The sequence below is a fragment of the Streptococcus suis genome (assembly GCF_046032515.1).
GTDB classification, from domain to species: Bacteria; Bacillota; Bacilli; order Lactobacillales; family Streptococcaceae; genus Streptococcus; species Streptococcus suis_AL.
The window spans coordinates 1-57,671 of record NZ_JARQPJ010000011.1 but is presented as its reverse complement, the minus strand read 5'-3'; the positions used below and the strand labels follow the sequence as shown (position 1 = coordinate 57,671).

The 57,671-nt window shown below is 40.3% G+C and carries 60 protein-coding genes (1 of these 60 running past the window's edge); 38 read left to right on the top strand and 22 right to left on the bottom strand.

Annotation, left to right across the window (positions count from 1 at the left end; translation table 11 throughout):
• From pfkB to lepA, 18 genes are all read left to right on the top strand, one after another.
• Window positions 1–331, top strand: the 3' portion of a protein-coding gene (gene pfkB / locus P7J49_RS06410) for a 1-phosphofructokinase (RefSeq protein ID WP_408570058.1). 581 nt of this gene lie to the left of the window's left edge; only the last 331 of its 912 coding nucleotides appear in the window; the start codon falls outside the window, past its left edge; its stop codon occupies window positions 329–331.
• Window positions 328–2,283: a fructose-specific PTS transporter subunit EIIC gene (locus P7J49_RS06405; protein ID WP_408570056.1), complete on the top strand. Its 1,956-nt coding sequence runs from the start codon at window positions 328–330 to the stop codon at window positions 2,281–2,283. The genes pfkB and P7J49_RS06405 overlap by 4 nt, the downstream gene beginning before the upstream one ends.
• 95 nt (window positions 2,284–2,378) lie before the next feature.
• On the top strand, window positions 2,379–2,753 hold the full coding sequence (locus tag P7J49_RS06400; RefSeq protein ID WP_002934959.1) for a DUF1149 family protein: 375 nt from the start codon (window positions 2,379–2,381) through the stop codon (window positions 2,751–2,753).
• Between the two features lies 1 nt (window position 2,754).
• Window positions 2,755–3,606 (top strand): DegV family protein, encoded by an 852-nt coding sequence (locus P7J49_RS06395; RefSeq protein WP_408570054.1) that lies wholly within the window; start codon window positions 2,755–2,757, stop codon window positions 3,604–3,606.
• A gap of 8 nt (window positions 3,607–3,614) precedes the next feature.
• Window positions 3,615–4,382, top strand: a complete 768-nt coding sequence (gene dapB / locus P7J49_RS06390) for a 4-hydroxy-tetrahydrodipicolinate reductase (protein WP_408570053.1) — start codon at window positions 3,615–3,617, stop codon at window positions 4,380–4,382.
• Entirely contained in the window at window positions 4,379–5,590 is a 1,212-nt protein-coding gene (locus tag P7J49_RS06385; protein ID WP_408570051.1) for a CCA tRNA nucleotidyltransferase, read from the top strand. Before dapB ends, P7J49_RS06385 begins: the two co-directional genes overlap by 4 nt.
• Window positions 5,583–7,451, top strand: coding sequence for an ABC-F family ATP-binding cassette domain-containing protein (locus tag P7J49_RS06380; protein WP_408570049.1), 1,869 nt, complete (start codon window positions 5,583–5,585; stop codon window positions 7,449–7,451). The genes P7J49_RS06385 and P7J49_RS06380 overlap by 8 nt, the downstream gene beginning before the upstream one ends.
• Complete coding sequence (locus tag P7J49_RS06375) at window positions 7,452–7,787, top strand: hypothetical protein (protein ID WP_105112526.1); 336 nt, start codon at window positions 7,452–7,454, stop codon at window positions 7,785–7,787. It begins immediately after the preceding gene.
• 97 nt (window positions 7,788–7,884) lie between these two features.
• Window positions 7,885–8,844: an ROK family glucokinase gene (locus tag P7J49_RS06370; protein ID WP_408570047.1), complete on the top strand. Its 960-nt coding sequence runs from the start codon at window positions 7,885–7,887 to the stop codon at window positions 8,842–8,844.
• A gap of 276 nt (window positions 8,845–9,120) precedes the next feature.
• Complete coding sequence (locus P7J49_RS06365) at window positions 9,121–9,399, top strand: hypothetical protein (protein ID WP_024376977.1); 279 nt, start codon at window positions 9,121–9,123, stop codon at window positions 9,397–9,399.
• A gap of 11 nt (window positions 9,400–9,410) precedes the next feature.
• Window positions 9,411–9,713 carry a hypothetical protein gene (locus P7J49_RS06360; RefSeq protein ID WP_408570045.1) on the top strand — a complete coding sequence of 101 codons (303 nt, stop codon included), beginning with the start codon at window positions 9,411–9,413 and terminating at the stop codon, window positions 9,711–9,713.
• A 52-nt stretch (window positions 9,714–9,765) separates the two neighbouring features.
• Entirely contained in the window at window positions 9,766–10,605 is an 840-nt protein-coding gene (locus tag P7J49_RS06355) for a thymidylate synthase (protein ID WP_105178832.1), read from the top strand.
• Between the two features lie 337 nt (window positions 10,606–10,942).
• Window positions 10,943–11,455 carry a dihydrofolate reductase gene (locus tag P7J49_RS06350; RefSeq protein ID WP_408570043.1) on the top strand — a complete coding sequence of 171 codons (513 nt, stop codon included), beginning with the start codon at window positions 10,943–10,945 and terminating at the stop codon, window positions 11,453–11,455.
• Between the two features lie 197 nt (window positions 11,456–11,652).
• Window positions 11,653–12,879, top strand: coding sequence for an ATP-dependent Clp protease ATP-binding subunit ClpX (gene clpX, locus P7J49_RS06345; RefSeq protein ID WP_024411303.1), 1,227 nt, complete (start codon window positions 11,653–11,655; stop codon window positions 12,877–12,879).
• A 54-nt stretch (window positions 12,880–12,933) separates the two neighbouring features.
• Entirely contained in the window at window positions 12,934–13,521 is a 588-nt protein-coding gene (gene yihA, locus P7J49_RS06340; protein WP_408570041.1) for a ribosome biogenesis GTP-binding protein YihA/YsxC, read from the top strand.
• A 22-nt stretch (window positions 13,522–13,543) separates the two neighbouring features.
• Window positions 13,544–13,957 (top strand): nucleoside-diphosphate kinase, encoded by a 414-nt coding sequence (gene ndk / locus P7J49_RS06335; protein WP_002934976.1) that lies wholly within the window; start codon window positions 13,544–13,546, stop codon window positions 13,955–13,957.
• 103 nt (window positions 13,958–14,060) lie between these two features.
• Window positions 14,061–14,732: an HIRAN domain-containing protein gene (locus P7J49_RS06330; RefSeq protein WP_024378656.1), complete on the top strand. Its 672-nt coding sequence runs from the start codon at window positions 14,061–14,063 to the stop codon at window positions 14,730–14,732.
• Window positions 14,733–15,023: 291 nt separating this feature from the next.
• Window positions 15,024–16,856 (top strand): translation elongation factor 4, encoded by a 1,833-nt coding sequence (lepA, locus tag P7J49_RS06325; protein ID WP_192369466.1) that lies wholly within the window; start codon window positions 15,024–15,026, stop codon window positions 16,854–16,856.
• 49 nt (window positions 16,857–16,905) lie between these two features.
• On the opposite strand, the gene P7J49_RS06320 is transcribed toward lepA, so the two are convergent.
• Window positions 16,906–17,088 carry a 4-oxalocrotonate tautomerase gene (locus tag P7J49_RS06320; RefSeq protein ID WP_002934978.1) on the bottom strand — a complete coding sequence of 61 codons (183 nt, stop codon included), beginning with the start codon at window positions 17,086–17,088 and terminating at the stop codon, window positions 16,906–16,908.
• Between the two features lie 445 nt (window positions 17,089–17,533).
• Between P7J49_RS06320 and P7J49_RS06315 the strand changes: the two genes are divergently transcribed.
• From P7J49_RS06315 to P7J49_RS06265, 11 genes are all read left to right on the top strand, one after another.
• Window positions 17,534–18,109, top strand: a complete 576-nt coding sequence (locus P7J49_RS06315; protein ID WP_105131191.1) for a thymidine kinase — start codon at window positions 17,534–17,536, stop codon at window positions 18,107–18,109.
• A gap of 392 nt (window positions 18,110–18,501) precedes the next feature.
• Window positions 18,502–19,581 (top strand): peptide chain release factor 1, encoded by a 1,080-nt coding sequence (gene prfA / locus P7J49_RS06310; protein WP_172130329.1) that lies wholly within the window; start codon window positions 18,502–18,504, stop codon window positions 19,579–19,581.
• Complete coding sequence (gene prmC / locus P7J49_RS06305) at window positions 19,581–20,414, top strand: peptide chain release factor N(5)-glutamine methyltransferase (protein ID WP_408570038.1); 834 nt, start codon at window positions 19,581–19,583, stop codon at window positions 20,412–20,414. Before prfA ends, prmC begins: the two co-directional genes overlap by 1 nt.
• Window positions 20,401–21,009 (top strand): L-threonylcarbamoyladenylate synthase, encoded by a 609-nt coding sequence (locus tag P7J49_RS06300; protein ID WP_014735866.1) that lies wholly within the window; start codon window positions 20,401–20,403, stop codon window positions 21,007–21,009. The genes prmC and P7J49_RS06300 overlap by 14 nt, the downstream gene beginning before the upstream one ends.
• The gene (locus tag P7J49_RS06295; protein WP_408570035.1) at window positions 21,006–21,437 is read left to right on the top strand and encodes a GNAT family N-acetyltransferase; all 432 of its coding nucleotides are present in this window, start codon (window positions 21,006–21,008) and stop codon (window positions 21,435–21,437) included. Before P7J49_RS06300 ends, P7J49_RS06295 begins: the two co-directional genes overlap by 4 nt.
• Window positions 21,438–21,460: 23 nt before the next feature.
• On the top strand, window positions 21,461–22,720 hold the full coding sequence (glyA, locus tag P7J49_RS06290) for a serine hydroxymethyltransferase (protein ID WP_408570033.1): 1,260 nt from the start codon (window positions 21,461–21,463) through the stop codon (window positions 22,718–22,720).
• On the top strand, window positions 22,720–23,694 hold the full coding sequence (locus tag P7J49_RS06285; protein ID WP_408570031.1) for a nucleoid-associated protein: 975 nt from the start codon (window positions 22,720–22,722) through the stop codon (window positions 23,692–23,694). Before glyA ends, P7J49_RS06285 begins: the two co-directional genes overlap by 1 nt.
• Window positions 23,695–24,294: a lysozyme family protein gene (locus P7J49_RS06280; RefSeq protein ID WP_002934990.1), complete on the top strand. Its 600-nt coding sequence runs from the start codon at window positions 23,695–23,697 to the stop codon at window positions 24,292–24,294.
• A 100-nt stretch (window positions 24,295–24,394) separates the two neighbouring features.
• Window positions 24,395–25,153 carry an SDR family NAD(P)-dependent oxidoreductase gene (locus P7J49_RS06275; protein WP_125070398.1) on the top strand — a complete coding sequence of 253 codons (759 nt, stop codon included), beginning with the start codon at window positions 24,395–24,397 and terminating at the stop codon, window positions 25,151–25,153.
• 16 nt (window positions 25,154–25,169) lie between these two features.
• Window positions 25,170–25,919 (top strand): DUF6287 domain-containing protein, encoded by a 750-nt coding sequence (locus P7J49_RS06270; RefSeq protein WP_408570029.1) that lies wholly within the window; start codon window positions 25,170–25,172, stop codon window positions 25,917–25,919.
• 21 nt (window positions 25,920–25,940) lie between these two features.
• Window positions 25,941–26,294, top strand: a complete 354-nt coding sequence (locus P7J49_RS06265) for an HIRAN domain-containing protein (RefSeq protein ID WP_408570027.1) — start codon at window positions 25,941–25,943, stop codon at window positions 26,292–26,294.
• A gap of 20 nt (window positions 26,295–26,314) precedes the next feature.
• Here P7J49_RS06265 and P7J49_RS06260 read toward each other — a convergent pair whose 3' ends face one another.
• The gene (locus P7J49_RS06260; protein ID WP_408570025.1) at window positions 26,315–27,172 is read right to left on the bottom strand and encodes a hypothetical protein; all 858 of its coding nucleotides are present in this window, start codon (window positions 27,170–27,172) and stop codon (window positions 26,315–26,317) included.
• 116 nt (window positions 27,173–27,288) lie between these two features.
• On the bottom strand, window positions 27,289–28,077 hold the full coding sequence (locus tag P7J49_RS06255; RefSeq protein ID WP_408570023.1) for a hypothetical protein: 789 nt from the start codon (window positions 28,075–28,077) through the stop codon (window positions 27,289–27,291).
• A 194-nt stretch (window positions 28,078–28,271) separates the two neighbouring features.
• Here P7J49_RS06255 and P7J49_RS06250 point away from each other — a divergent pair, with 194 nt between their 5' ends.
• Together P7J49_RS06250 and mcrC are read left to right on the top strand one after the other, a co-directional pair.
• Complete coding sequence (locus tag P7J49_RS06250) at window positions 28,272–29,969, top strand: AAA family ATPase (protein ID WP_408570021.1); 1,698 nt, start codon at window positions 28,272–28,274, stop codon at window positions 29,967–29,969.
• Window positions 29,966–31,015, top strand: coding sequence for a 5-methylcytosine-specific restriction endonuclease system specificity protein McrC (gene mcrC / locus P7J49_RS06245; protein ID WP_408570019.1), 1,050 nt, complete (start codon window positions 29,966–29,968; stop codon window positions 31,013–31,015). The genes P7J49_RS06250 and mcrC overlap by 4 nt, the downstream gene beginning before the upstream one ends.
• Before the next feature lie 240 nt (window positions 31,016–31,255).
• Here the strand turns inward: mcrC and guaA are convergent, their stop codons facing one another.
• Window positions 31,256–32,806, bottom strand: a complete 1,551-nt coding sequence (guaA, locus tag P7J49_RS06240; RefSeq protein WP_408570017.1) for a glutamine-hydrolyzing GMP synthase — start codon at window positions 32,804–32,806, stop codon at window positions 31,256–31,258.
• 275 nt (window positions 32,807–33,081) lie between these two features.
• On the opposite strand from guaA, the gene P7J49_RS06235 reads away from it, so the two are divergent.
• The 4 genes from P7J49_RS06235 to P7J49_RS06220 all read left to right on the top strand — a co-directional run bounded on the left by P7J49_RS06235 (window position 33,082) and on the right by P7J49_RS06220 (window position 36,668).
• Window positions 33,082–33,780, top strand: a complete 699-nt coding sequence (locus P7J49_RS06235; RefSeq protein ID WP_002943214.1) for a GntR family transcriptional regulator — start codon at window positions 33,082–33,084, stop codon at window positions 33,778–33,780.
• A gap of 102 nt (window positions 33,781–33,882) precedes the next feature.
• Entirely contained in the window at window positions 33,883–34,215 is a 333-nt protein-coding gene (locus P7J49_RS06230) for a putative DNA-binding protein (protein WP_408570016.1), read from the top strand.
• Window positions 34,216–34,227: 12 nt separating this feature from the next.
• Window positions 34,228–35,802, top strand: a complete 1,575-nt coding sequence (ffh, locus tag P7J49_RS06225) for a signal recognition particle protein (RefSeq protein WP_222311124.1) — start codon at window positions 34,228–34,230, stop codon at window positions 35,800–35,802.
• Window positions 35,803–36,002: 200 nt separating this feature from the next.
• Entirely contained in the window at window positions 36,003–36,668 is a 666-nt protein-coding gene (locus P7J49_RS06220) for a SatD family protein (protein ID WP_408570014.1), read from the top strand.
• A gap of 35 nt (window positions 36,669–36,703) precedes the next feature.
• Here the strand turns inward: P7J49_RS06220 and P7J49_RS06215 are convergent, their stop codons facing one another.
• Window positions 36,704–37,138 carry a GNAT family N-acetyltransferase gene (locus tag P7J49_RS06215; protein ID WP_172004933.1) on the bottom strand — a complete coding sequence of 145 codons (435 nt, stop codon included), beginning with the start codon at window positions 37,136–37,138 and terminating at the stop codon, window positions 36,704–36,706.
• A gap of 146 nt (window positions 37,139–37,284) precedes the next feature.
• Between P7J49_RS06215 and xerS the strand changes: the two genes are divergently transcribed.
• On the top strand, window positions 37,285–38,355 hold the full coding sequence (gene xerS, locus P7J49_RS06210; protein ID WP_408570013.1) for a tyrosine recombinase XerS: 1,071 nt from the start codon (window positions 37,285–37,287) through the stop codon (window positions 38,353–38,355).
• A gap of 62 nt (window positions 38,356–38,417) precedes the next feature.
• Here the strand turns inward: xerS and P7J49_RS06205 are convergent, their stop codons facing one another.
• From P7J49_RS06205 to trmFO, 16 genes are all read right to left on the bottom strand, one after another.
• A complete protein-coding gene (locus P7J49_RS06205) occupies window positions 38,418–39,926 on the bottom strand; it encodes a phosphomannomutase/phosphoglucomutase (protein ID WP_408570011.1) in 1,509 nt (502 codons plus the stop codon).
• A 76-nt stretch (window positions 39,927–40,002) separates the two neighbouring features.
• Entirely contained in the window at window positions 40,003–40,944 is a 942-nt protein-coding gene (locus tag P7J49_RS06200; RefSeq protein ID WP_172046791.1) for an ATP-binding protein, read from the bottom strand.
• Window positions 40,941–41,606 (bottom strand): DNA-binding response regulator, encoded by a 666-nt coding sequence (locus P7J49_RS06195; RefSeq protein WP_024380671.1) that lies wholly within the window; start codon window positions 41,604–41,606, stop codon window positions 40,941–40,943. The genes P7J49_RS06200 and P7J49_RS06195 overlap by 4 nt, the downstream gene beginning before the upstream one ends.
• A gap of 41 nt (window positions 41,607–41,647) precedes the next feature.
• Window positions 41,648–41,914, bottom strand: coding sequence for a type II toxin-antitoxin system RelE family toxin (locus P7J49_RS06190; RefSeq protein ID WP_408570009.1), 267 nt, complete (start codon window positions 41,912–41,914; stop codon window positions 41,648–41,650).
• Complete coding sequence (gene relB, locus P7J49_RS06185; RefSeq protein WP_024376606.1) at window positions 41,904–42,143, bottom strand: type II toxin-antitoxin system RelB family antitoxin; 240 nt, start codon at window positions 42,141–42,143, stop codon at window positions 41,904–41,906. The genes P7J49_RS06190 and relB overlap by 11 nt, the downstream gene beginning before the upstream one ends.
• Window positions 42,144–42,234: 91 nt before the next feature.
• On the bottom strand, window positions 42,235–44,205 hold the full coding sequence (locus P7J49_RS06180; RefSeq protein WP_408570008.1) for an FtsX-like permease family protein: 1,971 nt from the start codon (window positions 44,203–44,205) through the stop codon (window positions 42,235–42,237).
• Window positions 44,206–44,958 carry an ABC transporter ATP-binding protein gene (locus tag P7J49_RS06175; protein WP_032510491.1) on the bottom strand — a complete coding sequence of 251 codons (753 nt, stop codon included), beginning with the start codon at window positions 44,956–44,958 and terminating at the stop codon, window positions 44,206–44,208.
• A gap of 135 nt (window positions 44,959–45,093) precedes the next feature.
• Window positions 45,094–45,828 carry an ABC transporter permease gene (locus P7J49_RS06170; protein ID WP_408570006.1) on the bottom strand — a complete coding sequence of 245 codons (735 nt, stop codon included), beginning with the start codon at window positions 45,826–45,828 and terminating at the stop codon, window positions 45,094–45,096.
• Between the two features lies 1 nt (window position 45,829).
• Entirely contained in the window at window positions 45,830–46,576 is a 747-nt protein-coding gene (locus tag P7J49_RS06165; protein WP_099777994.1) for an ABC transporter permease, read from the bottom strand.
• A 1-nt stretch (window position 46,577) separates the two neighbouring features.
• Complete coding sequence (locus P7J49_RS06160; RefSeq protein WP_408570074.1) at window positions 46,578–47,480, bottom strand: ABC transporter ATP-binding protein; 903 nt, start codon at window positions 47,478–47,480, stop codon at window positions 46,578–46,580.
• Window positions 47,481–47,499: 19 nt separating this feature from the next.
• On the bottom strand, window positions 47,500–47,883 hold the full coding sequence (locus P7J49_RS06155; protein ID WP_408570004.1) for a NisI/SpaI family lantibiotic immunity lipoprotein: 384 nt from the start codon (window positions 47,881–47,883) through the stop codon (window positions 47,500–47,502).
• 12 nt (window positions 47,884–47,895) lie between these two features.
• On the bottom strand, window positions 47,896–48,036 hold the full coding sequence (locus tag P7J49_RS06150) for a hypothetical protein (RefSeq protein WP_222289737.1): 141 nt from the start codon (window positions 48,034–48,036) through the stop codon (window positions 47,896–47,898).
• 139 nt (window positions 48,037–48,175) lie between these two features.
• Window positions 48,176–49,342, bottom strand: coding sequence for an acetyl-CoA carboxylase biotin carboxylase subunit family protein (locus P7J49_RS06145; RefSeq protein ID WP_408570002.1), 1,167 nt, complete (start codon window positions 49,340–49,342; stop codon window positions 48,176–48,178).
• A gap of 17 nt (window positions 49,343–49,359) precedes the next feature.
• Window positions 49,360–50,106: an esterase family protein gene (locus P7J49_RS06140; protein ID WP_029187266.1), complete on the bottom strand. Its 747-nt coding sequence runs from the start codon at window positions 50,104–50,106 to the stop codon at window positions 49,360–49,362.
• Window positions 50,107–50,136: 30 nt separating this feature from the next.
• Entirely contained in the window at window positions 50,137–50,964 is an 828-nt protein-coding gene (locus tag P7J49_RS06135; protein WP_408570001.1) for an alpha/beta hydrolase, read from the bottom strand.
• Between the two features lie 183 nt (window positions 50,965–51,147).
• Complete coding sequence (gene trmFO, locus P7J49_RS06130) at window positions 51,148–52,482, bottom strand: methylenetetrahydrofolate--tRNA-(uracil(54)-C(5))-methyltransferase (FADH(2)-oxidizing) TrmFO (protein WP_408569999.1); 1,335 nt, start codon at window positions 52,480–52,482, stop codon at window positions 51,148–51,150.
• An 884-nt stretch (window positions 52,483–53,366) separates the two neighbouring features.
• Here trmFO and P7J49_RS06125 point away from each other — a divergent pair.
• Together P7J49_RS06125 and P7J49_RS06120 are read left to right on the top strand one after the other, a co-directional pair.
• Window positions 53,367–53,753 (top strand): UPF0236 family transposase-like protein, encoded by a 387-nt coding sequence (locus P7J49_RS06125; protein ID WP_408569997.1) that lies wholly within the window; start codon window positions 53,367–53,369, stop codon window positions 53,751–53,753.
• A gap of 313 nt (window positions 53,754–54,066) precedes the next feature.
• Window positions 54,067–56,301, top strand: coding sequence for a hypothetical protein (locus P7J49_RS06120; protein ID WP_408569995.1), 2,235 nt, complete (start codon window positions 54,067–54,069; stop codon window positions 56,299–56,301).
• On the opposite strand, the gene P7J49_RS06115 is transcribed toward P7J49_RS06120, so the two are convergent.
• Complete coding sequence (locus tag P7J49_RS06115; protein WP_408569993.1) at window positions 56,287–57,549, bottom strand: aminotransferase class I/II-fold pyridoxal phosphate-dependent enzyme; 1,263 nt, start codon at window positions 57,547–57,549, stop codon at window positions 56,287–56,289. The two genes, P7J49_RS06120 and P7J49_RS06115, sit on opposite strands and share 15 nt — an antisense overlap.
• Window positions 57,550–57,671: the final 122 nt, after the last annotated feature.

Below are 57,671 nucleotides of genomic sequence, written 5' to 3'. Positions count from 1 at the left end.
TGGCATGGCAGACATCGAGACCTATGCTAAGAAAATCTTAGACATGGGAGCTCAGAATGTTATCATTTCTATGGCAGGGGACGGAGCCTTGTTGGTCACTCCAACAGCCACCTACTTTGCCAAACCAATCAAGGGTACAGTGAAAAACTCTGTCGGAGCTGGAGATTCCATGGTGGCAGGTTTTACAGGCGAATACGTTCGCTCACAAGACCCAATCGAAGCTCTCAAGTGGGGAGTTGCTTGCGGTACGGCAACAGCCTTTTCAGATGATTTGGCAAGTATCGAATTTATTAAGGAAACTTATGAAAAAGTTGAGGTAGAAACACTATGAAAATTCAAGACGTTTTGAGAAAAGATGTCATGTTGCTTGATTTGCAAGCGACAAGCAAGGAAGCAGTTATCGATGAAATGATTGCTAGCTTGGTAGAAAAAGGATACGTAACAGATTTTGAAGTATTCAAAACAGGTATCATGAACCGTGAAGCGCAAACGACAACAGGTCTTGGTGACGGTATCGCAATGCCACACGCTAAGAATGCGGCTGTAAAAGAAGCGACTGTTCTCTTTGCTAAATCAAATAAGGGCGTTGACTACGCAAGTCTTGATGGTCAACCAACTGACTTGTTCTTCATGATTGCAGCTCCAGAAGGTGCAAACGATACACACTTGGCTGCCCTTGCGGAATTGTCTAAATACTTGATGAAAGCTGGTTTTGCTGATAGACTTCGTGCGGCAACAAATCCAGAAGAAGTGATTGCAGTCTTCGATACAGCTGAAGCCGCTGACAAGGCAGCAGAAGAAGTGGTTGTCGCTCCAAGTGGCGACCGTCCATTTATCGTTGCTGTTACAGCATGTACAACAGGTATTGCTCACACATACATGGCGGAAGAAGCACTTAAGAAGCAGGCGGCTGAAATGGGTATTGACATCAAGGTTGAAACAAACGGTGCTTCAGGTGTTGGTAACAAACTAACTGCTGAAGACATCAAGAATGCAGCAGGTGTAATCATCGCAGCAGATAAGGCTGTTGACATGCCTCGTTTCAATGGTAAGCCGTTGGTATCTCGTCCAGTTGCAGCAGGTATCAAACAACCTGAAGAATTGATTAACCTTATCTTGGATGGTAAAGCGTCAGTCTACACAGCGTCAGAAGGAGCAGCTACTGTGGAATCTTCAGAAAAACTCAGTTTTGGTAAAGCCTTCTACAAACACTTGATGAGTGGTGTTTCTCAAATGTTGCCATTCGTTATCGGTGGCGGTATCTTGATTGCCCTTGCCTTCTTAGTGGATAACTTTATTGGTGTGCCGAATGACAGCCTTAGTAACTTAGGATCTTATAATGAAATAGCTTCTATGTTCATGAAGGTTGGTCAGGCAGCCTTCGGTTTCATGTTGCCACTTCTTGCAGGGTACATTGCTTACTCAATCGCTGAAAAACCAGGTTTGGTTGCAGGTTTCGTAGCTGGTGCAATTGCTAGTAGCGGTCTTGCGTTCGGAAAAATTCCTTACGCAGCTGGTGGTGAAGAAACGCTTGCTCTTGCAGGTGTATCATCAGGTTTCTTGGGCGCCCTTGTTGGTGGTTTCCTTGCTGGTGGTGTAGTACTTGTTCTTCGCAACGCTTTGCGTAACATGCCAAAATCACTCCAAGGTTTGAATGCAATCTTGCTTTTGCCACTTTTGGGTACAGCTATCACTGGTTTCTTGATGTTCTTTGTCAACATCCCTATGGCAGCAATCAACACTGGTATGAACAACTTCCTTGCTGGTCTTGAAGGTAGCTCTGCTATTCTCCTTGGCCTTGTCCTCGGAGGTATGATGGCAGTTGACATGGGTGGTCCAGTCAACAAGGCAGCTTATGTCTTCGGTACAGGTACGCTTGCAGCGACTGTTGCAGACGGTGGTTCTGTTGCTATGGCAGCAGTTATGGCCGGTGGTATGGTTCCTCCGTTGGCAATCTTTGTAGCGACACTTTTGTTCAAAAACAAGTTCACGCAAGAAGAGCGTAACTCAGGTTTGACAAACATTGTTATGGGTCTTTCATTCATCACTGAAGGTGCGATTCCATTTGGTGCTGCTGACCCAGCTCGTGCAATCCCAAGCTTTATCGCTGGTTCTGCTCTTGCAGGTGCCTTGGTTGGTTTGTCGGGTATCCAATTGATGGCGCCACACGGAGGTATCTTCGTTATTGCTTTGACTTCTAACCCACTTCTTTACCTTGCTTATGTAGCAATTGGTGCAGTAGTATCAGGTGTTCTTTACGGCGTACTTCGTAAAGCTAAATAATTCTGATTGAAACCTTGCTTCTGGCAAGGTTTTTTAGCTATTTCATGAGGATTATGGTATAATGTGAGTATTATTGTTATTAGAGGAGTCTTGAAATGGAAATCATTCGCGATAAAGAATTTGTCAATCAGTATCATTTTGATGCCCGCAATCATGCGTGGGAAAAAGAGAACGGAATTCCGGAAACAAAATTGAAAGTTGACTTTCAATTGATTGAGCAAAATCGTGCGGAAAATCGAACATCTATGATTACCATTTTGCGCTTTATGATTGTACTAGATCATTTTGTGATTTCAGGTGCCATGAGTCAGGCCGTTCACTTACCAAATCGATTGGTAGAAGAACCAACTGAATTTACTGATGAGGAAAAACGTGTTTTGGTAGAGCCTCTTTTGGACATTTTAAAACGAATGACTTATGAGGTTACTGAAATCGCCTTTGATGCACCAGGAGTGAATTTGGAGTTTTAATATGAAATTAGCAGTTATTACTGACTCATCGGCTGTTTTGAATGTTCAAAGTGTTGAGCGGGATGACCTGTTTGTCCTAAGTATTCCAGTCAGTATCGATGGGGAAAATTATATCGAAGGGCAAAATTTGACGGTTGAAGAGTTTTATCAAAAAATGGCTTCATCGAAAGAATTACCTAAAACAAGTCAACCGAGTTTGATGGAATTGGAAGAAATTCTTAGAGGCTTGAAAGATAAAGGCTATACACACGCACTTGGCTTATTCTTGTCATCAGGTATTTCAGGTTTTTATCAAAACATTCAATATTTGGCTGATGAATTTGAAGGATTAACCGTTGCCTTTCCAGATACCAAAATCACATCGGCTCCTTTAGGCATGATGGTAGAAAATGTTCTCAAATGGGCTGACTCTGGACTTAGTTTTGAAGAAATTTTAGGTAAGCTGGACCAAGAAATTGGGAAGACAACAGCCTTTATCATGGTCGATGACCTCAATCATTTGGTAAAAGGTGGTCGCTTGTCCAATGGTGCAGCCTTGTTAGGCAATCTCTTGAGTATCAAGCCGATTCTATACTTTACAGATGAAGGTAAGATTGAAGTTTATGAAAAAGTTCGGACAGAGAAGAAGGCTATTAAACGGTTAATCGAAATCCTCCAAGAACAAACGACCGAAGGACAGTATCAAATTGCTATCATACATGCCAATGCACCTGAAAAAGCTGAAAACTTTAAACAGCAGTTGGAAGAAGCAGGTGTCGGTAGCGATTTACCAATCGTGTCATTTGGTTCGGTCATCGGTACGCACTTGGGAGAAGGGGCAGTGGCCTTTGGTATTTCTCCCATTATTGAATAGGAGTTTGCATGACAATTAAGGTAATTATCGCAGGATTTAAAGGGAAAATGGGCTCAACAGCTGTTGAGATGGTCAAAGGCGACGCAGAACTTAGTCTGGCTGCCTTGGTGGACCCATTTGCGACAGAAACAGAAGTAGATGGTGTTCCTGTTTTCAAATCAAAAGAAGAAGTGGCTGGTCTTGACGCTCATGTCTGGGTGGATTTTACAACGCCAAAATTTGCCTACGAAAATACCCGTTTTGCCTTAGAAAATGGTTTCGCACCTGTGGTTGGTACAACGGGCTTTACCCCAGAAGAAATCGAAGAATTGACAGCCTTGTCTGCTGAGAAAGGCTTGGGAGGCTTGATTGCTCCTAACTTTGCTATTGGCGCTATCTTGCTCATGCAATTTGCAGCACAGGCAGCCAAGTATTTCCCAAATCTTGAAATCATTGAATTGCACCACGATAAGAAGAAGGATGCACCGAGTGGTACGGCTGTCAAAACGGCCGAACTCATTTCCCGAGTCCGTCAGTCACAGACTCAAGGTGCAGCGGATGAAGAAGAACTGATTGCTGGCGCTCGCGGTGCAGAATTTGATGGCTTCCGTATCCACTCAGTACGCTTGCCAGGCCTTGTTGCCCATCAGGAAGTGATTTTTGGGGCACAGGGAGAAGGCTTGACCATTCGTCATGACTCTTACGATCGTATTTCCTTTATGGGCGGTGTCAACCTCGGCATTAAAGAGGTAGTCAAACGCTCACAACTCGTTTATGGTTTGGAACACTTATTATGAAATTAAACAATCTGCCTTCTGAGTTTCAGGAGGCTTTGCCGATTTTAGAGAAAATTAAAGCAGCTGGTTACGAGGCTTATTTCGTTGGTGGTTCCGTTCGTGATGCCATTCTCGGTAGGCCTATTCATGATGTCGATATTGCGACATCCAGCTACCCTCAGGAAACGAAACAAATCTTTTCACGGACTATTGATGTCGGAATTGAACACGGTACGGTGCTAGTATTAGAGGGGAAAAAGGAGTATGAAATTACCACCTTTCGGACAGAGGAGGAGTATGTGGACTTCCGCAGGCCGAGCCAGGTTTCCTTTGTGCGTTCCTTGGAAGAGGACCTCAAACGCCGAGACTTCACAGTCAATGCCTTTGCTCTGGATGAAGAAGCACAGATTGTTGACCTCTTTGATGGGATGACTGACTTAGAAAAACGCACCCTACGGGCTGTAGGCATCCCGGCTGAGCGTTTCAACGAAGATGCCCTCCGTATCATGCGGGGCTTTCGCTTTGCGGCGACCTTGGACTTTGAGATTGAGCCGACTACCTTCACAGCTATGGTTGAAACCGCACCGCTCTTGGAAAAAATCTCTGTGGAGCGTAGCTTTATCGAGTTTGATAAACTCTTGATGGCGGATTTTTGGCGAAAAGGCTTGCGCGCTATGATTGATTCCAAGGCTTATGATTTCTTGCCTGATTTAGTTGGAAAAGGAGAACAACTGGCTAGAATGCTGTCCAGTTTGGCAGAAGACTTCCAATTTTCAACTTCTGAACAGGCTTGGGCCATGCTCTTTGTCTGCCTAGGTATTGATAACATCAAATCCTTCCTGAAAAAATGGAAAACCAGCAATGATTTCCAACGTAGCGTGGTCAAGTTGGTAGAGATTTATCAGCTTCGCCAAGCAGGACCTGTTACTAAACAAATCTGTTTCAAGTATGGCAAAGAATTCTTGTACTTGGTAGAGCAACTCCGTCAAGCACAAGGGTTGACTATAGATTTTGCAGCAATTGACAAGATTGACCAAGCCTTGACTATCCATGACAAGCATGAAATTGTTGTCAATGGAGGACATCTGATGAAGGCATTTGACCTCAAACCAGGTCCAGTATTGGGCAATTTGCTCAAAGAGGTAGAATTCCAAATCGTGGAAGGACAGCTAGAAAACGAAGAGCAAGCGATTATGACATTTGTGAAAGGAATCTTAGAGAATGAGTGATTTTATCGTTGAACACCTGACTAAATCTGTCGGAGATAAAACGGTCTTTGCTGATCTGTCTTTCATCATCCATCAAGGCGACCGTATCGGGATTATTGGGGTCAATGGTACAGGAAAGACGACTTTGTTGGATGTTCTGTCAGGTCGCATCGGTTTTGATGGCGATGTGTCGCCTTTTCGCACAAAAAATGCCTATAAAATTGCCTATCTGACTCAGGAACCTGATTTTGATGAAAGTAAGACAGTTTTAGACACCGTTCTTTCATCTGACCTCCGTGAAACCCAGCTGATTCGTGAATACGAGTTGCTCTTATCTCATTACGATGAAGCCAGTCAAGCAAGATTAGAGAAAGTCATGGCTGAGATGGATTCTCTCAATGCTTGGGAGATTGAAAGCCAGGTCAAGACTGTCTTGTCGAAACTCGGGTTAACAGACCTAAACAAAACCGTTGCTGAGTTATCAGGTGGTCTACGTAGACGAGTGCAATTGGCCCAAGTCCTCCTTGGCAATGCTGACTTGCTCTTGCTGGATGAACCGACTAACCACCTGGACATTGATACCATTGAATGGTTGACGACTTTCTTGAAAAATACTAAAAAGTCTGTTCTCTTTATTACCCACGATCGCTATTTCTTGGACAATGTGGCGACACGGATTTTTGAATTGGACCGTGCCAGCTTAACCGAATATCAGGGAAATTACCAGGACTATGTTCGCTTGAAGGCAGAACAGGACGAGCGAGATGCCGCCCTTCGCCATAAGAAAGAGCAGCTCTACAAACAAGAGCTGGCTTGGATGCGCAGACAACCTCAAGCTCGTGCAACCAAGCAGCAGGCTCGTATCAATCGTTTCCATGACCTCAAAGGCGATTTAGCCAACAAGATAGACGATAGCGAACTGGAAATCAATTTTGAAACCTCTCGTATCGGCAAAAAAGTCATTAACTTTGAAAATGTCAGCTTTTCCTATCCTGACAAGCCCATTTTAGCAGACTTTAACCTGCTCATTCAAAACAAGGACCGCATCGGTATTGTTGGCGATAATGGTAAAGGAAAATCCACTTTGCTCAATCTGATTGCAGGCGACTTACAAGCAGACAGCGGTAGGGTAGATATTGGTGAAACCATCCGTATCGGTTATTTTTCTCAGACCATCAAGGGCTTGGACGAAAGCAAGCGGGTCATCAATTTCTTGCAGGAAGTAGCAGAAGAAGCAAAAACGACTTCTGGTATGGTTTCTATCGCAGAACTCTTGGAGCAATTCCTCTTCCCACGCAATACCCACGGTACCTTGATTGAAAAGTTGTCTGGCGGGGAGAAGAAGCGACTTTATTTGCTGAAGATTCTCTTGCAGCGCCCCAATGTTCTCTTACTAGATGAGCCGACTAACGACTTGGACATAGCGACTCTGACAGTCTTGGAACATTTCTTGCAGGGCTTTACTGGTCCAGTCATTACCGTTAGTCACGACCGTTATTTCTTGGACAAGGTTGCGACCAAAATCCTCGCTTTCGAAGATAGCGGTATAGAGACCTTCTTTGGCAACTACACAGACTATCTGGATGAGAAGGCCTTTCTGGCTTCCAGCTCTGCCATTTCCTTGGAAAAACCAAAGGAGAAAATCGAGAAGGTCAAAGAGAACAAGAAGCGGATGTCCTATTTTGAGAAGCAGGAATGGGCGACCATCGAAGAGGATATTGCTGGTTTAGAGGAGCGGATTGCGGCAATCGAGGCGGAAATGCTGACCTGTGGTAGTGATTTTACAAAATTGTCCGATTTGCAGAAGGAATTGGATGAGAAAAACGACCTGCTCTTGGAAAAATATGAGCGGTATGAGTATCTGAGCGAACTGGAGGGCTAGATGAAAGTTCTTGTCATGTCATATATGGTCATCTATCTCTTGGTGACCTTGGGAGCGGCTTTGTTTAGCTATCTAAAGACCAAAAAAATGAATGCTTTGCGCTTAATCTTGACGGTTTTATCCCTGCTCTTGTTAGCTGTTACACTCTATTTTTACAGTCAGGCCTATCACGACTTGCAGATGGTGGGGTTTGCTCTAGGATTTACCTTTATTTCTACTCTTTTTCTCTATAATGGAACGAAAGAAGGTAGTAATTTTACGACAGTTATGCTCTTTTCCATTGGTCGCTTTATTTTACATATTCAATTTTTGATTTTGCTCTATCTCTTTCGATAGAGCAATTTATTTTTATCCGTTCAATTTTTTGAAAAGGGTTTACGCAAACCTTTGCATTATGTTATAATAAAGAAAATATACACGTAAGGAGAAAATTATGGCAAAAAAAATTATTGGTATTGACTTAGGTGGTACATCAGTTAAGTTGGCGATTCTCACAACGGAAGGTGAGATACAAGAAAAATGGTCTATCAAAACAAATATTTTAGATGATGGAAATCATATTGTTCCAGATATTATTGACAGTATCAAGCATCGATTTGAAACACATGGTTTGACAACGGATGATTTCTTGGGTGTTGGTATGGGGTCTCCAGGTGTCGTTGATAGCGAAGCTGGTACTGTTATCGGTGCCTATAACCTCAATTGGAAGACCTTGCAGTTAGTTAAAGATCAGTTTGAATCTGCCCTTGGTTTGCCATTTTTCATTGACAATGATGCAAACGTAGCTGCCCTCGGTGAGCAATGGGTTGGTGCTGGAAACAACAATCCAAACGTTGTCTTTATGACGCTTGGTACAGGTGTTGGTGGCGGAGTCATCGCTGCTGGAAACTTGATTCGTGGTGTCAAAGGCGCTGGTGGCGAATTGGGCCATATCACAGTTGACTTTGATGAGCCATTTGCATGTACTTGTGGTAAGAAAGGTTGCTTGGAAACCGTGGCTTCAGCGACAGGTATTGTCAACCTTAGCCGTCGTTATGCTGATCAATACGCTGGCGATGCTAAACTGAAACAAATGATCGATGATGGGCAAGATGTAACGGCTAAAGATGTCTTTGATTTGGCAAAAGAAGGCGATGATTTGGCCTTGATTGTCTACCGTCACTTCTCAGAATACCTAGGTGTTGCTTGTGCAAACATTGCTGCAGTCCTCAATCCTGCCTACATCGTTCTGGGTGGCGGTGTATCAGCTGCAGGAGAGTTCTTATTGGATGGCGTTCGCAAGGTCTTTGCTGAAAATAGCTTCCCACAAATCAAGGAAAGCACGCAAATTGTCTTGGCAACTCGTGGTAATGATGCAGGTGTATTAGGTGCAGCATCACTTGTCTTAAAATAATAACTGAGAGGCTGGGCTCAAGCCCAGCACCGCTTCTCAACGTTAGTGTCAACATCTCAGCGCAGTGGTTGATTGGCAGATTTGTTCGTGTTTTACACTCCAAATCTGACCTAATCAACTGTGCGGGGGTGGGAAGACGAACTCTTCTATGAATGGTCGAGTTCTTTCCCGCTCCCTTTTTTCCAATCCGCTGTCACACTTTCTTTATATACATATATTGAAAGTTGGTTGATAAAAGGGTACAATAATAGTGAAAAGAGAAAGGAGTGTTGGTGTATGAAACAAGTAAGTATGCCTAAACTAATTGACTATCTAACTATAGTCGGGCTTTTGATTTTACTGTCTGCCTTTTTCCTTGATTACTGGATTCGTGACTGGTTTTTCCCGTCTAGTTGGGGAAATGTAGCCACTATGTTGATTCTTCCTATACTGGGGACTCTAATTCTTATACTATCTATCTACTATAAAAAATTGTGGACTGGTTTGATTAGTATATTCTTAATGATCTCATTTCCTCTGATATTCGGTATTGGCTACTTTATATTTGGCCCCTAGAAGGAGCGGTTATGAACCTGACTTTACTAAAAAGATTAAATCTAGTTTTGTATGGTATCGCAATTTTTCTCATCGTCATGCTATTTTTGCCAATAGGGCAATGGTTTGATATTGTAAATGTGAATTTTAAACTAGCATTTTTCATCATTCCATTTTTCGGACTAGCCAGCTTACCAACGGCTATTTATACTAAAAATGTTCGTCAGATATTGTTGAGTGTTATCTTGGTTGCTTTGTATTTTATACTGTTCAGCTTAATAACTGCCCTATCTGGTTTGTTCCACCTTGATTTTTATTCATTCTTTTTCAAATGAGAACTCCGGTGCAAAACTGGAGTTTTTTGCTGGAATTTGCTATACTAAACTCATGACTAAAGCAGATATTATTTTTAAAGAAAACATTCGTAAGATTATGGAAGAGGGCGTTTTTTCAGAAAATGCTCGCCCACGTTACAAGGATGGAAATGTAGCTAATTCCAAGTACGTTACAGGCGCCTTTGCTGAGTATGACTTATCTAAGGGCGAGTTTCCTATTACAACACTTAGACCTATTCCAATCAAATCAGCCATTAAAGAAATTCTCTGGATTTACCAAGACCAGACCAATGATTTGTCGGTTTTACAGGAAAAATACGGTGTCCAGTATTGGAATGATTGGGAAGTTGAGGGAACTGGCACAATCGGTGAACGTTACGGTGCTATTGTGAAAAAACATGACATCATTTCCAAAATCCTCAAGCAATTGGAGGAAAATCCATGGAATCGCCGCAATGTGATTTCTTTGTGGGATTATGAAGCGTTTGACCAATCTGCTGGTCTCTTGCCGTGTGCCTTTCAGACTATGTTTGACGTTCGACGAGTGGATGGGGAGATTTACCTGGACGCAACTCTAACTCAGCGGTCAAATGATATGCTAGTAGCCCATCATATCAACGCCATGCAGTATGTAGCCCTTCAGATGATGATTGCTAAACATTTTGGCTGGAAGGTTGGGAAGTTTTTCTATTTCATCAACAATCTTCACATCTATGACAATCAGTTTGAACAAGCTGAAGAATTGCTACGTCGTACACCATCTGAAGCAGAGCCTCGTTTGGTCTTGAACGTCCCAGACGGAACAAACTTTTTTGATATTAAAGCAGAAGATTTTGAGTTGGTGGACTATGAGCCGGTTAAGCCGCAGTTAAAATTCGATCTAGCAATTTAACTGGATTAGCAGTGAAGAACTTCGTTCTTTTACCTCGCTTCTTTATTTTTAGGCTCGGGCTGAAACAGTTCCCCGAACTGTTTCACTTCCAACCTTCAACAGTCTATACTCAAACTTTCGAAGCCAGTTAAACCGCAACTCAAATTTGACTTGGCGATTTAAGATGAGGGGGGCTTTCCAGCACCAGCGAGATTCACATTCTACGAATCTCGGAATCTTCCCTACCTCTGAGGAGTCGGTGATAGTTACAGCATGATAAAAATTTGCACTAGACCTACTTGGTAAGTGCATTTTTCATGTTTTTTTGATAGAATGATAGGACGGAAAGTGAGAGAAAATGACAAAGAAAATTGTTGCAATTTGGGCTCAGGATGAAAATGGTTTGATTGGAAAGGGAGATAAACTACCTTGGTCTTTACCAGCTGATATGGCTCATTTTAAGGAAACGACAAGTGGTCATGCCATGGTGATGGGACGTATAACCTTTGATGGCATGGGAAAACGTGCACTTCCTAATCGACATACCTTAGTATTGACCACCGATAAAAGCTATCAAGTGGAGAGTGCTCGAATTACAGTCCTGCATGGTGTTGAAGAAGTTCTGGACTGGTACCATCAACAAGAAGGAACCTTGTTTGTCCTTGGTGGAGGACAAATTTTTACTGCCTTTGCACCCTACATTGAAGAATTGATTGTAACGGATATTCAGGGGCAATTTGAAGGTGACATTTTCTTTCCTGAAGATTTCCCCTTGGGTGAGTTTCAGCTTCAAAGTGAGCAGTTTCGTCCAAAGGATGAAGCAAACTCGGTTGACTTCATCATAAAAAACTATAAAAGAAGAGAGAAATAGGCATGGAGAGAAGTTTATTCGGTTTATTTTCAGCACTTCTCTGTGGAATATGTGTTCTTTGTGCGATTCAAGCTTTTAGAAAGAAACGATTTGGTTTGGCTATTTTATTTTTGTTAAATGCATTTACCAATCTGGTTAATAGCATTCATGCCATTTATGGCTTTTTATTTAGATAAGAGATATGAAAGAGGAATTACATGGCTGTTAAGCATACCCATGAGTTGATTTATTGCTCATTTTGTGGAAAAAATCAAGAAGAAGTTAAAAAAATTATCGCAGGAAACAATGTTTTCATTTGTAATGAGTGTGTGGAGTTAGCTCAAGAAATCATTCGTGAAGAACTAGCAGAAGAAGTGTTGACAGACTTGGCTGACACACCTAAGCCACAGGAATTGCTCGATATTTTAAACAATTATGTCATTGGACAAGATCGTGCAAAGCGTGCCTTAGCAGTAGCCGTTTACAACCACTACAAACGTATCAATTTCCAAGATAGCCGTGATGAGAACGATGTTGATTTGCAAAAATCAAATATCCTGATGATTGGCCCGACTGGTTCAGGAAAAACCTTCCTAGCTCAGACCTTGGCTAAAAGTTTGAATGTCCCGTTTGCTATTGCTGATGCGACTGCTCTTACTGAGGCGGGTTATGTTGGTGAAGACGTAGAAAATATCCTCCTCAAACTTTTGCAGGCTGCAGACTTTAACATCGACCGTGCAGAAAGAGGAATTATCTATGTGGATGAAATTGATAAGATTGCCAAAAAAGGTGAAAATGTGTCCATTACCCGCGATGTATCTGGTGAAGGTGTCCAGCAAGCTCTCCTAAAAATTATCGAGGGAACTGTGGCCAGCGTACCACCACAAGGTGGACGCAAACATCCAAACCAAGAAATGATTCACGTGGATACCAAAAATATCCTGTTTATCGTTGGCGGTGCATTTGATGGTATCGAAGAAATCGTCAAACAGCGTCTCGGTGAAAAAATCATCGGTTTTGGTCATAATAATCGTGCTATTGATGAAAAAGAATCATACATGCAGCATATCATTGCAGACGATATTCAAAAATTCGGTATTATTCCAGAGTTGATTGGTCGCTTGCCTGTATTTGCAGCTTTGGACCAATTGACAACAGAGGATTTGGTACGTATTTTGACGGAACCGAAGAATGCTCTTGTAAAACAATACCAGACACTCTTGTCTTATGATGACGTGGAGCTTGACTTTGATGAGGACGCCTTGTTAGCAATTGCAGAAAAAGCAATTGAACGTAAGACTGGTGCTCGTGGACTTCGCTCCATCATTGAAGAAACGATGTTGGATGTCATGTTTGAGGTGCCAGGCCAAGATAACGTTAAACGTGTTCGTGTAACAAAAGCAGCAGTAGACGGTAAGGAAAAGCCTTTACTAGAAACTGCATAAAAAATAAAGGGTGGAAACTGATTGTTTTCTACCCTTATTTATGAAAGGTATAAAATGGAAATCAACACACATAATGCTGAGATTTTGCTCAGTGCTGTTTCAAAAGCCCAGTATCCGGGCGATGACATTCCAGAAATTGCCCTTGCCGGGCGATCTAACGTTGGAAAGTCTTCATTTATCAATACTCTTCTAGGAAGAAAAAATCTTGCACGTACGTCAGGAAAACCAGGAAAGACTCAACAACTCAATTTTTATAATATAGATGATAAAATTCGATTTGTAGATGTTCCAGGTTATGGCTATGCTAAAGTGTCCAAAACGGAGCGCGCTAAGTGGGGCAAAATGATTGAAGAGTATTTGACGATGCGAGAAAATCTACGTGTTGTGGTGAGTTTAGTAGACATGCGTCATGAGCCATCAGCAGATGATGTTCAAATGTATGATTTCTTGAAATATTATGAAATTCCTGTTATTATTGTGGCAACGAAGGCTGATAAAATCCCACGAGGAAAGTGGAATAAGCACGAATCGATGATTAAAAAGAAATTGGATTTTGATAAAAATGATCAATTCGTTATCTTTTCTTCCGAAACTCGTCACGGATACGATCAGGCATGGGATGCTATCTTAAGTAACATCTAATAAACAGTTCAGGAGAAAAATCATGGAACGTACTTTCTTCATCATCAAACCAGATGCTCTTAAGCGTGGACTTGCAGGACAAATTCTTTCACGTATCGAACGCAGGGGATTTCAAATCCGAGATTTAAAAATGGTTACAGCGACAGAAGAGCTAATCAGTCAACATTATGATCATTTGACAGATAAACCTTTCTTCCCGCAATTAGTACAATATATGACGAGCGGGCCGATGATAGCTGGCATTATAGAAGGGCCAGAAGTTATCAAATCTTGGCGAGATATGATGGGAGCTACCAATCCAGTAAACGCCCTACCTGGGACTATTCGTGGAGATTTTGCGACAGCGCCCGTTGAGGGAATTGTGGCAAATGTCGTTCATGGCTCAGATAGTGCAGAAGCAGCCGAACGCGAGATCGGTCTTTGGCTGGGAAAATAGCAGAGCAGACACCTAGTTTTCTAGGTGTTTTTCTTTGATAAATTGGTGAAAAAACTGATTAGTGGTATAATGAAAAAAAGCAATAATAGAGAGGTTATTTACCATGGGGCAAGGAACAACGATTAGTCTTATCAAAGAAGAAATTATTCAACAGGAAAAGCAAATTGAAGGTATACTTTTGGAGATTGAGAACTTGCGGATTATGAAGAAGCAGTGTAAAAATTGGTTGTTTTTTGCTATAACGATGCTGTTCTTCTCTGTCATTGTATTCAAAGGGATGTTTCTTGTTATTATGGTATTTCTTTGTTTCATGTGTGTAGTAACATCATATTTCCAATCGGATAGATGTGATGGATTGATTAGCCATTATAAAAATGAGATTGATTCTATAGAGGAGGCTATCAATAAAAATAGAGAATTCATTGCTAAGTACAAATATTTTTCGCATTTTTATGTAGCAGGTACGCAATATAGGGAAGATCGTTTTGAGCCAATGAGGGTGTTAAGATGTCTGACGTACGGCGGAGAAACTACAGATGTCAAGTTAGTTCGTGAGCCAGATAATAAGTATGACCCAAATGCAGTTAAAGTACTTGTATGTGGTTATTTTGTTGGCTATATCCCTAAAACTGCTTCTGAGGAAGTTTCCCGACTAATCGATAGAGGGGAAAAGTTGAACTTGTCAGTAGATATGGAAAGACAAGGGAGTTATGCTAAAGGTTATCGTGCTTATTACGAACTGACAATTTACGTTTTAAATGATGAAAAATTGTAATTATTAAATTCATTAAAAATATATCGAGTTTATGTGGGACAAGTAATAAAATCAAATTAACTCTTTGATATATTAACTGGAATTTATATATCGAAAATTAATGGCTCCATACCTTTAATCAAACAATAATTCCTTGTTTCAGTCTTATTTTATGACCGACTAGAACTTACTTTGGGAATTTACTCGTAACAACAACCGTAACAACAACCTATATTTCTAGGTGTTTTTCTTATGGAAAATTATCACTAAATCTGATATAATGAGGAGTAATACCCTTGTAGAGGAAGAAACATGAATTTAGAAGATTTGAAAAAACGACAGGAGAAAATTCGTAATTTCTCCATTATTGCCCACATCGACCATGGTAAATCAACCTTGGCTGACCGTATTCTTGAGAAGACGGAAACAGTTTCCAGCCGTGAAATGCAAGCCCAGTTGCTGGATAGTATGGACTTAGAACGCGAGCGTGGTATCACAATTAAACTCAACGCAATCGAACTCAACTATACAGCTAAAGATGGGGAGACATACATTTTCCACTTGATTGACACACCAGGACACGTGGATTTTACCTATGAGGTATCGCGTTCGTTGGCTGCCTGTGAGGGAGCGATCTTGGTGGTGGACGCTGCTCAAGGGATTGAAGCACAGACCTTGGCTAACGTTTATCTAGCCTTGGACAATGATTTGGAAATCTTGCCAATCATTAACAAGATTGACCTGCCAGCAGCAGACCCAGAACGTGTTCGTCAGGAAATCGAAGATGTGATTGGTTTGGATGCTTCTGAAGCAGTGCCAACATCAGCCAAGGCAGGTATTGGTATCGAGGAAATCTTGGAGCAGATTGTGGAGAAGGTTCCAGCACCGACTGGTGATGTCGAAGCTCCATTGCAAGCCTTGATTTTTGACTCGGTTTACGATCCGTATCGAGGCGTTATCTTGCAAGTTCGTATCGTCAACGGTGTGGTAAAACCTGGCGATACTATTCAGATGATGAGCAATGGCAAGACCTTCGATGTGACGGAAGTGGGGATTTTCACACCAAAAGCAATCGGTCGTGATTACTTGGCGACTGGTGATGTTGGTTACGTTGCAGCCTCTATCAAGACAGTTGCAGATACCCGTGTCGGTGATACGGTGACCTTGGCTGAAAATCCTGCCAGTGAGCCACTAGCGGGCTACAAGCAGATGAACCCAATGGTCTTTGCAGGTATCTATCCGATTGATTCCAATAAGTATAATGACTTGCGTGAAGCCTTGGAAAAACTCCAGCTTAACGATGCCAGCTTGCAGTTTGAACCAGAAACATCGCAGGCACTCGGATTTGGTTTCCGATGTGGATTCTTGGGACTCTTGCACATGGATGTTATCCAAGAACGAATCGAGCGTGAGTTTAACATTGACCTCATCATGACAGCACCGTCGGTAGTCTACCATGTCAACATGACGGACGGTGAAATGATTGATGTAGCCAACCCATCCGAATTCCCAGACCCAACCAAGATTGCCACTATCGAAGAGCCTTACGTTAAGGCACAAATCATGGTACCACAGGAATACGTCGGTGCAGTCATGGAATTGGCCCAACGCAAACGCGGTGACTTTGTGACTATGGATTACATCGATGATAATCGTGTCAATGTTATTTATCAAATTCCACTGGCTGAGATTGTTTTTGACTTTTTTGACAAGCTTAAGTCGTCCACTCGTGGTTATGCCAGCTTTGACTATGAGATTTCGGAATACCGCTCATCCAAGTTGGTGAAAATGGACATTCTCCTCAATGGCGACAAGGTTGATGCCCTCAGCTTTATCGTCCACAAGGAATTTGCCTATGAACGTGGGAAAATTATCGTGGACAAACTCAAGAAAATCATTCCGCGTCAACAGTTTGAAGTACCAATCCAAGCAGCTATCGGTCAGAAAATTGTTGCCCGTAGCGACATCAAGGCTCTTCGGAAGAACGTTTTGGCCAAGTGTTATGGTGGTGACGTTTCCCGTAAACGCAAACTCCTAGAAAAGCAAAAAGCTGGTAAAAAACGGATGAAGGCCATCGGATCTGTCGAAGTCCCTCAGGAAGCCTTCCTCAGCGTTCTCAGCATGGATGAAGACGATAAGAAATAAACTTGATACAAAGAAACACTCCTGCATTTTGTTGCAAGAGTGTTTTCTCTTATTTTCGTTTCATTTCACCTTGTGGATAGTAAGTCCCTTCAGGCATATCATTGATGAAGACATGAATGGCTTCTTTGGGCGCATTAGTATTACGAGATACAACTTCGGTAACTTCACGTGCTAAGGCAATCTTTTGTTCTTCTGTGCGTCCTTCAAACAAATCAATACGTACAAATGGCATATGGTTTCTCCTTTATTTTGCTAGTTTCAGTATAGCATAAATTTCACCTGCTTTCTATAAGTAAATAATTGACATCGCTTACAATTTGTGCTATTCTATACTTACATAGGAGGTAATGACTTATGAACTATGTTTATCGTATGATTTTATCGTTCCTACTCACTGGACTATTTTTGTATCTAGTGATAACTGTTTTTTACCAAACTATATGGGAAGGTCCCTTGTTTCTTGCGTTTTCCTTCTTCAGCTTAATCTATGGATGCGTCATGCTATACAAGTGGAAACCAAAAGCTGCTAAAATTATTTTTGAGTGTGTCGGAAACTTCTTATCATTACCTTGGTCCTAATAACAAACAAGCTCAAATCGGGCTTGTTTTTCTGTTTCCTAAATGGTCAAATTATGATAGAATGGAAGGAGTGAAATTTTAAGATTGGAAAGTGAAAAGTGGCTCAATTATACTATAAATATGGGACGATGAATTCTGGCAAAACCATTGAAATTCTTAAAGTAGCCCATAACTATGAAGAGCAAGGCAAGCCTGTGGTCATTATGACTTCTGCTTTGGACACCCGCGATGCCTTTGGCGTTGTTTCAAGCCGTATTGGTATGCGACGTGAAGCGGTAGCAATTGATGATGAGATGGACATTTTTGGCTACATTCAAAAAATGGAACCACATCCTTATTGTGTTCTAATTGATGAAGCTCAATTCCTTCGTCGCCATCACGTTTATGACTTGGCACGAGTGGTAGATGAATTGGATGTCCCAGTTATGGCTTTTGGTCTAAAAAATGATTTCCGAAATGAGCTCTTTGAAGGCTCCAAACACTTGTTGCTGTTGGCCGATAAGTTGGATGAAATTAAAACAATCTGCCAATATTGTTCCAAAAAAGCCACTATGGTTTTGCGAACTCAAGACGGTAAACCGACTTATGAAGGCGCTCAAATTCAAATCGGTGGAAATGAAACCTACATTCCAGTTTGCCGCAAACATTACTTTTCACCGGAGATTGAACTGTAAACTAAGGTTCTAAATCAAAGACTTTAGGCACGATTTTTGAAAAACTAAAAACGGGCTACGAACTGTGCCTGTTCTAGCTGAGTCCTGTGACAATACGAACAGAACTGAACACGCCCTACAAGCTGTGTCAAAAAGATAATTTCTCCAAGTGTTTGTAACACTTGGTCAAAATTCCTATTTTGACTGTGCTTGCTTAGCGGGCTTTGTATCTTAATGGAACTGAACACGCCCTACAAGCTAACTAGAAGTGTGTTCTTTCCAAATTTTTAGAAAGGAATTGAATACGGGCTACGAACTGTGCAAAAAAGATAGTTTTTCCTAGGACGCTTTCGTCCTTCGTCAAAACTCCTATTTTTGCTTTGTTCGTTTAACGCCCTTAATATCTTAAAATTATGAACATCTACGATCAATTACAGGCGGTGGAAGACCGCTACGAGGAACTTGGTGAATTGTTGTCTGACCCTGACGTAGTCAGCGATACCAAGCGTTTTATGGAGTTGTCTAAGGAAGAAGCTGCAACTCGTGATACAGTAACAACCTACCGCGAATATAAGACTGTACTTCAAAACATTGTCGATGCAGAAGAGATGATTAAAGAATCTTCTGGTGATGCTGACTTGGAGGAAATGGCTAAGGAAGAACTCAAACAAGCTAAGGCTGATAAAGAAGCTTACGAAGAAAAGCTGAAAATCCTTCTTTTACCAAAAGACCCTAACGATGACAAAAACATCATCTTGGAAATCCGTGGTGCCGCAGGTGGTGATGAAGCTGCCCTCTTTGCTGGAGACCTTTTGACCATGTATCAAAAATATGCAGAAGGTCAAGGCTGGCGTTTTGAAGTCATGGAGGCTTCTTATAATGGTGTCGGCGGTATCAAGGAAGTGGTTGCCATGGTCTCTGGTCAATCCGTTTATTCAAAACTCAAGTATGAATCAGGAGCTCACCGTGTCCAACGTGTCCCTGTGACAGAAAGCCAAGGTCGTGTCCACACCTCAACAGCAACCGTTCTTATCATGCCAGAAGTTGAAGAAGTGGAATATGACATTGATCCAAAAGATCTTCGTGTCGATATTTACCACGCATCTGGTGCTGGTGGACAGAACGTCAACAAGGTTGCGACTGCCGTGCGTATCGTTCACTTGCCAACAAACATCAAGGTGGAGATGCAGGAAGAACGGACCCAGCAGAAAAACCGTGAAAAGGCCATGAAGATTATCCGTGCCCGTGTTGCGGATCACTTTGCACAGATTGCCCAAGATGAGCAGGATGCTGAGCGTAAATCAACTATCGGTACAGGTGACCGTTCAGAGCGTATCCGTACCTACAACTTCCCACAAAACCGTGTGACAGACCACCGTATCGGCTTAACCTTGCAAAAGCTGGATACTATCTTGTCAGGTAAGATGGACGAAGTCGTCGATGCCCTTGTCCTCTACGATCAAACGCAAAAACTAGAAGAGCTTAACAAATAATGAATTACGCTCAATTATTTGCAGCATACGAAGAACAATTAGTCGCAATTGGTGAAGAGGCAGAATCCCTGTCCTTCACCTTTCGTGGCTTAAAGGGACTGAACTTTACGGAATTTCTCCTCCTGCTCCGTCAGGAAGTTACACCGACTGACAAAGAAGAGATTGATGCGATTTTTCAGCAACTTTCCCAGCACCGACCTGCCCAGTACATTATCGGCAAGGCTGATTTTCATGGCCTGGAGTTTGCGGTGGATGAGCGAGTCTTGATTCCAAGACCTGAAACGGAAGAGTTGGTTGATTTGATTTTGCAGGAAAATAGCGGAGCAGGTTTGCGTATCTTAGACATCGGTACAGGAAGCGGTGCCATAGCTATTTCCCTTGCAAAAGCTAGACCTGATTGGGAAGTGGTAGCAGTTGATATTTCAAAGGATGCCCTAGCAGTGGCTCAGGAAAATGCAAGAAACAATCAAGTATCTGTCCACTTTCTAGAATCGGATGTCTTGCAAGCAGTGACAGGGCAGTTTGACATCATTGTTTCTAATCCGCCCTATATCTCACCAGATGACACAGATGAAGTTGGACTCAATGTATTGACTTCTGAGCCTCATCTTGCCTTATTTGCGGAAGAAGATGGCATGGCTATTTATAGACAAATTGCAGAGCAAGCAGGGGCATTTTTGAAGGAAAATGGAAAACTCTACTTTGAAATTGGCTACAAGCAAGGGCAAGACCTAACCGACTTACTCGCTCTGCATTTCCCCAAAAAGCGAATTCGAGTCCTCAAAGACCAATTTGGACAGGATAGAAAGGTCATAGCGGATGACAATGGATAAACTCCGAACAATTCTTGAAAATGGTGGTGCTGTTATCCTTCCAACTGAAACAGTCTATGGGCTTTTTGCACAAGCCTTGAATGAAGATGCAGTCAATCGTGTCTATCAGTTGAAACAGCGTCCGAGGGACAAGGCAATGAACTTAAATGTCTCAAATCTGAACGATATTTATTTTTTCAGTCAAAATACACCATTTTTTCTGGAGAAATTGTATAATAGATTTATGCCGGGACCACTAACGATTATCCTGAAAGCGAACGAAAAAGTTCCTTTTTGGGTTAATTCTGGACTGGATACTGTTGGTTTTCGTCTTCCCAATCACGAACAAACCTTACGTTTGATTTCAGAGACTGGCCCACTTATTGGACCGTCCGCCAATATTTCAGGAAACGAAAGTGGCAAGAAGTTTTCGGACATCCAGGCACAATTTTCAGTTGATTTGCCTGGCATTGAGGATGACCAAGCTCTGACAGGCATTGATTCAACGATTTTGGACCTTTCTGGACAGAAAGCGCGGATTTTGCGCCAAGGTGCTATCAGCCGCGAAGAGATTCAGAAAGCCATTCCCGAAATAGAATTTGAGGTAGTTTTATGATTCGTCCCATTGAGAAAAGTGACTTGATAGTCATCCGAGAAATCAATGCTCAATCCTTAGGGTATGATTGTTCATTGGAACAAACTGAGCGACAATTTTTTAGATGCACGAGTACATTGGGGCATATCTTGTTGGTCTATATAGATGACATAAGTGGCGCAGTGCAAGGTTACATTCACACACAAGTCTATGAAAGTCTGTATTCGGATACAGGCCTCAATATTCTCGGACTAGCTGTTTTGCCTGGTCATCAAGGACAAGGGATTGGAGCAAGCCTGCTGAAAGCCGTTGAGCAAATTGCACAGAAAGAGGGCTACCATTTTATTCGCCTCAATTCTGCTGAAAGTCGTCTCCAAGCCCATCTTTTCTACGAAAAGAATGGCTATCACTCCGATAAAATGCAGAAGCGTTTTATCAAGCACATTTAGCCCAATACAAAGGAGTACCGTATATGATTTTTGACAAAGTTAACTACAAAGAATTTGATAAAGAAGTTTGGGAAGCTATCCAAGCTGAAGAAAAACGCCAACAAAATAATATCGAATTGATTGCGTCTGAAAACGTTGTTTCTAAAGCTGTTATGGCAGCTCAAGGTTCTATTTTGACCAATAAATACGCAGAAGGTTACCCAGGTCGTCGTTACTATGGCGGTACGGAATGCGTTGATGTAGTTGAAAGTTTAGCTATTGAACGTGCTAAAGAAATATTCGGTGCGAAATTTGCTAACGTTCAGGCACATTCAGGAAGCCAGGCCAATTGTGCTGCCTACATGGCCTTGATTGAGCCAGGAGACACTGTTATGGGGATGGACTTAGCTGCAGGTGGTCACTTAACTCACGGTGCATCAGTTAGCTTCTCGGGACAAACTTACAACTTTGTAGCTTACAATGTTGACGAAGAAACTGGCTTGCTTGATTACGATGCAATTTTAAAACAAGCAAAAGAAGTACAGCCAAAATTGATTGTAGCAGGTGCTTCAGCCTATGCCCGTACAATTGACTTTGCTAAATTCCGCGAAATTGCAGATGCAGTGGGTGCCAAACTGATGGTGGATATGGCTCATATTGCTGGTCTTGTAGCAGCAGGTCTTCATCCGAACCCAGTGCCACATGCCCATATTACAACAACTACGACTCATAAAACTCTTCGTGGGCCACGTGGTGGTTTGATTTTGACCAATGATGAAGAGCTCATCAAGAAAATCAACTCAGCCATCTTTCCAGGCATCCAAGGTGGTCCATTAGAGCATGTCATTGCTGCAAAAGCCGTATCTTTCAAAGAAGTTTTGGACCCAGCTTTCAAAGACTATGCTCAGAAAGTGATTGAGAACAGCAAGGCCATGGCCGAAGTCTTCCTTGCAAACCCTAACTTTAAAGTCATCACAGGAGGAACAGACAACCATCTCTTCCTCGTTGACGTGACCAAAGTTGTTGAAAATGGTAAAGTTGCTCAGCATCTCTTGGATGAAGTAAATATTACTCTCAATAAAAACTCAATTCCTTACGAAAAACTCTCACCATTCAAAACGAGCGGTATCCGTATTGGCTCTGCGGCCATTACTGCTCGCGGTTTTGGAGTAGAGGAAGCTCGCAAGGTTGCACAACTAACTATCAAAGCACTTGAAAATGCAGAAAATGAAAAAGCTCTTGGGGAAGTCCGTCAAGAAGTGCGTGCTTTGACAGATCAATTCCCACTTTACGAAGGTTTATAATGGATATATTTGTAAAAAAAGCCATCATACATCAATTTAGTCCTGATGATACAGAGCTGGTCCTTTCCGACCAGCTTTTGACTGTTAGCCCAAAAATAGAAGAATATTTGCGTAAAAAGATTGAACGTGTCTTTTCTGATGAAGCAAAAACAGGACAATTTAACCCCGACAATCCTTTTCTTGACTATTTAGATGGTGACCTACTGACCAACTCTGTCGAGATTGCTAATCTATGGAAAGAAGAATTTTCAATTTCTGAGAATTTAAAAACCAATGACCTCATTTTCATAGAGTTTGAACGAAATGGTGTTGAACATTTTGCCTTTTTGAGAATCTCACTGCGTGAAAATCTCGCCCACGTTGGTCTGGAAAGCGGAAGTCCTTTAAAAATCACCCAGAATAATTTACCTGGAGCAGGTTCAGCACCTGATGAAGCCTTGATTGTCAATCTTCAAACGCGGAAGTATCATTTGATTGAGAAAAGAATCAAACACAATGGAGCCTTCCTCAATTATTTCTCAGATAATCTTCTGCAAGTTACACCAGCTATTTCTGCAAAAAAATCAATCAAAGCAGTAGAGCAAACTGCACAGAAGATTGCTGACAATTTCCATCAAGGCGATTTTCAATTTCAATCGAAAGTCAAGTCAGCTATTTTCAACAATTTGGAAGAAGATAATGAGCTTTCACCTGAAAAATTGGCTGATCAGTTATTCGATAATAACCTGACCGCTCGTTTAAATTTCGTCGATCAACTGAAAGAGGTCATACCTGATAAGATTTCCTTCGATGAAATTGATAGTAGCCGTCAACTTAAGAAATTTGAAAATCAGAAGCTATCTTTATCAAACGGAATTGAGTTGATTGTGCCAAATGCAATCTATGAGGATGCAGAATCGGTTGAGTTTATTCAAAATGACAACGGAACCTATTCTATTCTTATCAAAAATATTGAAGACATAAAGAGCAAGTAAATGAAAAAACTGATACGTACGCTGATACTTCTTTTACTGATTTTTCTCGGTTACAAATTCTATCAAACCTACAGTGCAGTCAAGCAAGTGATGACCTATCAAACTATGGTACAAGAAGTATTGGCTGAAAACGACACACCAGCTAATGAAGAACTAGTCCTAGCAATGATTTACACAGAAACCAAGGGACAAGAAGCAGATGTCATGCAATCAAGTGAGTCCGCTACTGGCTATGCTAACACTATCACGGATAGTAGAGAGAGTATCAGGCAAGGAATTATCTACCTAACAGAAAACCTACGGTTGGCTGAGGAAAAAGGAGTAGAGGTTTGGACAGCAGTTCAGGCATATAATTTCGGTCCAGCCTACATCGACTATATTGCTGAGCATGGTGGAGAACATACACTCTCTTTAGCTAAAGAATACTCCAGAACAGTAGTAGCACCAAGCTTAGGGAATACTACAGAAGAAACATATACCTATTTTCACCCCTTGGCTTTGCTAAATGGTGGGAAGTTATATGTAAATGGTGGAAATATCTACTATGCTAGACAGGTTCGTTTTAATATGCACCTGATGCGCCTCATTAATTTATTTTAATACCTATCAAACTCATCGGAAATCTGATGAGTTTTTAACTACAGCATTTTTACAAACTAGGTAAAATTGTAGTATAATAAAGAGAATAGGAGACAGAGTGATGAAACGAAATGTATTGATTACAGGTGCAAGTAGTGGTATTGGCAAAGCAATCGCTTATGTGTTTGCTGCTAATGGTGATAATATCATCATTACAGGACGAAGATTGAACAAACTAGAAGAAATTAAGCAAGATATTGAAAAGCAATACCATGTTCAGGTATCCGTTCATTCATTTGATATTACGAATATGGAACAAACAATTGTAAATTGTCAAAAAATCTTAGAAGAAGTTGGACAAATTCATATTTTGGTAAACAATGCTGGCCTGGCATTGGGATTGGACAAATTCCAAGACTATGATTTGACTGACATGATGACAATGATTGACACCAATATTAAAGGATTACTAACTGTGACACGTCAGTTATTGCCACAAATGGTTGAAAACAATGAGGGTCATATTATCAATATTGGCTCAACGGCCGGTATTTACGCCTATGCAGGAGCTGCTGTCTATGCTGCAACCAAATCAGCTGTCAAGGTGCTTTCAGACGGGATCCGTATTGACACGATTGATAAAAATATCAAGGTAACTACGTTACAACCCGGTATCGTTGAGACTGATTTTAGCCAAGTCCGTTTTCATGGAGATAAAGAGAGAGCAGCGACAGTCTATCAAGGAATTGATGCTCTTCAAGCAAATGATATTGCCAGCTGTACTCTATTTGTTGCAAATCAACCTGCACACGTGCAGATTTCTGATATGACCATTATGGCAACCAAACAGGCAACTGGCTTTACTATTCATAGAGATTAGAGGGGAGATAGCTAGAATGAAAAGAAAATATTTAGCACTCGCTCTTGGCTTGCTCACTATCATGTCGCTTTCTGCCTGTCAAACTGAAAAGAAGGGCAGTTCCGCAAGTACCTCAACTGCTGATACCCAGGTTTCTAATGCCAATACAAGCACGTCGTCAACAAGCCAACGTGAGATTTCTCTTAGTTCTATGGATATAGATGCTCTAATGCAAGGCAATTACGATAGTATACTAGGCACCTGGCAAAATAGCCAAGGAAATTCACTAGTCTTCAATAGCAAAGGATTAGTAGCAGATAGCCAATCCTTACTTGGCCGCGGAAAAATAACTGACGGAATTTTTGAAACAGGCTATGTAGACGCAATGATTGGCGATGTGACACTATTAATGATTCCCAAAGGAACACAAGCAAATACAACTGAGACAGACACTACTGACTCTACGCGCGATAGAATGATTGTAATAAGCCAAGAAACAACAGCAGACGTGGTAGATGTCTATTATCGCTTAACCAATTCAGCCACTAGCGGTATAGACCCATTAAAAAATACTGAAACGGGCGTCCAGTTGGATAGTGGACCAAAAACGATTGATTATGCTAACTCAATTTTAGGCGAAAACAATTGGCGCGTCATTGAAGGTAACTACACGCGCACCGAATCTATTCCTTATAATATTTTGGAAGGCGATGATAATGCCCGTTACACTATTTACCAAAACGGCGTCATTATCAATGCAGATTATCAAATTGTTTATCAACCATAATGATTCTCTAGGAGGTTAGACATGACATTCACATCATTTGAACCAACACGCAATGTTCAAGATTTTCATTTGGCAGCCTTTGCCTACTATGATGGACTAGATGTAATCGACCAACTCAAGCCAGGAACACCTGTTCAGCTAGTCGGAGAGCCTTCAAACCCACATAACTCAGAAGCTGTAGCAATCTTTTATCAGGACACAAAGTTAGGATATATCCCATCGGATAAAAACTCACTAATCAGTCGCTTAATCTATTTTGGACACGGCGATATTCTAGAGGCACGTATTCAGATGTCCAATACAGAAAATCATCCTGATCGCCAGTTTCGAGTCGTTGTAAAACTAAAAGATAATCGTAAAAATGATAGTCGGTAATTTACCAACCTACCCATTTTCTACTTAACACGGAGCTGTGCTCTCTGTTTTTGTTCTTCAATAATACTTAAAAAGGCTGCAAACTCCCTATCCAGGCGATGTTGGTAGGCCTTATTTTTTATTGTGAGATCTTCCAGGAACACTGGATAGGTTCCTTTTTTATACAATTCTCCTTGAAAGAAGAAGCGGTCCGATAATTTATCAACTGAAACAAGAGAAGAACGCCAGCGGCTTTTACGAGAGTGAGAAGGTTTCCAAGATATTTTTAATTGCTTCTCATAAAAGTACCAGCCCATAATATAGATTTTAGTAATCTGATTTCGTTTTCTGTCTTGGTAGAAACAAGGAACTGCATAAACATTTCCATGCTTTGTTTGCAAAAAAGGATGAAAATCTTTTATCTTTTCGTATTCTTTCTTTGGAATAAGGGTTAATTGATTATCCTTAATAACCTTCTTTTCATCAATAGTATATGAATAACGGTAGGGGTCATAAATGGTTGATTGTCCACGCGCTCTATAACGCTCTGCCATTTCCTTAAAAATAGGTAGACGTCCATAACCATCCATCAGACTAGATAGACTAAGTCCTCGTCGATTATTATTTTTCTTCACACCAAGAATCTGGCAGGTAGGCCAATAATTGATAGGAACGGCTCCTAATCCGACCAGAAGACCGGCGCTGTCAAAATGACTGGCAAAGCGTACCTCACGAGTGTGACCAGTCTCATTTTTCAAATCAACAAATACAGGTTGCTTGTCCTGTTCAAAAACAATTATATAATTTCCAGAAGACTCCGTATTTTCTCTAATTGGAACGGTGTAGAAGTGGTGAAAATTTGGTAATTCTAGTAACTTTCCAAGTGTTGATGTTTTCATAACACAAGTATAACAAAAAATATTTTTCAAATCCACAAAAATGTTTAACTTGTTAAACAAAATATAAAGAAGCTGGGAAAGACATCCATGACGACTTTCCCACTCCCACCGTTTATTCAAGGATAGGTGATGATTGTCTTATCTACCGAATCTTCTAAAGCCTGGCGCGATTCTTCTGATAAACGCAAATCTGCAAGGGTTTGTTCTGAAAAATAGTAGGGATTTAGACTATCTACAAATGCAGAAATTGAAATGACAGCTTTCTCCAATATCAGAGATTTTTCAGTGTAAGCAAAGGGAATAGCAGACCAATCATCACTCTCAAACATTTCTAAAATATCTTTTTGAACTTGAATTTCAGCCTCATTTTTAGCTGAAACTAGGATTGTTTTTAGTGTAGCACGAAAACTTTCCTTGTCTTGCACCAAGTCTTCCAAGGTCAGCAAGCTTTCATCTGCCTTCTCATAAAATATATCTAATTCCGTCTCTGACGAAGTAGTCACATGGAGCCAGTCAGCCTTGATACTGGTTTTCATTACTGCATAGGCAGAAGTATTTTCAAAGGGACTGCTGCGCGTTTGAGGATAGAGAACAATCCACTCTTTCTGGAATAGATTGTCAGGTTTAGCTATTTTCAGTTCCTCCTCAGAAGCTGTACCAATCCGCTGGCTGATAGCAGTAGTGTCATCTTGCTGAAGGAATCCAATGATACGCGGATTTTGCGGACCACCAATGGCATCAATTTTTGTTCCCAGATCATTAATAATGCGTATGTTCAAGGCATGCCACTGCTCATTTAATAGTCTATTTTGCTCTTTTCCGAGCCAGTAGATTCCGATACAAGATAGACCAGTGGCAATAAGCAAGACAAGTAACAGCACTTTCGAGTATTTCAGCACAGCCATCACACCTTTCTAAAACGTTTTCATCCATATATTATCATATAAAAATATAAAAAGCAACTATTTTATGGTACCACATTAAACGGTTACACAAGTATATAAATTCTAAGTTTACGACAGGAATGTTTAATGATAAAATATAGGTAATTCGAACTCATAATTTAATAGGTGTAGATACAACACCGTTGGAGGATACTATGGATGAACAATATCAATTCAATTGGGTAAACTTTTATAAGGAATTTGCTTGGAAATTAGTAGACTATAAAGATAATAGAGCAGAGCTGGTTGAGAAAGTAAAAGCTATCTATACCAAAACAAAGATACATATGCCCACGTTAGAAAAGGACAATCAACTGATGGATATTGATCCTTTTACGATATTTGGACTCTTCAATAAGAGAATAACAGAAGAGAATCGCATCAAAATTCTGACAGCTATAGCAGAATTATTCCACCTCCAAGCGGAAATCCCATCCTCGTTTGAAAGCATACCAGTACTGATGAATCAGAATGCGACTTTCTATTACTTTATCGGAGATCGTGATGAGAATGATATTGATGACTTATGGGAACTTTTCATTGCTGCTTTGACCTATAGCAAGGAGCCTACGGCTGAGAAGAAAGAAAAATTTTCACACTATTTTGATTTGGCTATAAACAAGAAAGGAAATGGCAACAGCAAGATTACGATGGCCTTGTATTGGATTGCTCCTGACTTTTTCTTGAACTTAGATAGTCAAAATGAAACGTATGTGTATGAGTCTGGCGAGATTCCTGCTGACATTGTCCAAAAATTGCCAAAGATGAAGTCAAAAATTTCTGCCGATGAGTATTTTGATATTTCAGATTCTATACTTCAATATTTAAAGAGTGCAGAGAGCAAACTGAAAGATTTTAAAGAATTATCATCTATGGCTTGGAAATACTCTAAACAGATCAATCAAGAAGAGAAAGAAAGAAGTGCTGGAGCAATTTCTCCACTGGCTGAGGAAGCTGATACTGGAAACGAGATAGGTGGTGAAGAGGTAGTAGAAGATAGCTATACGAAAAATCACTTCCTATCAGAAGTCTATATGACAGAAGAAGAGTATGATCAATTAACCTCCATACTCCAAATGAAAAAGAATATCATCTTACAAGGAGCGCCAGGAGTTGGAAAGACGTTTGTTGCAGAACGCCTAGCATTTTCATTAATGGGTAAACCAGATTTAGAAAGGGTCATGACAATTCAGTTTCACCAAAGCTATTCCTACGAGGACTTCATCATGGGCTTTAGACCTTCGACAAGTGGCTTTGAGCTGAGAAGAGGGGCATTCTATACTTTCTGCAAAAAAGCAGAGTCTGACAAGAATCATGATTATTTCTTTATTATTGATGAAATAAACAGGGGAAATTTGAGCAAAATTTTTGGTGAATTGTTTATGCTGATAGAAAATGACAAACGAGGCAAGTCTTTGCAGCTCCTCTACTCGGATGAGCAATTCTCAATTCCAGAAAATCTATATATCATCGGCATGATGAATACCGCAGATAGGAGTTTAGCCCTACTTGATTATGCACTGAGACGTCGCTTTGCCTTCTTTGACATTAAGCCAGGTTTTTCAACTGCGGGATTCAAATATTATCAAACAAATCTGAAAAACGAAAAATTCGACAGACTCATTTCCTGTGTAGAAAAGCTAAATCAGGCCATTTCAACAGAGGAAGTACTGGGAGATAGCTTCTGTATTGGGCATAGTTACTTCTGCGGTTTATCGGCAGAAGTACTGGACCAAGGTTTGCTAGAAGCCATTGTTGAATATGAACTGATTCCCCTCTTGAAAGAATATTGGTTTGATGAACCGACAAAAATTCATGATTGGAGTAGTAAGTTAAGGAGTGCCATCCAGTGATACCTGTCCAAAATATCTACTATATGCTATCTTACGCATTCAAAATCCTTCATAAGCAGGAATATAAACGGATCGCTACTGAAGAATTTAAAAATGCTGCAGATCTACTGGCTGAAATAATGATCATTAGCCTCTCGATACAGGTGAAAAGAGGACTTGGTCGAGAGTATCGTTCTCAAACCGAGTCACTCTCGGCACTTAAAGGTAAAATACATATCGCTGAATCTTTAACACCTCCGAATTGGCGTAGAAAGCAACTTGTTTGCCAATACGATGATTTTTCTCTTGACAGCACAATGAATCGCATTATCAAAGCAAGCATTGAGATACTGCTAAAAGCTGATATAAGCAGGGACAGGAAAAAGAAATTGAGAAAACTCTTAGTTTTCTTTGGAGAAGTCTCAAAAATTAATCTACACTCAATCAATTGGAATTTACAATATAATCGAAACAATCAATCGTATCAATTACTAATGTCAATCTGCTATTTGATAGTGAATGGATTAATTCATACAGAGAGGGAGGGGGATAAGAAATTGATGAATTTTCTTGATGAGCGGAGGGAATCCTTGCTATATGAGAAGTTCATTCTTGGATATTATAAAAAGCATTATCCCCAAATACAGGTTACCGCCTCTCAGATACCTTGGGCACTAGATGATGGTTTTGGAGAAATGCTCCCCATCATGCAGAGTGATATTTACCTCAAATATAAAGATACTATATTGATTATTGATGCTAAATATTATTCTAGTAACACACAGATTCGCTTTGATAAGCGCACACTCCATTCAAATAATCTATACCAGATTTTTACCTATGTGAAAAATCAGGCTTATCGCCTGTCAGATTCAAACGATACAGTAGCAGGAATGCTTCTATATGCTAAAACCGATATAGATATTCAACCTAATCAGGTCTACCAAATGCATGGAAACCAGATTAGTGTCAAAAATTTGGACTTAAACCTGCAGTTTGCAAGTATTGCTGAACAACTGGATGACATCATTACATCACATTTTGTATCCCCTCCAAAACGGTACTAGTTAGAGCTTAACAAAAAAACAATCAAAGTAGTAGCGCTAAACTACTCTTTGATTGTTTTTTTATAAGACTCTTTCCTATTTTGGAGCGTCTGGTTAATTGATTTCCCAGATCAGCGACGCTTTTTTATTTTTAGGTGTCGGGTAAAACAGTCTATCCCCAGACAACGATGCTCTTTCGTTTTTAGGCATCGGGTAAATTAGTCTGATTGAATTGCTGATAGAGCCTATCCCCAGGCTCTATCACTCCCACTCAACTGTTGCTGGTGGTTTACTTGTTATATCATAGACGATGCGGTTGACGTGGTCGACTTCGTTTACGATACGGACAGAGATTTTTTGAAGAACATCCCATGGTAGTTTGGCAAAGTCAGCTGTCATTCCATCGACAGAAGTGATAGCACGGATGGCGATGGTGTAGTCGTAGGTACGACCATCTCCCATGACACCTACGGAGCGAACGCCAGTATTAACCGTGAAATATTGCCACACATCGCGGTCAAGACCTGCTTTTGCAATTTCCTCACGCAAGATAGCGTCAGATTCGCGAACAGTTTGAAGTTTTTCCTCAGTGATTTCACCCATGACACGAATGGCAAGGCCTGGTCCTGGGAATGGTTGGCGCCATACAACTTCATCCGGCATACCAAGAGCAGTACCGAGGGCACGAACTTCATCCTTAAAGAGAGTATTGAGCGGTTCAATCAACTTGAACTGCATATCTTCTGGCAGACCACCAACGTTGTGGTGAGATTTGATTGTCTCAGCAGTATCCGTTCCTGACTCGATAATATCGGTATAAAGCGTTCCTTGCGCTAGGAATTCAACATCAGTCAACTTGCTCGCTTCATCGTCAAATACGTAAACAAATTCATTACCGATGATTTTACGTTTCTTCTCAGGGTCAGATACGCCAGCAAGTAGGTCTAAGAAACGCTTAGCAGCATCGACGCGAATAATATTGAGGCCAAATTTACCGCCCAACATTTCCATAACCTGATCGCCTTCATTCTTACGAAGAAGACCGTGGTCAACGAAGATACAGGTCAATTGGTCACCGATAGCACGTTGAAGAAGGACCCCAACAACAGATGAATCTACACCGCCTGACAAACCGAGCAAGACTTTCTTGTCCCCAACAGTCTGGCGGATTTTTTCAATTTCTGTTTCGATGAAGTTTTCCATTGTCCAGTCGCCTTTGGCTCCACAGATACCAAACGCAAAGTTTTTCAAAATATCGTTTCCATATACGGAATGACGAACTTCTGGGTGGAACTGGATACCGTAGATACGGCGTTCCGTGTTTTCAATGGCAGCGTAAGGGCAGTCAGCAGACAGACCAACCAGGTGGAAATCAGCAGGAATTTTAGTTACTGCATCACCGTGGCTCATGAGAACAAGCTGTTCTTCTGGTGTTCCAGCAAAAAGCGCTGATTCAGCTTTCAATTGCAAGTTTGATTGACCATATTCACGATTTCCAGCCTCACCAGCAGGAACAACCTTACCTCCCAATTTATGGGTAATTAACTGCATACCATAGCAAATCCCCAAGATTGGAATACCCAATTCAAAGATTTCTGGGTCGATATCAAAGGCATTTTCAGCGTAGACAGAGTTTGGACCACCAGAGAGAACGATACCAATCGGATTGATGGCACGAACTTCTTCAGCAGTAATCTTGTGATTTTTCAATTCAGAAAAGACACCAAACTCACGAATGCGGCGTGAGATGAGCTGATTGTACTGGCTACCATAATCCAATACAATAATTTTTTGGACATCTTGTTTTGTCATGTTTTTCCCTTTCGTTTTGAAAAAAATTCAAATACTAGTAGTTAGTTTAACATAAAAGCGAACATTTTCCAAATTTTATTTGTTAAATATCTGTTTTGCAAACTATGAGTGATAATAAAAATGTTAGTGTTCGTATTTTTATTGTTTTTACTCACTTTATTTTAGGTAATCTGACTTCATTGTTTGCCTAGGAGAATTTTACCAATAGAGTGTGGCCTGAATTAGCCAAACGCCTTTATTTTTGGTAAACTAGAAAGAAGAGAAAGGCTAGATAAATGAAAGCAGCATATATCACAATTCACGATAAAATTAAGGAACAAATCGATAACGGAATCTGGAAAATTGGTCAACGTTTACCAAGTGAACGCGATTTAGCAGATGAATTTGGTGTTTCTCGTATGACGCTCCGTCAAGGAATCACACTTTTAGTGGAAGAAGGTATTCTACAACGCAAGATTGGTTCCGGTACTTATGTCGCCAGTACACGGGTTCAAGAAAAGATGCGAGGCACGACTTCCTTTACTGAATTAGTACAACTCCAAGGAAAGACGCCAAGCAGCAAATTATTGTCCTATACACGAACCAAACCTAATGAAAAAGAAGTTGAACAGTTAGGTTTATCCCGTGGCGAGTATGTTATTCGAATGGAGCGGGTCCGCTATGCAGATAATGTTCCAGTCGTGTATGAGGTTGCCAGCATTCCTGAACGCTTGATAAAAAATGTCCCCAAAGAAGATGTTACCAACCATTTCTTTAAAACACTTATGGACAATGGTTATCGAATTGGAACTAGCAAACAAACCATTTTTGCGCGTTTAGCCAATGAAAAAGTGGCTCAATATTTACAAATTTCTAAAAACCAGGCTATTCTCGCACTAAAACAGGTATCTTATCTCGAAGATGGTCAAGCATTTGAATTTGTAAATAGTCAGTATGTTGGGGAACGTTTCGAATTCTATTTAGAAAACAATTAACATAAAAATAATTATGTAAAACATTTTTAAAATCCGTAATCTTTCTAGTGATGACGGATTTTCTTATTTATAAAATATGGAATTTTTGATATAATAAAGTTTATGGAAATTGAAAAAACCAACCGAATGAATGCCTTATTTGAATTCTATGCAGCCTTGCTAACAGACAAGCAAATGAACTACATCGAGCTCTATTATGCCGATGATTACAGTTTGGCTGAGATTGCTGAAGAATTTCAAGTCAGCCGTCAGGCGGTCTATGATAACATTAAACGAACAGAAAAATTACTGGAAGACTACGAGATGAAACTACATATGTATTCTGACTATATAGTGCGTAGCCAGATTTTCGATGAAATGCTGAATAAGTATCCAGAAGATGCTTATTTGAAGGAGAAAATCGCTATTCTAACCAGTATTGATAATAGAGAATAAGAGGAGAAGTATATGGCTTTTGAAAGCTTAACAGAACGTTTACAGAATGTTTTTAAAAACCTACGTCGTAAGGGGAAAATTTCTGAGAGTGATATCCAGGAGGCAACCAAGGAAATCCGTCTAGCCTTACTAGAAGCCGACGTTGCTCTTCCAGTTGTAAAAGATTTCATCAAAAAAGTACGTGAACGTGCTATCGGTCATGAAGTCATTGACACTCTGAACCCTGCTCAACAAATCATCAAAATCGTTGATGAAGAATTGACGGCTGTATTAGGTTCTGAAACTTCAGAAATTATCAAATCACCAAAAATTCCAACTATCATTATGATGGCTGGATTGCAGGGGGCTGGTAAAACGACCTTCACAGGTAAGTTGGCTAATAAACTCAAGCAGGAAGAGAATGCTCGTCCACTCTTGATTGCTGCCGATATTTACCGTCCAGCTGCCATTGACCAGTTGAAAACCCTTGGTCAACAAATTGATGTACCTGTATTCGAGTTGGGCAATCAAGTCCCTGCTCTGGAGATTGTACGCCAAGGTTTAGAACAAGCCAAAGCCAATCACAATGACTATGTCTTGATCGATACAGCAGGTCGTTTGCAGATTGACCAAGCCCTCATGGCCGAATTGAGAGAAATCAAAGAGTTTGCTCAGCCAAACGAAATCCTCTTGGTCGTTGATGCTATGATTGGTCAGGAAGCTGCCAACGTTGCGCGTGAGTTCAATGATCAGCTGGCTATTACTGGTGTGATTTTGACCAAGATTGACGGCGATACACGTGGTGGTGCAGCCTTGTCTGTCCGTCACATTACTGGTCAGCCAATCAAATTCACCGGTACTGGTGAAAAAATCACAGATATTGAAACCTTCCACCCAGACCGTATGTCCTCGCGTATTTTGGGCATGGGTGACATGCTGACCTTGATTGAAAAAGCCAGCAAAGAATATGATGAGAAGAAATCACTAGAACTCGCTGAAAAAATGCGTGAGAATACCTTTGATTTCAACGATTTCATTGATCAGCTAGACCAAGTTCAAAATATGGGACCAATGGAAGACCTGCTGAAGATGATTCCAGGTATGGCTGGTAACCCAGCCCTTGCCAACTTAAAGGTTGACGAGCGTGAAATTGCAAGAAAACGAGCTATCGTATCTTCTATGACACCAGCCGAACGAGAAAATCCTGATTTGTTGACACCGAGCCGTCGTCGTCGTATTGCTAACGGTTCTGGAAATAGCTTTGTCGAAGTCAATAAATTTATCAAGGATTTCAACCAAGCGAAAACCATGATGCAGGGTGTCATGTCAGGCGACATGAACAAAATGATGAAACAAATGGGAATCAACCCAAATAATCTCCCTAAAAACATGCCAAACATGAACGGTATGGATATGTCTGCTCTTGAAGATATGTTGGGCGGTGCAGGAATGCCTGATATGAGCCAACTGATGGGAGGAGCTGGTATGCCAGACATGTCCCAAATGTTTGGAGGCGGTTTGAAAGGTAGAATCGGCGAGTTTGCTATGAAACAAGCCATGAAACGCCAAGCCAATAAAATCAAGAAAGCCAAAAAGAAGAGAAAATAATCTCTTCTTTTTTACTTTTTATTCGAAGAAGGAAGAAGTAAGATACAGCAATATAAAATAGAAGTAGCAAAGCAGGAAAAATGATTTTTGAACTCCAACATTTTCCATTATAATGGAAATATTCGAAAATGTCCTTTTTAATGGAAAATGTTTATAATGTCCGTTATAATGGAAATACAATAGAAACGAGAGGATAAGTTATGAATTATATCGCAATAATAGGAGATATTGTCAATTCAAAACAAACTTCCAACCGCTCTAGTATTCAAGAAAGGCTAAAACAGCAGCTAAATAGAGTCAATCATTCCTTCGCTCAGGACTTCGCATCGCCATTTACCATTACAAAAGGAGATGAATTTCAAGCCTTATGCAAGCCTAACCCTTATATTTTTTTAATAATTGACCAAATCCAACTAGCCTTTCGTGATGAGGTGGAGATTAGATTTGGAATTGGTATGGGTGAGATTCTGACAGCTATCGATCCCAAGATAAGTATTGGAGCAGATGGTCCAGCTTATTGGGAAGCGCAGAAGGCTCTAAAGTTCATTAAAGATAAGGATGATTATGGTAGTAGCTTAGTTGCTTTTTCCTCTGAATACAAGCAAATCGATCGTGTTATCAATCCTTTGCTTACTTCAAGTGATTTTATCAAAGCTACCTGGAATAGTTCGCAGACGGATTTATTTGAATTCTTAATCAGCAATAAAATTTATCAAGAAGAATTTAAACAAAAACCAATTGCTGAGAAAATGAAACTGAGCCAAAGCGCCTTTACCAAACGCTTAAAATCGAGTGGAATAAAACTTTATTTCCGCAATCGAAAAACAGCTATGGATTTAATCCTGCAGCTCAGTCAAAAAAGTTAATTATGTTTACATAATTTATATTGTGTAAATTATTTTCAGAATTCTAATCGCAATATAATTTCATCTTCATCATATTCGCCCGTTTCAACAAAGCCAAGCGATTGGTACAAGGCTTTGGCTGGGGTGTTTTGGGATAAAATGCAGAGCTGAACAGCTGAAAATTTTCTTTCTGAGCGGAATTTTTCCATTAACTGTGTCATAGCCTGACGACCCAAACCTTGTTGCTGGAAGTTGGCATCAATGAAGAATTCAGAGATGAGATAGGCTTGTCGTTCAGGAAAATCATGATATAAAATCAAGCCAACAGGACAATCTTGCTGATAAATCAAATAAGCCTGACTATCAAATATTCGATAAGCAAAGGCACGTGCCAAGGTCGTTACCTTATCGGCGACAAACTCCGCTTGGTCAGGAGAAACAGATAACGGAACTCGCCAATTGTCAGGACTGACAGGAACAAAATCTAGCATAAAACATCCTTTCGTATTTGTTTGTATTATATTATATTTGATTTTATTTGAAATACCCACCTACATCTTTCCGAAAAACTATAATTTTCTTGAAACTTATATGTGGTTATGCTATACTACTCATATAGAAAAATCAGGAGAAAATGATGAGACGTGAGTTATTATTGGAAAAAATTGATCAGCTGAAGGAAATTATGCCTTGGTATGTTCTGGAATATTATCAGTCAAAATTGTCTGTGCCTTACAGTTTTACCACCTTATATGAATACTTGAAAGAATATCGTCGTTTTTTTGAATGGTTGCAGGATTCAGATTTGGTATCTGTGGAACGGATTGCTGACATTCCGTTGGATATTCTGGAACATTTGACCAAAAAAGATATGGAAGCTTTCATTCTTTATCTGCGGGAGCGTCCCCTGCTGAACGCCAATACCACGCAGAATGGTGTGTCGCAGACCACTATTAACCGCACTCTGTCGGCACTTTCTAGTCTCTTCAAGTATTTAACCGAAGAAGTGGAAAATGAGCAGGGCGAGCCCTACTTCTACCGCAATGTCATGAAGAAGGTGTCCACCAAGAAGAAGAAGGAAACCTTGGCAGCTCGGGCGGAGAATATCAAGCAGAAGCTCTTTTTGGGCGATGAAACGATGGAGTTTTTGGACTATGTGGACAAGGAATACCAGGTCAATCTCTCCAAACGTGCCCTCTCCTCCTTCCAAAAAAACAAGGAACGAGACTTGGCGATTTTGGCACTTCTATTGGCATCTGGTGTTCGTCTGTCTGAGGCGGTCAATCTGGACCTCCGTGATGTCAACCTCAAGATGATGATTATTGAGGTAACGCGTAAAGGTGGCAAGCGGGACTCGGTCAATGTGGCAGGATTTGCTAAGCCTTACCTAGAAGCCTACATGGGCATTCGCCAGCAACGCTACAAGGCTGAGAAAACGGACACGGCCTTTTTCCTGTCTGAGTACCGTGGTCTGCCTAACCGCATCGACGCTTCTTCCATTGAGAAAATGGTGGCTAAGTATTCTGCGGACTTCAAGATACGCGTAACCCCCCACAAACTCCGTCATACCTTGGCAACTCGCCTCTACGACGCCACCAAGTCGCAAGTTCTGGTCAGTCACCAGCTTGGTCACGCCAATACCCAGGTCACTGACCTCTATACCCATATCGTCAATGATGAGCAAAAAAATGCTCTGGATAAATTATGATTTTACGTAATATAAATTATGTAAAACAACACGAGTAAGTTTGAGCTTACTCGTGTTTTCAATTATAGCAATTCTTTCAACTTTTCCTGATTGACAGCTGGGTACTGGTCCAAAAAGGCTGAGAGTGTTCGTAAAACGGCAGGAATATAGCCAGTCTGGTCATTCTCCACCTGCAAGACCAAGAGTGGCTCGTGGAGGCTCATACGGAGCAAGAACCAGCCGTCACCATAAGGCTCGGTCAGGTCAAACCGCACTCCTTCTTCGTTTTCTGGGTTAAAAGCAAAGCCTTCGAGGCTGGTTTGGCGGAGGTCAGCAATCACCTGTTCACCAAGTGCTCGATAATCTGCCGCTTCTAGTTTGAACCGCACTTCTTGGGTTTCCAAGGGTTGCTTGAGCTGGGAAATCAAGTCGTCCAAGGACTTACCTTCCGCTTGCAGTTTTGGTAAGAGCATGAGAATCTTAGCCGCCACATAGGTTCCGTCATCAAGGAAGTAATTTTCCTTAAAGGCAGCGTGTCCAGAGGTTTCGATAGCCAACTGGCAATCAACTCCCTCTTGATTGGCTAAAATAGCACGGTTTATGACATTACGGTAGCCTGAAATATAGCGAATTTGTTTGCCTCCCAGGCTTTCTATAAAGACCTTAAGGTGTTCAGTCGTTGGGGAATTGGTCACAACGCTGGTTCCTGGATGTTCAGCTAGGACAATCTGGCTGAGAACGGCAATCAGGTTGTTACGATTGAGAATTTGACCTGACTTGGTAACCAGGGCGGCACGGTCAACGTCGGTATCAAAGATAATACCAAGATCTGCACCTTGCTTCAAGACAGCCTGGCGAATGCTTTCCATAGCTTCCTTGTTATCTGGGTTTGGAACATGGTTTGGGAAGGTGCCGTCTGGGTCTAGGAATTGTGAGCCTGTGGTATCTGCTCCTAGCTCTGCCAACACTTTCTCAGCAAAAAATCCGCCTGCTCCGTTTCCAGCATCGACGATGATATTAAGACCAGTCAGTGGTTTTTCTTGTCCACCACAGGCGGTACGAATTTTACCAACCAAGTCTCGGGCATATGGCGTAATCAAGTCTGCTTTGGTCACACTTCCAAGGGAAGAAACTGGTAAGTCTTCACCATGTGAGAGGATGAAGTCGATATCTTCATGTTCTGCTCCGCCATTTTCCGAAAAAATCTTAATGCCGTTAAAGTAATAAGGCAGGTGGCTGGCAGTGATCATGACACCGGCGTGGCACTTGAACTGCGGGTACTGGGTGCTCATGAAGAGGGCTGGCGTGGTGGCCATGCCGAAGTCAATCAACTGAATGCCCAAACGCACTGCTTCTTCTGTGAAGGCGGCGACCAAGTCTGGACCACTGAGGCGGCTATCTCGGCCGATACCAATCTTGAGTTGTCCTACTTGATAGGCTTGAGCAAGTTCAGGCTTCTGGGTCAGCCAATGAATTAGTCCGCGAACCACTTCCTTGATGGCCTGTGGTGTGAGATTGACAGCATATTCGTCTGTAGCGATAGCAATTCCACGAATATCTGATCCATTTTGCAAGACGTGATGATGGGACATAGTAACCTCCTAATTTATCTAGTAGGTTCAGTATATCACAAAATCAAAACGCTTTCAAAAGAAAAAAGTACAGCTTCTACTGTACTTTAGTGATGCTTACAGTTGTCCCAATTTCCAGTTGACTTTCCACGGAAATAGCTAGTTCCAACTGATTCAAGACCCGCTTGGTCAGATACAAGCCAAATCCTGTCGCTTTTTGGTGTTCACGGCCATTAAAACCTGTAAAACCTTCGTCAAACAGGCGTGGAATGTCTTCTGCCAGAATCCCAATTCCCGTATCGGAAATGGAAATTCCATTATTCAGTTCAATGGCTACCTTACCACCAGTCTTATTGTACTTGAGGGCGTTGTCGATTATCTGTGATAGGGCAAAACTAAGCCACTTTCTGTCGGTTTTCAGTAGCCAATTTCCATCAATGGTCACTGAAATGTCTTTTTGTAAGAACTGATTGCGGTATTTTTTGACCAAATCGACCACCACTTCTCTTACTTCCACCTGCTCAAATCGAAAATCACTGGCATGGTTGGTCAACTTGAGGTAGTTGAGGAGATTGGCCATGTAATTATCCAAGCGCAAGAGCTGATGATCGACATCCTGCTGGTTGAGATTGTCAGTCTGGCTCATCAAAGACAGGGCAGCCAGAGGCACTTTCATCTGGTGGGACCACATTTTGACCATAGCTTGCAGGTCTTCTTCTCGTGACTTATAGACCAAAAGCTGCTCCCGCGTCGCCTCCTTCTCCGCTTCAATCAAGTTGAGATAGGCCAAGTCTACAGGCTTATTAAGCAGGGGCAGAGCTTCTTCATGGACATAGTCTTCCAAGGCCCTCATGCGGTTGCGAAACTTCCAGAACAGGCCTACTGTCAGTAGGATGATAAGGGTTAGGGACAATAGCAGAGCGTTTTGCAGGAATTCGGTGGGCAGTTGATAGAGAAAGAAGAGCAAGATAAAACTAGTAGCCAGAACAATGTAGGAGAAGTAAAAACTCCGGTATTCACGGATAAATTTTGCTATCATTTGACCAAGTACCCCACGCCACGAACGGTATGAATACGTTCAAAACCGACCTCGCTCACCTTCTTACGCAGCCTAGTCATGTTGACATTGAGCGTATTCTGGTCAATAAATTCTTCATTTTCCCAGAGTTTTTCCAAGAGTTCATCCTTGCTGACAATCTCCCCTTGTCTTTCTAGTAAGGCGGACAAAATCTTGGTTTCCGTAGGAGACAATTGAACCTGTTCCGATTCGTTTGAAAATCGCCCGTCTAAACTAAGCTGGAATTGGTCGATAGACAAATCGGTTGATTTGCTGAATTGATTAACCCGACGCAGGAAGGCTCCGATTTTGGCATCCAAAATCCCTAGTGAAAAAGGCTTGGACACAAAATCATCCCCGCCCATGTTCATGGCCATGACCGCATTCATCTCATCATCGCTAGAGGAAATAAAAATAATCGGCATGGTCATGGTTTTACGGATTTCTGTCGTCCAGTAAAAACCGTTGTAATAGGGCAGGCTGATGTCCATCAACACCAAGTCTGGTTTAATTTCCGCCACTTCCTGACTGACAGCTCGGAAATTCTGCACACTTTCCACTTGATAAGATTTGCCCAGGTGTTGCTTCAAGAGCTGGACAATCATCTCATCATCTTCAACAATATAAATCTTTTCTTTTTTCATCTTCTTCATTCTGTAAAAGCCAGGACACAGGTCTTGGCTTTCTATTTATATATTTCTTTCCGATGCCCGACTTCAAGGGCTGTTACGATCAATTTATCATTCTCAATGCTGACGATGACCCTGTAATTACCGATACGGTACCGCCATTGACCAGAACGATTGGCAGTCAAGGCTTTTCCGTATTGTCTGGGGTTGACACACCCGTCAATATGCTTATAAAGATACCGCAAAATCAAACTCGCGGCAGTTTTATCCAACTTTCGAATTTGCTTTTGAGCCTTAGCGGACAAAATAACCTTATAACTCAATGCCCAACTCCTCAGCCATTTGTTCTAATGTTATCGGCTCAATTCCATTCGCCAAGTCAGCTTGGTATTCTGCCCAAGCAATATCTGCCACACGCGCATCGTACTCGTCTTCAAGGGCTTCAAGTGTTTTGGTCCGAATGAGTTCTGACAAACTCACACCTTCAAACTTTGCCATAGCCTGCATAAAGAGTTTGTCCTGCTCAGAAACTTTCAATGTAATAGCTGCCATTTTCTCACCTCTTCTAGTGTTCCTTTGGTATTACCATTGTAACACCATTTCCTAAAAAAAGCAAGAAATCTCGCACAAGGCGAGACTTCTGCTACCGTTCAATAATGCGGTAATAGGTGCGACTGGTCCACTTGTAAATGACAAAGTAAATCAAGGCAACTGCAAGCAAAGTAATTCCGCTGACGGTATAAATCATTAGTGATGAGGTAACACCAAAACTCAGTAGCATTTGCTTGAGCATGACTAGGGCTATGACAAAGTGTAGGGTCGCCATGACCAAAGGCATAAAGAAGACCGTAAGTGTTTGGGAGTTAATGGTCTTTTTGACCGCTGCTGCACTCATGCCCACTTCTTGTAGAATCTTGTAGGATTTCTTGTCTTCATGCCCTTCCGAGTACTGTTTATAGTAGATAATCAAGGCTGCACCCAGTAGGAAACTAATTCCCAGCAAGAAACCAGTGAAGAGGAAACCGCCTGTAAAGCCCATCAGTAAATTGTTGAAATCCGTACGTTGCATAACATTTCCAAGATATTCTCCATTTTCATCGAGAATTTCATATATTTCACCAGATTGCTCTCCAAGAGAGAGTACCTCTTCAACTGTCAAATCGGTAAAGACACGGTAGTCCAGGCTGACTTGATAGCCTTGCGGATTATTGGACTCATAATACTTACGAACAGCATCCAACACAGTGTCATCACTGACTACCATAACGGCGGCATTTAGCGTATTGATGATGTCTGGGAAAATAGCCTGGTCAAGATTGGCTACATTCTCAAAGGTTTGCTCGCCCAAAACAAGCTTCTTCAGCGATGGCTTTTCGCTCGGACGCATAAAGACCACTTGATTGGCAGCAAGCTCTGGCAGGTCATTACCCAATTTCCTGAAATCATCTTGGGTGATGAAGTAGGTAAAGGCCATTTTGCTAAAATCTGGATTGGAAATGGTTTCCGGGCTAATGACAATCTCTTCGCCACCATCATAGACCAGACCAGCTTGGTAGGTCAGATAGGATAGACTGTCATTTGCTTTTTCTGGAAAATGGCTGAGCACCGATTGCTGATAGGCAGCTTCACCTTGACTTCTATCCGAAACAGGATAGGTAATGGATGTTTCCTTTGGATAAAGTCCACTGGTCATATTTGCCATACCTGTATAAAGGGAAGTCGTTGTCGCAATGGTCACAAAGGCCATGACTGCAAGCAGTGTAATATTGGCCAAACCCGTTGCGTGCTGCTTCATCCGGAAAATCATCTGCGAAGTCGTAATGAAATGCTCTGGCGTATAGAAATACCGCTTGTTTTTCCGACGAGCCTTCAAATACCAAGTCATAAAACTGATGTAGAACAGATAGGTCCCCGCAATGACAAAGAGCACAGCAATAAAGAACCGATAGATAACATCTAGACCTACTGCTTTAGATGAAAGCGATAGGTAGTATCCAACACCCAGTCCCACTACACCAAGGGCAGCCAGAAGGACATTGCCTTTTGGCTCCCTCTCTCCTTTCTCACTAGCTCGGAACAAAATCAGCGGACTGGTCTTGCCAATGGTCCGAATAGCCAGCAATTCCAAGAGAAAGAAGATACCAGCAAAGAGAAAGGCGGTGAGGACAAAGGCCAAAGGGGCTATTCCAAAATGCAAATCACTATAATGTGTTATATTGACAAAAATCAAGTAGAGAACATTTGCAAATACACCAGCTAAAACAGAACCAAGAACCACAACTAGCAAGAAAATCATCATCAATTCGAGACTGGCTATCAAGGCTACTTTTTTCTTGTTCATCCCCAGCATGTTATAGAGACCAAATTCCCTTGCCCGTTGTTTCATCAGGAAATTAAAACTATAAATCTCCATAATGACCGAGAAAATGGTCAGAACAACAACACCAAGACCTATAGAAATGGCACCTGAGCCCATGGTCTTCATAACTGGACTGAGCATGAGCAAAAACATAGAACAAATCAAAGTGAATAGCACCAGACTGGCTAAAACGAAGGGAGCAAAAACACCCATGGATTTTCGGATATTTTGTCCAGCAAGTTTGAGGTAAAACATCTACTCACCTCCTAAAAGTGCAGACATGTTGAGCGAAATCTCCTTGGCAAAGTCTTGATTGCTCTTGCCTGCCTTGTACAATTGATGGAAAATGCGACCATCTTTGATAAAGAGTACCCGTTTGGCATGGCTGGCTGCGTTGGCCGAGTGGGTCACCATAAGAATGGTCTGACCGTCCAGATTGATCTCCTCAAACAAGTTCAGCAAGTCTTCTGAATTGCGATAGTCAAGGGCAGCCGTCGGTTCATCCGCTAGGACAATCTGCGGCTGGGTAATCAAACTACGCGCAATAGCCACGCGCTGCTTCTGTCCACCAGATAGCTCAAAAGGACGTTTTTTCAACAAATCTTGAATCCGCAGTTTTGGCGCCAGAACTTTCAAGCCTTTCTCCATTTCTTGATGGCTAGCGCGTGCCAATACCAGAGGTAAAAAGATATTGTCTTGGATGGACAGGGTATCCAAGAGATTAAAATCTTGGAAAACAAAACCTAGGTTACGCAAACGAAAATCCGCCAGCTTGCTTTCCTTGATTTTGGTGATGTCTTGATTGTTTAAGATAACAGAGCCCCTCGTTGGTTTGTCCAAGGTTGCTAGAATGTTGAGCAAAGTCGTCTTACCTGAACCACTTTCACCCATGATGGCGATAAACTCGCCCTCTTCTACCTTAAAATCCACATCTTGCAAGGCACGCGTTTCCTCCTTTGAAAAACGTGTGCGATAAACTTTTTCTAAATGATTGATTTCTAATAACATATAAACTCCTAATTGTTTTCTTTGGCAAAATTAACTTGATTTAGTATAGCTAATTTTCTTTGGTACTAAATCCCATGAAATTGAGTTTCTAATTATCAGCTTTATAAAAGAAATACATGAAATTGTAAAAGGTTTTTATTTACTATTTTCCAAATTCTTGATAGTTAACTGATAAAAAATAAAACTAAACACAATATTCACTGTAATAAATAAGATAAATTCTAAAAATGTCATATCTTGCAATGCCCTACTCCGTAATCCAATCATCGGTTGAGAGTAAGGGAAAAATTTCGTAAAACTTTCATTGATAAAAATTAATACAAAATTAAGCATACTACCAATGGTAGCAACACCGACTCCCTTACTGAAATTTCGAGTTTTTACAGTGATATAGGATTGGAGTGTAATAATTGGAAAGGAAGACAAAAGCGATAAAGCAATCCATTTAACATGTGTGGTTAAACTAAGATCAAATGAAATACCACCAATTTTTGCTACAACAATAAAAATCAGCAGCAATAAGAGTTGAATTGGAAGAATAAGAAGAAAACTGCTCATTAATTTTCCTAAATATAATTTCCTCATAGAAACTTGATTAGCCTTTAACATGTCAAGAGTTTTTCGTTCAAATTCAGGAACAAGTAATAGACCTGCAATAATGGCTAACATAGGAGGATAAAGCAAGGTACTGTTATAAAAGGTCAGTTGACCCCAGAGAACCAAAGATTGAGTCCCTTCAACTAAAACCTCACGATTCGCAAAATAGACACCCAACCCAATAAAACTAGAAAAACTTAGAAAAGAAATTCCAATGACAAATAGTTGAATCTTTCTCGCTTTTTTCCACTCAGCAAAGAAATAATCATTCATCTTAATTCCCTCTCTTTCTTAAGATTAAACTTGATAAAAGGTAAAGTACTAAGCAGTAAATGACATAATATACGAATTTTCCAAGTAACTGATTATCTAAACTATAAGTGAATGCTCCATCACCAAGGAATTGATATTTATATGGTGCAAGACTTCCTGAACCCGTGATTGGATTAAGTAAACTAGTAAAGCTGTAACTTTTTGGGTTTAAGATAATTCCTAGAAAACCACCTAAAAGCCCCAGAGCTAGCAGAATCCCTTGCTTTTCAAGAATCATGGCCAAGGTCAGATAAAGACAAATCAATGAAAATATTGCAAGTATCTGCCCAATAAACTGAATACTAATAATCTGTAAAGAAATAGAAATTCCTGCCTGTGTTCCGAAAAGATATATTATTAAGATTTCGATAGCAGACATAATACTAAAGGAAAATATCATAAATAAAAATTTATCACGAAAAATAGCTGTTAGGCTTTGACCGTTAGCTATCTGAAGTTTAAAGGTTTGCCCTTCACGTTCATTCCCTACAATTCGACTAGCAAACACACAAACTGCAATTGGAAGCATAAGTAGATTGACATTTTGATTACTAAACAGGGTTCCGGTCATTCTTAACTCTGGATGTGAAGACAGAGCAGACATAAAGGTTGCAATATTCCAAAGTGTTGCAACCAACATCAAAACAGTGACAATTGAAATAGATTTCGTCCGTCTACTCTTTAACCATTCAATGTAGATACCTTTCATCTTACACCTCCTTTGTTAGTTGCAAGAAAATGTCCTCTAGTGTTTCGCTTTCTCTGACCACTCGGAAAATACGATAGCCATTTCCTGTTAGATAGCTAACAAGATCTGCCAACTTGCTGTTTTCCATATTACTTAGCCTAACATGACTAGTAGATGCACCTAAAACCTCTACTGTTCCAAGTTCAACTAAGGTCTGAACAATGTTAGTTTGTGAAAAATCACCGCCAATTTCAATCCAGGTGTTAGATTTTATAGCTTCAATCTCTCCCTCATAAACTAGACGACCATGATTGATAATACCTACTCGATCTGCAATGTGTTCAATTTCTGGAAGAATATGACTGGAAATAAAGACTGTCAGCCCCTTTTCTTTGGCTAACTTGACAATCAATTCACGAATTTCATGGATACCTGCTGGATCAAGACCATTAGTAGGCTCGTCTAATAATAAGATTTTAGGCTTTTTTACTAGCGCAAACGCTAAAGCTAGACGTTGTTTCATGCCAAGAGAATAAGCCTTAACTAATTTTTTTCGATTTTTTTCATCAGCTAATCCAACGAGTTCTAATGTTGGCCAAATATCATCCTTATCAAATCCTACCATTTTCTGAAATACTAAAAGGTTCTCATAACCTGTCAAATTAGGATAGTAGGAAGGTTCTTCAATCATAGAACCAATTTGGCTGAGGTAGGTTTTGTCTTTTTCGATATCTTGTCCATTAACCAAGATTTTTCCTGAAGTAGGAGAAACTAAAGACAAAATCATTTTCATCGTAGTTGTCTTACCTGCACCATTTGGTCCAAGAAAGCCGTAGATTTCTCCTTCTCGTACAGTAATCTTTTCAATATCTACGGTAGTAATATCTTTGTAAACTTTTTCTAAATGATTGATTTCTAATAGCATAATAATGATACCTAATTTCTTATTCATTGTCTAAATCAACTTGGTCAAGAACTTCTTGATAGTTGATACGGTCTGATTCAGCAATATTATCCTCTAAATCTATCTTATAATAACCATCCTGGACACCGATGGCCCATTCCTTGCTGGAGGTTATATAGAGATTATTCAAGGACACTGTTTTTTTCACTGAACCCTCTTCTTTGACAACAGGCCATTCCATAAACTTGGCTTCTGTTCCTCGAATATTATCTTCGGCAACTGCTACTTTGCTAACGGCATAGTCTTTTCCCTTGTAATGGAAAGTTTGATAACCCTCATCAAAGCTAAGACCTGCTGAAGAGGAAGAACAAGCGGTTAGCATTATACTGCCCAAAGCCAGCAAGCCAAATACTTTCTTTTTCATAGTTTCCTCCCTCTAGTATGCCATAAATCGCATACTTTGCAAATTATGGGATAATTCCTCTAAAAATTCTGCTTGTTCCATGAGTTCAGCCTTTTCTTTTTCTGAGAATACCTTTTCTTCGATTCTCTTTGCTTGTAAAAATTTGAATGACATATGATTTCCTTCTTTCTGTTTCTTATGAGTCTATTATAGAAAATAGTGCACCTGTATTCTCTTACAGTTCTGACTAAGAAACTTACAAGATTGTAAGGAAAGAAAAAAAGACACCATTTCTGGCATCTTTCAATCTAGTCTATTTTGTCTCCCCGATAAAGGCAATCATATCGTCTAATTCTTCCTTGCTTTCCGTCACAAGGAGATAGGCATCATTCCCTTGTAGCTCTGCAAAGGCATCTGGCATGCGTTTGACGGTCTTAATCTTGCCAGCAAATTTCTGATGAATGTCATCTGCTGAATGAACATATTCGGTCGTATCTCGGCGAGTTGCTACCAAGCAGTATTGAGGCTCAAATCGACGTTCCTCAACTGTTCCACCTGTCACTACATTGGCATAATCACGGAAAAGGTCGATAGAATGCGCGTAGTTGTAGGCTTCTACAGTGAAGCCACCTGCCATACGGTTATTGTACTCAATCGCAATATAATCCTTACCATCTTTGAAAAATTCAATGTGGAAGAAACGCTCTTTCATACCGAAGGCTTTGATAATCGCGCGACCATATTTTACTAATTTTGGATCTAGTTCTTTCTCGATGTAGTAAGCATTATCTTTTCTAGATAACATTAGCTCCAGCGGAGTATGAACATAGGTTAGGCCTGTTTCAAAGACCACGTTACCCTGGCTATCAACCAATCCATCATAGGTTGTGATAATGCTAGAATTGACAAATTTCTCAAAGAAATAAGCTGTTTGACCATCCCAGGCTTCTTTAAAGGCTTCTAGGTCAGCTTTCTTTGTGAGTTTAAAGGTACCGGATGCACCAACGCCGTTGTCAGGCTTGGCAATCATTGGGAAACCAATTGTTTTCACGGCCTTTTCAATGTCTTTCTCCGATTTGACAACCATACCTGGAACCACAGGAACCCCTGCTTTGGAGAAATATTTCTTCATTTCAGACTTGAATTTTGTCTTTTTAAGATGACTTGGCTTTGCTCCAAAAATATTAAATTGTTCACGGAGAGCCGCATCATTTTCAAGCCAATGCTCATTGTGGGATTCTACACGGTCAATAGGGCCGTGCTTGTAAATTAAGAAAGCAGCTGCACGCTTGACCTCGTCAATATTTTCCAAATCATTGACACGGAAATATTCTGTAAGAGCATTACGAAGTTCTTCAGGCAATTGATCGTACGGTTCTTGTCCGATACCTAGAACCGTAACGCCTTCTTTTTTAGCCAATTCAATGGTGAATGGTTGAAAATTTTCTGGATAAAAAGGTGAAATAACGAGATAATTCATAGGTAGTCCTTTCTAGCTTAAAGTCCGATAGAATGAAGGAAGAATGGCATTTGCTTTCTCCACCACACCCAGTCGTGGGCCACATCTGTTCCCCATGTATCAAACCATGCTGGGATATTTTTTTCTTCAAATGCACGTTTAAGGTTGAAGAATGAATCCAATCCATCCTGTTCCCAATCGCCCAAACCTGTGCAGACGATAATGTCAGCTTGACGATATTTGTCAATAAACCAGCCGTCGTTTTGGTTCCAGATGTAGTCAGATGGTGAGTTTTGATAAACAGCATCGTCATTGCCATAGTCTTGATTGTTGTTGAAGAAACGAGCATCATAGACACCTGAAAGGGCGATGACTTTTGTGAAAACATCCGGATGTTGGAGGAAGAAGTTTAAGGCATGGTAGGCCCCCATTGAGCAACCAGTCGTCATCATGCCATCGAACCAACCAGTTTTATGTTTGATAAATGGAATCGCTTCTTCAATCACATAGCGCTCATAAGCGCGGTGAGCCTCAGCCTTATCATGAATGGATTTCCAGTCTGCCAACCAGCTTTCACTATCGTAACTCGTTAAGGTGAAAAATTGAACATGACCTGCCTCGATAGATCCACGGCAGGCTTCAATCATACCAAAATCAGCATATTCATTGTACGAACCACCTGATGAGGCAAAGACAACAACAGGAATCCCAGCGTGACCATAACGATTTAGATTCATTTCTCGGCCAAGATTTCCAGACCAATGACTTAAAAATTCAACGTGCATAGTAAAGCCTCCTATTTAAATATTTTTGTTTTATGACCAATGTTCGCTTAGGAATCGTAGGCAAGCTGGCAAATAAATCGCCCAAGCCTCTTCATTATGAACCGCACCTGAAACGACTTCCAAGGCGATATTGTCCAATCCTACTCCACCAGCAATCAATTGGCGATAGTAAGTCAGTGAAGAGTTGATATAGGCCTGTTTGATATTACCTGCCATGAGCGTTTTATCTGTATCATCCGCTTCTTCAGTTCCAACATAGATGTAGACCCGTTGGTCCTTGTCTAAGTTTTGACGTTCAATATAGCGGTCAAATGCTTCTTGATGAAGCCAATTGGCTGATGAAAAGACACCCAGACAGCCAATCTGGTCTTGATAAGCCAATCCCATAAATTGTGTGATATTACCACCTAAAGATGAACCAATCATAGCTGTGTGGGACTTATCAGACTTAGTACGGTATTCTTGATCGATAAAGGGCTTCACCACATCCATGACAAATTCGGCATATAAGGTTCCCTTGCCACCAAACTGAATGCCTGGAATCCCCATTTCACTAAACTTCCAAGCAGCATATTCATGCATCCGTTCAGCACCATCATTGTCAATAGCTACAATAATCATCTTTGCAATATCTGGATTTCGCTTAACAGTTGGAATGACCTTCCATGAATGACCTGAAAAAGCTTCCTTACTGTAGAGTACATTCTGCCCATCGTGGAAATAGACAACGGGATAGGTCTCTTCTGTATTTTCAGCATATCCTTTCGGCAATAAAACACGGACACGGCGTTTCCGACCAGTGAATGGAACATCTAATTCATGGGTTTTCATATCCAAATAAAAATAGGACTTGTTCATATACATCTCTTTCTAAACAGTGTTTTTAGTATTATACCATATATTTTCTGAAATATTCAGAAAATTTAGTTATTTCAGGTCATTTTTCGGACTTTCCGAACAAACTAGTTTTTTGTTTGAGTATTTTTTGATTTTAACATAAGAAAAAGACACCCGAAGGTGTCTGACGATAGTCTAAATATCTTAGTAAACCAAAAACTCTTCCAAATCCTTGAGGGAACGCTCTGCTATTGCCTCATAACGCTCCTTCTTGTCACGGATACGCGGACCGTCCAGCTCCTTGATGATACCAAAGTTGACATTCATAGGCTGGAAATGCTTGCTTTCGGTGTGGGTGATGTAGAATGGCAGAGCTCCGATGGCTGTTGTTTGCGGGAAGATGACAGGCTCTTCGCCACGGAAACGGCGAACAGCGTTGATACCGGCCACTAAACCAGAGGCGGCAGACTCAACATAGCCTTCTACTCCTGTCATTTGACCTGCAAAGAAAAGATTTGGATTTTTCTTGGTCGCAAAGGTCTGTTCCAATAAGTTTGGCGAATCCATGTAGGAATTGCGGTGCATAACGCCGTAGCGGACAAACTCCGCATTTTCAAGCCCTGGAATCATCTGGAAGACCCGCTTCTGCTCGCCCCACTTAAGGTGAGTCTGGAAGCCAACAATATTGTAAAGGCTACCTGCTGCGTTATCCTGACGGAGCTGGACAACTGCGTAAGGTGTCTTGTATTCGCCATCACGTGGCCCCTTGTAATCTTCTGGATATTCCAGACCAACTGGCTTCATCGGACCATATAACATGGTTTTGATACCACGTTTAGCCATGACTTCAATCGGCATACAGCCTTCAAAGTATTTTTCTTTTTCAAAGGAATTGAGCGGTGCTTCCTCGGCTGAAATCAAGGCCTCATAGAAAGCGGTAAACTGTTCCTTGTTCATGGGTGCATTGAGATAGGCAGCCTCTCCCTTGTCGTAACGGGACTTAAGATAAACCAAGTCCATGTTAATGGTCGAGCTGTCGACAATCGGTGCTGCCGCATCGTAGAAGTAAAAACCGTCACCACCATTAAGCGCGTGAATCTTCTCCGCCAAGGCATCAGATGTCAATGGTCCTGTCGCGATAACTGTAATAGCATCGTCAGGAATCTCTGTAATCTCGCCACGAATGACCTCAATCAGTGGGTGGTTGTGAATCTCATCTGTGACTGCTTGTGAGAAATTCTCACGGTCCATGGCCATGGCACCCCCAGCAGGCACACGGTGGGCCTCTCCGGCACGCATGATAATGGAATCTAAACGACGCATTTCTTCCTTGAGAAGGCCGACAGCGTTGGTCAAACTATCACCACGGAAAGAGTTGGAACAAACCAACTCCGCAAACTTGTCGGTCTTGTGCTGGGGCGTTGGTTTGACACCACGCATCTCGTAGAGTTTGACAGGAATGCCACGCTTGGCAATCTGATAAGCAGCTTCTGAGCCAGCCAAGCCAGCTCCAATAACGTTAATGTGGGTTTGAGACATGAAACTAATACCTCTAGTCAGAATATCTGACTACTGTTTGGGAATGACCCTAAACAGAACCTTTCTAAATTTTATACCTATCTAGTATATTCTGTTATTGTTGTTTTATCAAGTTCTAGTTTGAAAAAAACCGTAAAATCAACATTCTAGCCTTTTTGCAATACCGCTCTACACCGTTCTAAAACGGTCTTTGGGTAGTAAAATTCACAAAAAGGGTAGTAAATTTTTATTCGACAGGCAAGATAAGTTTATAAAATTCAGACCATAAAAATATGTTTTTTTATTTTTGTTTTTTAGGGGTTTGCACATATATTTACAGAAATTTGACACCTTCAAAAATTTCAAAAAGGGAAAATTGTGCACGGAAGAGGGTGGCGTTGTCGAACTCCGAACAAACCTACCCCCGATGAAAAAAGTTGGTGGTATTTGCGAATTTTATCACTCTCCCGCTCCCTTTATCGTTTGCCAGCGTTGTTTTAGGTTTACGACGAAATTGACAGAATAACATAAAAATCAGCTCAAACGCTTGCTATTATGCGTTTTATTGCCTCAACTAGAAGAATTATCTACCATTTAAGCCAAAAATAAACTTATCAAAAAAAATCAGATAAGTTTGACGCTTGTTTTTTGGGGCACCTCTAAAAACTTCAAGTAGTTGTTAAGTAAGCCCTATTTGTAAGCATTATTTCCAGTAAGCTTCGCTTTCGAAACTTACTTTTTGCTTATTTTCCTATTTTTGGGCGCACTAAGCCCACGATGGCAATCCTAGTCGTTTGATTTGCTCAAAACAACAGATATTATGTGACTTTTAGCCCCTCTCACACCACCGTGCGTGCCGTTCGGCACACGGCGGTTCTGGCTACGAAGCTCACAAGTTCGAAGACATGCTTGGACGACACAAGAGCTTTAACTATTGCCTTGATTCCTACCACGTTATGAAGTATATTACTGGAAAATTAGGCTTTGATAAAAGCTTGTTACAAGCGGTGCGGAAGTGTGTAAAAGCCCATGACTGTGAGCAACTGGTCTTGATTTTAGACACGGCAGAATCCGTTTTGGAAGATGAGAAACAACTTGAAAAGCTATTGGCAGTCAAGTCTTATTTGATGAGCCATTGGGAAGCCATCAAGCCCCTAAAACTACGGGATTTGGGCGTTAGTGATGGTGTAGGAACCTGTGAAAGTGGGCATCGGTTTTACAGTTACCGCATCAAGAAACAAGGTCGAAACTGGAAAAAACGAGGCGTGAGTCATCTAGTTGGCGCATACTGATTGCAACCTTATCACTAAAGACTTGATGTGGGCTAGAACTACGATATAAAGCCTCAAAAGTTCCATTCTTCTGTGCTGTCATGATGCCAAGTACTAAAAAAACTACCGCACGAGCCTCATGGGGTGCCTCAAGCAAGCATTGCTTTGAACGGTGCTACCAGCACTCCGATTGGTCAACTCAAGAAATGGATATAGGACTTTGAAAACTTTCCGAGAGAAACTTGACACAAACTTTTATCACACAAAAAATATGAATAACTACAAATTATGGTATACTAGTGATAATAAATAGTTATCGATAGGAGAAAGCAAATTGATTAAATATTTAGAGGAGTTGTTAGAAAAATATCCTAATTTTTATCAAATTTTCACTCCATTAATATTATCGGTTGTTCTGTTCATATCCAAGATTCCACAAGGGTGTTTACAAAAATATAAAAAACGCCGGAAAATTTTTCAGAAAAAGCAATACTTACAAGATCGTGCTTATTTAAAACGGGAATTGGAGATCCAAGAAATTCTTCAGGGACTCATCAAAGAACAGGACCTAACTATTGTATATGGTGCTCTAGGGCGTGGTAAGACAATTATACTTAAAAAGTTACATGATAGAGTCCTTGATAAAAAAGAAAAATCCCTTAAATTTTCGTTGTATATCGATTTAGAAAAGAAAAATTTAATTGATGAATTAGAGAAAATTACTGAAATAAAGATAGTAAGTCCACTTGATTTTTATAATTGGCTTGATAGTCTCCTTGGTCGTAAAAAATGTCTGATTATCCTAGATAATATTGCTCCGACACAATACGCCAATATAATCAATTTTTTCCTTGATAATTATCACGTTCAATATAAGATTATTATGGGACTAAATTATATTAACCCTAAGGAATCTTCTCAAATAGAAATAAAGAATTTTGATGCGAAACAAGTTGCTGAACTAGCAAAGCTACGTAGATTAGATATTGATGAAGACAATCTTTCAAGAGTGTTTACCTTGACTCAAGGTATTCCTGTCTATGTAGACTATCTTTTCAAAACGAATCGCCGCCCACTTAACTATGAACTCGTGGAGGTTATAACATCTCAATTAGCCATTTGCACTACTGAGGAGAAAGACCTCTTGCAGTCAATCGCTTTGAATAAAATTCTATATCATGACTTTACCGAAGAACTATTCTCCACTTTTGATATTGGTCTAATAATGTCTTTGTCATCAAAAGGGTTGATTCAATTTGAAGAAATCACAAAGAATATTGAATTAAATTCACTCATTGCTGAACAGTATCTCTCGCATTTAAAGAATGAATACGTGTACGTAAAATTACTAGAGTATTATAAAATACATAGTCAGGAAAATTTTTTAGAATTATCACTACGACTGCCTATCGCAATAAAAAATGATTACTCAACTTTTAGCCAAATATTAAAACAATTGTACAATGATGAAAAATATCAATATCTACTATATTTGGGTGAGATAATTTTACAAAATGGACCTCAAGTTTTTTTTGATTTTGAGAAAGTCATTGATGTTTTTTTTGACTGTTTTATTTCTTCTCTATTAAAAATAGGAGATTACAACTACGCGAAAGATATTATTGATAAAATAAATGATTGCGACGTGTTTGATAGCAACCTAATCTATAGAAATGTCCGAACCGAAGCGATATCTTATAAGATAAATTTCTGTGATCTCTTACATTTAACGAATTTATTCCAAGATGCTATTGAAAATTTAGAATTATTATTGGCAACCAGTACCTTATCCTCTGAACAACAAGAACGTTGTAATTATTTAATCTTGCATTGTAAGAGGCACATTGGTGAGGATTTAAGCCAAATATCTAAGAACTTTCGTAAACTTTCCAACAATAGTCAAGAAATTTATTATCGAATTCGTTCGCTATACTCAGCCTTTTCAATTGATATGTTTCAAGGAAAAAAACACCTGAAAGAAAAATTTGCAGAGTTGGAAAATAAAATAGATAGTTTACAGCCAGGTAACGAGATAGTATTGTTCGCTCAGCGTCATTATATTATTTTTTATCGTAAATGTTGCAATGACTTAGAAAAAGCAGAAAAACTCTTAATAAAAAATATTAAGAGTTTAGAAAATAGTAAATTAAGAATTTTATATGATTATTATTTTGAAGCTGGGGAATTATATCGTGAGAAATTCTATTTCCAATCTTCTAAAAAGAATTATAAAGCGAGTTATGATTTCTATGATAAAGCTATTGCATTTTCAAAAAATGTTGGAGATACTAATTTATATCACAACGCCATGATTGGAAGGATATTATTGCAGGAGCAACATGCTAGAGTTACACAAGAAGATTTGAATTTTATTCATCGAGCTATTCAAAGAGAGCCTTTACTGAATAAAGTGCAATTCCAATTAGCTTATTATTACCTAACACATGACTATGATATGCTCGATAAACTCTCTAAGCATGCTAGGTTGTTAGAGTATTATGATACTTCTAATATTGCTCAAAAATTATCGAAAAAACAGTCTTGTTTTATACCTTTAACTGTCATGTAAACTTTGTTTAAATTGGTTAACTTGTGCTTCTGAAAAAGTATAGTTCAGAGTTCGTTTTGCTTTTAAAAAGTTATCAACATGCTTAGTGATTTCATCGCTAGGCATGTTATTTTTTATTTTCGTCAGTATCGTGGCTATAGTATCAATAACATCGATTTCCCAATTATAGCGTGCGATTTCTTGTAAACCAATCCTAATCCCAAAATCATTATAGATTTTCTTTTCTCGCTTTGTTACAGATATACCATAGCGGCAACATGCTTCAAAAAAGGCATCTAATTTAATTTGATTAGGAAAAGAGAGCCAAATCTGGTGAGTTTCAGAATACCGTTCATCACCTACTAAAATAAATCCGTTCCTTATTAACTTTTTAGAAAGATCTTTGACCATTTGCCGAATATTTTGAGAATAGGCGTTGCCAAATTTTTCAAATTCAATCAAAGTTGTTATCAGACTGAGAATGTGATGAAAATGGGTGTTTCTTAAGAAGTCAGGATTGATTGCTTCATATTTTTGGAGTAACAATGGATTATTTGTCAATATAAGACCACATGTCACCCCTGGAAGAGTTTTATGAGCAGCACCAAACATAATGAAATTATCATCGCTTTTATTAAAATATTCAAAGGGATTTTTATTCTCTTTACCAGCAATCAAACCTAAGGTTTGAGTTGCGTCATACAATAGTATACAGTCTTTAGGTAAATCAATCTTTTCTAATTGAGGTTGAAAGAGTATGTCAGAGAGACAAATCAAAATTCCTTTTACATTTTCTTTTGTCAGCGCTTTGTTTAATTGATCATAATCAATATCCAACTTATTGTAGTCATAAGGAATATATTTTGTCTTTATCCCTAATCGCCGACATATTTTCTTTATTGAGGTGTGTCCTCCATATTCATCACTTGAAATGTACACAGTATCCCCTATTTCAAACAATGACATCAATAATGAGGTAACAGCGTTAATCCCAGATAATGTACGTGCATCAGCATATTTTGCACCATATAATTCAAGGCATAGTTGATTTAATAAGATATTAAATTCAAAAAGTTTATCGCTTCCTAAAAAATTATTTTCGTAATAGTTCGAACTTGCTCCTAAAAGATATTTTTCTTGTAGTGGTGAAGAAAGCATAATTTTAGAAAAAGGTGATACAACATTCTCAGCAGCACACAGAGGAAGTTGATGCTGGTATTTAAATACTGCTTCATTATATAATTGTTCAAATTTATGTAATGTATTCATAACTTTCTCCTACCGATAACTATTTATTATCACTATACAAAGCACCAAAATCAGTCTATAATAGCGTCATTATCGTTAAAGGAGACTATCATGGATTATACTATTATTTCTAACTACTTGGA

Excerpts from the sequence above, each read along its gene's own strand:
- P7J49_RS06275 (WP_125070398.1), top strand. The coding sequence starts at position 24,395 with ATGAAACGAAATGTATTGATTACAGGTGCAAGTAGTGGTATTGGCAAA.
- P7J49_RS06215 (WP_172004933.1), bottom strand. The coding sequence starts at position 37,138 with ATGCTAGATTTTGTTCCTGTCAGTCCTGACAATTGGCGAGTTCCGTTA.
- P7J49_RS06125 (WP_408569997.1), top strand. The coding sequence starts at position 53,367 with ATGCTTGGACGACACAAGAGCTTTAACTATTGCCTTGATTCCTACCAC.
- relB (WP_024376606.1), bottom strand. The coding sequence starts at position 42,143 with ATGGCAGCTATTACATTGAAAGTTTCTGAGCAGGACAAACTCTTTATG.
- P7J49_RS06135 (WP_408570001.1), bottom strand. The coding sequence starts at position 50,964 with ATGAACAAGTCCTATTTTTATTTGGATATGAAAACCCATGAATTAGAT.
- xerS (WP_408570013.1), top strand. The coding sequence starts at position 37,285 with ATGAGACGTGAGTTATTATTGGAAAAAATTGATCAGCTGAAGGAAATT.
- guaA (WP_408570017.1), bottom strand. The coding sequence starts at position 32,806 with ATGACAAAACAAGATGTCCAAAAAATTATTGTATTGGATTATGGTAGC.
- P7J49_RS06300 (WP_014735866.1), top strand. The coding sequence starts at position 20,401 with ATGACAATGGATAAACTCCGAACAATTCTTGAAAATGGTGGTGCTGTT.
- P7J49_RS06180 (WP_408570008.1), bottom strand. The coding sequence starts at position 44,205 with ATGTTTTACCTCAAACTTGCTGGACAAAATATCCGAAAATCCATGGGT.
- P7J49_RS06350 (WP_408570043.1), top strand. The coding sequence starts at position 10,943 with ATGACAAAGAAAATTGTTGCAATTTGGGCTCAGGATGAAAATGGTTTG.
- P7J49_RS06250 (WP_408570021.1), top strand. The coding sequence starts at position 28,272 with ATGGATGAACAATATCAATTCAATTGGGTAAACTTTTATAAGGAATTT.
- glyA (WP_408570033.1), top strand. The coding sequence starts at position 21,461 with ATGATTTTTGACAAAGTTAACTACAAAGAATTTGATAAAGAAGTTTGG.
- P7J49_RS06235 (WP_002943214.1), top strand. The coding sequence starts at position 33,082 with ATGAAAGCAGCATATATCACAATTCACGATAAAATTAAGGAACAAATC.
- P7J49_RS06150 (WP_222289737.1), bottom strand. The coding sequence starts at position 48,036 with ATGTCATTCAAATTTTTACAAGCAAAGAGAATCGAAGAAAAGGTATTC.
- P7J49_RS06400 (WP_002934959.1), top strand. The coding sequence starts at position 2,379 with ATGGAAATCATTCGCGATAAAGAATTTGTCAATCAGTATCATTTTGAT.
- P7J49_RS06320 (WP_002934978.1), bottom strand. The coding sequence starts at position 17,088 with ATGCCATTTGTACGTATTGATTTGTTTGAAGGACGCACAGAAGAACAA.
- P7J49_RS06395 (WP_408570054.1), top strand. The coding sequence starts at position 2,755 with ATGAAATTAGCAGTTATTACTGACTCATCGGCTGTTTTGAATGTTCAA.
- P7J49_RS06385 (WP_408570051.1), top strand. The coding sequence starts at position 4,379 with ATGAAATTAAACAATCTGCCTTCTGAGTTTCAGGAGGCTTTGCCGATT.
- prfA (WP_172130329.1), top strand. The coding sequence starts at position 18,502 with ATGAACATCTACGATCAATTACAGGCGGTGGAAGACCGCTACGAGGAA.
- lepA (WP_192369466.1), top strand. The coding sequence starts at position 15,024 with ATGAATTTAGAAGATTTGAAAAAACGACAGGAGAAAATTCGTAATTTC.
- prmC (WP_408570038.1), top strand. The coding sequence starts at position 19,581 with ATGAATTACGCTCAATTATTTGCAGCATACGAAGAACAATTAGTCGCA.
- P7J49_RS06195 (WP_024380671.1), bottom strand. The coding sequence starts at position 41,606 with ATGAAAAAAGAAAAGATTTATATTGTTGAAGATGATGAGATGATTGTC.
- P7J49_RS06285 (WP_408570031.1), top strand. The coding sequence starts at position 22,720 with ATGGATATATTTGTAAAAAAAGCCATCATACATCAATTTAGTCCTGAT.
- P7J49_RS06230 (WP_408570016.1), top strand. The coding sequence starts at position 33,883 with ATGGAAATTGAAAAAACCAACCGAATGAATGCCTTATTTGAATTCTAT.
- P7J49_RS06330 (WP_024378656.1), top strand. The coding sequence starts at position 14,061 with ATGGGGCAAGGAACAACGATTAGTCTTATCAAAGAAGAAATTATTCAA.
- P7J49_RS06355 (WP_105178832.1), top strand. The coding sequence starts at position 9,766 with ATGACTAAAGCAGATATTATTTTTAAAGAAAACATTCGTAAGATTATG.
- clpX (WP_024411303.1), top strand. The coding sequence starts at position 11,653 with ATGGCTGTTAAGCATACCCATGAGTTGATTTATTGCTCATTTTGTGGA.
- P7J49_RS06380 (WP_408570049.1), top strand. The coding sequence starts at position 5,583 with ATGAGTGATTTTATCGTTGAACACCTGACTAAATCTGTCGGAGATAAA.
- P7J49_RS06170 (WP_408570006.1), bottom strand. The coding sequence starts at position 45,828 with ATGAATGATTATTTCTTTGCTGAGTGGAAAAAAGCGAGAAAGATTCAA.
- P7J49_RS06205 (WP_408570011.1), bottom strand. The coding sequence starts at position 39,926 with ATGTCCCATCATCACGTCTTGCAAAATGGATCAGATATTCGTGGAATT.
- trmFO (WP_408569999.1), bottom strand. The coding sequence starts at position 52,482 with ATGTCTCAAACCCACATTAACGTTATTGGAGCTGGCTTGGCTGGCTCA.
- P7J49_RS06140 (WP_029187266.1), bottom strand. The coding sequence starts at position 50,106 with ATGCACGTTGAATTTTTAAGTCATTGGTCTGGAAATCTTGGCCGAGAA.
- P7J49_RS06405 (WP_408570056.1), top strand. The coding sequence starts at position 328 with ATGAAAATTCAAGACGTTTTGAGAAAAGATGTCATGTTGCTTGATTTG.
- P7J49_RS06375 (WP_105112526.1), top strand. The coding sequence starts at position 7,452 with ATGAAAGTTCTTGTCATGTCATATATGGTCATCTATCTCTTGGTGACC.
- P7J49_RS06295 (WP_408570035.1), top strand. The coding sequence starts at position 21,006 with ATGATTCGTCCCATTGAGAAAAGTGACTTGATAGTCATCCGAGAAATC.
- P7J49_RS06175 (WP_032510491.1), bottom strand. The coding sequence starts at position 44,958 with ATGTTATTAGAAATCAATCATTTAGAAAAAGTTTATCGCACACGTTTT.
- P7J49_RS06165 (WP_099777994.1), bottom strand. The coding sequence starts at position 46,576 with ATGAAAGGTATCTACATTGAATGGTTAAAGAGTAGACGGACGAAATCT.
- P7J49_RS06280 (WP_002934990.1), top strand. The coding sequence starts at position 23,695 with ATGAAAAAACTGATACGTACGCTGATACTTCTTTTACTGATTTTTCTC.
- P7J49_RS06255 (WP_408570023.1), bottom strand. The coding sequence starts at position 28,077 with ATGGCTGTGCTGAAATACTCGAAAGTGCTGTTACTTGTCTTGCTTATT.
- P7J49_RS06145 (WP_408570002.1), bottom strand. The coding sequence starts at position 49,342 with ATGAATTATCTCGTTATTTCACCTTTTTATCCAGAAAATTTTCAACCA.
- P7J49_RS06220 (WP_408570014.1), top strand. The coding sequence starts at position 36,003 with ATGAATTATATCGCAATAATAGGAGATATTGTCAATTCAAAACAAACT.
- ffh (WP_222311124.1), top strand. The coding sequence starts at position 34,228 with ATGGCTTTTGAAAGCTTAACAGAACGTTTACAGAATGTTTTTAAAAAC.
- P7J49_RS06160 (WP_408570074.1), bottom strand. The coding sequence starts at position 47,480 with ATGCTATTAGAAATCAATCATTTAGAAAAAGTTTACAAAGATATTACT.
- yihA (WP_408570041.1), top strand. The coding sequence starts at position 12,934 with ATGGAAATCAACACACATAATGCTGAGATTTTGCTCAGTGCTGTTTCA.
- P7J49_RS06270 (WP_408570029.1), top strand. The coding sequence starts at position 25,170 with ATGAAAAGAAAATATTTAGCACTCGCTCTTGGCTTGCTCACTATCATG.
- ndk (WP_002934976.1), top strand. The coding sequence starts at position 13,544 with ATGGAACGTACTTTCTTCATCATCAAACCAGATGCTCTTAAGCGTGGA.
- P7J49_RS06115 (WP_408569993.1), bottom strand. The coding sequence starts at position 57,549 with ATGAATACATTACATAAATTTGAACAATTATATAATGAAGCAGTATTT.
- P7J49_RS06265 (WP_408570027.1), top strand. The coding sequence starts at position 25,941 with ATGACATTCACATCATTTGAACCAACACGCAATGTTCAAGATTTTCAT.
- P7J49_RS06370 (WP_408570047.1), top strand. The coding sequence starts at position 7,885 with ATGGCAAAAAAAATTATTGGTATTGACTTAGGTGGTACATCAGTTAAG.
- P7J49_RS06260 (WP_408570025.1), bottom strand. The coding sequence starts at position 27,172 with ATGAAAACATCAACACTTGGAAAGTTACTAGAATTACCAAATTTTCAC.
- P7J49_RS06365 (WP_024376977.1), top strand. The coding sequence starts at position 9,121 with ATGAAACAAGTAAGTATGCCTAAACTAATTGACTATCTAACTATAGTC.
- dapB (WP_408570053.1), top strand. The coding sequence starts at position 3,615 with ATGACAATTAAGGTAATTATCGCAGGATTTAAAGGGAAAATGGGCTCA.
- P7J49_RS06360 (WP_408570045.1), top strand. The coding sequence starts at position 9,411 with ATGAACCTGACTTTACTAAAAAGATTAAATCTAGTTTTGTATGGTATC.
- P7J49_RS06155 (WP_408570004.1), bottom strand. The coding sequence starts at position 47,883 with ATGAAAAAGAAAGTATTTGGCTTGCTGGCTTTGGGCAGTATAATGCTA.
- P7J49_RS06200 (WP_172046791.1), bottom strand. The coding sequence starts at position 40,944 with ATGATAGCAAAATTTATCCGTGAATACCGGAGTTTTTACTTCTCCTAC.